Origin of the sequence: Aeromonas australiensis (assembly GCF_000819725.1) — a bacterium.
Taxonomy (GTDB): domain Bacteria; phylum Pseudomonadota; class Gammaproteobacteria; order Enterobacterales; family Aeromonadaceae; genus Aeromonas; species Aeromonas australiensis.
On sequence record NZ_CDDH01000070.1, the window covers coordinates 1 to 50,660 of the forward strand.

The following is a 50,660-nucleotide window of genomic DNA, read 5'->3' on the forward strand; positions in this document are numbered from 1 at the left end:
GCGGCGGGTTCAATTTGGTAGCACCATTGTGGGCTGTTGACTGGCCGCGTTGGCTTATCTGGGTTCGCAACCGCCAGCCCTGCGTCACAAAACTGGTGCATGGTTTGACGACGCACTGATTCTCGGGTGTTCGGTTTGTAGTCTTTATTAAAGTGCTCCCGCGCCCAATTCATAATTGGTGTGATACCCAGAAGCGGGTTCTCCGCGTCTACCCATGCCTTGCCCGGTGTTAGGTTTAGGAGGGCCAGCAGGCAGAGGGCGGAACGCTCATTGTGCTGCGCACGGGGTAGGCCCAAGGAGACAATGATCTGCTGCGCAGCCTCGATGTAATCGCTTTTGTTGTTCATGCAGTCAGGGTTCCTAGCTTGGCATCGATCTGTTCTTGCGTAAGTGTTCCTTGCTGTGTCGCCCATTCGCCAAGTTGGATCAATGCGTCACGACTCGGATATTTCATCAGTTTGAGGTCAGTTGCATTAACTTGGGTATGGCCACTGAAACGCCGGAAATGCTCGTCTACTGCTGTCGTGTTCAGGAACACCGCCAGCCCTCTGGCCAGCGCCTCGGGCAAGCCACATTTACCCCCGTGAAAGAGGTTCATGTGATTCTCGAAGCCCAACACCGAATAGTCGCCAAAGGCAGCAGGATCAACCACGCTTGCCACCACCCTACGCTTTTCTTCCTTCGATGAAAAACGACGTACCAAGCAATAAAACCCGATCGGATATAGCCACTTTTCCGTCTCTTCGTTACGCATGATCGCATTAGGTTTCTTCAATCCCGGCACTGGCCAGACAGTGCTAGTCATACTCAAGTGGCCTGGGTAAATGAGAGGTACCGCACCGGGTTCTGGCATGTCGCGCAGGTGCGCTTTTAGTCTGAAATCAACAACCGGCCCGGTCGATACCTTCACGCCAATATCGGCCAGAGAGTAGCGCACGCTAGGTGATAGCTCGATGGCGCTTTTCTCAGTCGTGGTCGGCACATGAATGAAGCGCTCGGGGTCATCCGGGAACATGATTCGGTCGAACGGGTGTTCGTGAGTGGTCAAGTCAGAAAAGCTATCATCGGTCGAAGTCGTGACAGTGACAGGCCCTTGCTGGCCTCCACGTTCAAGCCTGATGATGATGTTCTCCTGCAGGACCTCATCATCCTTGAATGCCTTACTGCGCGAGTCGAATAGGTGTATATGACGGATAGCTGCCCGCTCAACGATGAAGTCACGGAACGGGCGGTAATAAGGCCCGTTGCAGAAACTGCGAGGAATGATGGCTACAATCTGACCGCCCGGAGCTACCTCACCCACGGCCAGCGCGACAAAGGCTGAATACAGATTCACTGTCTCGATGCCAACACTACGCAGAGCCAACCGGTGGGCAGATTGACTATTGATTTTCTTGTAAGGCGGATTGAGGATCGCATGGGTATAGCCTCGATCCATCAGACCTTCGGCAGTTGCCAACTCAATGTAATCTCCCGCAATTATACGAGAAGTCACTCGGCTATATCCGGTCAAGTGCTGCAAAAGGTGGCCGCGCAGCTTTTCGTCGATCTCATAGGCTGTTGCCTCGACAGACTCAAAGCCGAAGCCACCCGTCACCCAACGGTCGAGAAAAGCGCAGGACAACGAGCCCACGCCCGCACCTGCATCCAGTAGGCGGCAGGTATCCTGGGTACTAGGGGGGAACATGGACGCCATGAATCGGGCCACGCTGGAAGGCGTCATGAACTGGCCGAACTCGGCTTTGTGTTTCTGCGCTGTACGAGGTGCAACTTCTCGGCGCACGCTGTCGGCTGTTTCAAGTTGTTGGAGCATTCAAATTTCTCATTGATTCGGCGTGACTACACCGACATGCTTGTAAAGAGTGGTTCGAGATATGCCATATCGGCGGGCAACCTCGGCGACCTTAATTTCAGGATCTCGCAACAGGGCCTTAATTTCGCGCACCTGTTTTTCATCTAACTTCGGCTTTCGGCCACCATTGCGGCCACGGGCACGTGCGGCTATGAGTCCGGCATTTGTCCGCTCTCGAATCAAACCACGTTCGAACTCAGCCAACGCCGCAAACACATGGAAGACCAATTTACCGGCTGCGCTGCCCGTCTCAATCTTCTCCGTCAAGCTTTCGAAGCCAATGCCACGCTGCTCAAGATTGGCTACGATTTGCACTAAGTCAGGTAGGCTACGCCCCAGTCGATCTAGCCGCCAAACAACAAGCGTATCGCCAGCTCGTAACGCCTTAAGACACTGCTCAAGCTCCGGACGTGCAGAGGTGTTTTTACCGCTGGCCGCTTCCTCGTAGATCACCATGCATTCACCCTGTTTGAGCGCATCGCGCTGCAGGTCTAGATGCTGGTCGTCGGTCGAAACGCGAGCGTATCCAATGCGTTGATTCATTGACAGTACCGAAACATTGAAATATTAACGGCTATCTTAACGGTTTTGTGTTTGTCAGACCACGGAAAATGAGAGCCTTGCAGGGTGTCCATAAAACCACCGTTTTTTAAACACAACAGGTAGGTCAAAACGAACTCAACACCCTATAAACCGTTGGTATTTCCCGATACAAAAACCACTAAGGATTTGGGCCAGACTCAAATTCGAGGGCCTGTCTGACCTTGCTGGTTTTTTTGGCTGCTTTCGCTACGGGGTAGAGCACCTTCTGGATTTCTTCGGCAAGTGGGCGCCACTCTGATAAAGCAGCAATCGCAGTATCCGCATCGTCCTTGGCCTCCATCGCTTTGGGATCGCGGATAATCGCGGCAAATGCGGTGAGGATAGGTGACAAAACCATCCTCATCCGCTCCTCCATGACTGTGACCGCTTGTTTGGCCCAGCTTTCGGCCCTTATCGCTATCGCCTTCGCCTGCTCTACCTTCAGCAAAGAAGCCTCAATGCTCACCCTCGCATTTTCTTCGGCCTCTTTAACCCTCTCGGCAGCCTCGGCCAGCCGACACGCTGTCGCTGCTTCTTGTACAGCCAATTCGGCCAGTCTAGCCTCTGCTGCCTCAATTTCTGTGGCCCGCAGGATCACCTCTCCCAATAGGTCCTGACTCTGTTCTTCCATGTTCCGAGATCCGTACAGAGCGGCATCCTTGGTCGCGGTCAATAGCTGAGCTTCGGTGTAAAGCGGATCACCCCGTCCCAACAACCCTGTTCGATGCTCCACCTCTTGTCTGGCGATGATCTCTTTGATCCGCCGCATGCTCGGCCCCTTCGGCTTATTTGCCCTAATGAGCGCCGCATGAGCAGACAGTGCTCGTTGTTCAGCTTTCCACCCATCTCTGGATAACCGGCGCCGACACGGCCCGATACGAGCTAAGCCGAAGCTATTAGACTCTGTATAAATCTCGTCTTGCCAAGACCTCATGGCATCCTTGTACGCACGATTTTGCATTCCTTTTCGCTCGCCTCGCGCTGCTGAAGCACGCGCTGCGGCAACTCCAGGATGCACTGATCCGAACGACTCACCAGGCATCGGCACCAGATAAAAATGGATGTGCCGATACTTCTCATCGAGATGCTCGACCACTGATTTAAGTCTGTCGCCGTGCTTTTTTTTTAAAAAGCGAATCATCTCATTGCGATATTCCGGCCAGAGCTCATCTGGCAAATTTTCTGGCACACTAACCACACCAGCACATAGACACAGTCCATCGACCCTCAGTTTTCTCCCCCTCGGATCCACTGCCTGTTCCGCCCATTTAGTAGCCTGCTGTACGGCCTCCGATGGCGTTACTCCGAACCACTGAATAGGCGGAAGAGGTTCTTTCACATGCGGATGAGCACCGGGTTTCCGCTCGGCCTCGTCCGCTATCTGTTGGGCAGACATAACTTGGCCAGTCTTCGACCTCCCCCCCTGTCGTGCATAACCGTCAATATGTGCAAACTGATACCCGGCCATATGATTCCTCCGATTTAACTCTCCCAACGCTACTTCAAAAACGTCACCTTGGGGTGGTAAATATAAGCAAAGAGACCGACTATGCTTATTCGCCGCGCCCTTCGGTCTCGTCAGCATAAGCGTCGGCCCTGCGGGGCTAAAAAACTGGTTTTTGGATAGTTGATGTGTGAAGAGTCTGCAGTTCAATTGCTTAGTCTAAGTACATCCAAAGCTTATTTTTTAAATCGACTCGTGTGACCTAGCAACCCTGAAAGCAGGAGAATATTTCAGCGACACAATAGATTTTCTCAGCATGTGATGTGAACACTGGGAAAAATACTCCCAATGCTTCCACCCTCTATAAGCCAGTACTGGCGAGGATTACAATGGAGGACCATATAATATTAATGATTCCTGATACTTCCATCTCTTCCAAAAACTGGTGTTACGAACAAGGTTTGCTCATCCATCCAAAAATAATTTTTAAAAACCTTGAAAGAATTTGGCTCAGTTCAACGTGGAATAATTGGAGTTATTTGGAAGAATTAAAAAAACACTTCCAAATACCTAGCCCTTATAAAACAAGGTTTTCAGCAATACTGGAAGTATTGGAAGTGTTTTATACATTAAAACGAGTGCGAGAGAATAGGTACAACAGAAGACTACACCCATGGCAGACCTCTGTCGCCGTCTGGTTGACTATCTATTAGTCAACAACTGTTCTCGGCATAAACGACTCTACCTCATCGGTGATGACAATATTGGTGATAGTGCCATTACTGCTCCTCGTTTGATACTCTCGCCCCAGTTCTTTCGCCATCTGCTTCAGTGCTCGACTGACAGCATTTACTGAGAGCGGGCGATCCATGCCGTGATACTCCATGTATGTCAAATACAGGTGATAAAAAAACTTTCGTGGCTCTCGCTTGATATCCGTCTTCCCGCCCATGCGTAACCCGTTCGGCACCGCAATAAACTCAACCATGGAACACAAGTCAAATAGTGGATCGGAATCTCGCTTGACCACTATCGCGTCAGCTGAATTACGCTGCTCCCGCAACAATTTTTTTGCTTCATCATGATCTACAAATCGCTCCAACAGGTGGCGAATGATCACCGGCAGTTCAGTTGCAATCTTCTCATCCAGTTTTGAATCTTGATCAGCCTCGGCCACCACGTTGTTGAAGCTGAAAATTACTCGACGCCGTGCTATCCCGCCGTTTCGCTCGGTCATAACCATAGGTACGTTGTTAGTCGCCAGCACCACGGCCCGTACCTTGGCGCTAAACATCGGTTTGCCCTTCCGATTGATAGACACCAGATCCCCGCCAGAGATTGCCTTGAGTGTAGCGCCGTCACCAGCATACTTAGCTTGGTCTGGCAGTAGGATCAGACGTTTATCCCACAAGTTTTCTAGGCCAAATTCACTCTCCAAATGCCTCATTGAGCTACTGCCTATGTACTGCTTACCAACCAACAACTCACTCAAGTACGCCATAATCGATTTACCGCTCCCCCCCTCACCAGTGACTTCAAGAAACAACTGCCAGTCATAACGGTTGGCCAGCATCATAAACAGGGCAGCTAAGATGCGATCCGCCTTAGCCGCATCTCTACCGACGGCGTGATTCAACCAACTTATGAAGTTAGGGGCGCACGCCTCAAGAGTCTCATTTGGGGTTGGCTCTTCATAGGTTATCCCGTTGTGGCTCCGCAAGCCATCTGAGGGAGAGTGTGACCGAAATTGGCGAGTGGCCAAGTCATAGACCCCATTGGCGAAGCCGATCAAGTTGTCGCGGGGATTCTCAATCAAAGGGATCATATCCTTCATTGTGTCAACAGCCACCGCCAACATCGGACGACCGTACGCCACACCATTCTCCTTGCAAGTGGCAGCCAGCACCCGACGCAACATGGCATCAGACATTTGCTCCCAGAAACTCCCCGTGTAACGATATACGACTGCGGACACTATATCGACAGCAACCTCCCCTAGCTGTGCCCAAAGCAACTCGGCTAGACGGCTGGGAGATTTTGTATCTATTGTGACGTCCAATACTCGCGAGCCAGCCTCGGAGCGCAGGGGGATTACATCGGCTCCGACTTGACTTTCATCTATTTTTTTAATAATTTTATTGGACATATAAAACCCCTATGTACTTATTATTTCTCTGCAAGGAACTAATAAGTTAAATTTGATACTAATCTTTGATTGATGCTTTAAAATCAATCAGAGCATTGAAAGCCCCAATGTGCCTACATGGGGCTTTTTATATCCCATCACAATTCACCAGCTAACCACAGACCGAATAATGGCTTATTAATGAACAGGCGATTACCGATCTCGCGGCAGCACTTACGCAACCCCGCATCCTCATGGCGACCACGCAGACAGCGGAGTAAAACTTGATAATTCATTCCTGGAACATCAGCATCACGAATTGGTACCCAATTCTTAAGATCCATTGCGAGCTCTTGAACTTTACTATTCATAATCAATCCTCATAATATTAATGTTAAGTCAGTGCGAGTGACGGAGAATAGTATGGGACTGATTCGTGTACGAACACAACCACTTGATATTTATAATAAATAAAAACATACATTTTAATTTTAATAAAATAACTTTTAGACTTTCCTATAAATTAAAAAAGAATTTCAGATTATTATCCTTTTCCCACCCATACCTTTGCAATAACGCTTGTGACCTTGGCGCAGAGACGATGCAGCTGGCCGCCTTGGCCTTGTCGTAGCCACCACTCATGGCTTACTCCAAGACCAATGCGCTTGCTGATGGTGCTTACCGGGCTCCAACGCCAAGACAGGAGGGCCAGTTCAACAAATGGAATGACGCCCTCCGGAAAAAGCGCCTTGCGGGCGTGTGTACGACGATATCTCACTTGGTACTGGGCGTAGTCAGGCTGATACCTAGATCTGTACAACCTATCAGAGATAAAAATTACCTAACTACGTCCTTCATATCCTCTGGCCGTGGGAATTCCATTGGTTTAGGCTGCATATCAAGCGAACCATCACGAAGTTTGTTAAATATAACAAGCCATTTTCTTGCAAATTTTGCCCTCATCATCACGAATGCGGTTTGCTTGTGTATATCATCTAGCTCAAAATATAACCCTGTATATTTATTTGCCTTTGCTTTCGCTTCATCTTCTCTCCTCCCGTTGAGGTAGTTGTCGAAAGTAGTTGCAGCTAAATTTTGAACGGCACCTGAAACTCCACCAGTGTTAAAGGACGTTGAGTGTTCACGATGACTATATCCTTCTTCATAAAATTTTACTTTTAAAATCTTATTAAGTGGATATACAACTGCCCTAGTGGTCTCGGGTTTATCATCATCTCCCTCAACAATCGAAATGGCTTTATTTTCTACATCAACAGCTAGTCCGCTACTTACCTCTCGCGAGTAGTAATCTACTCTTTTCAAGCCTCGTAATGACTCAGCCAAATAATGTTCGAGTGATTTGTTTGATTTTTCTATTATTTTCCTTACCCTGCGGCCATGTATCATGTAAATACAAAAAACCACCATGAAAAACATAAACCACCCAGCTAGCACATTATCATTAGCAATAAAACCATATTTTACAGACAATAGTAGAACTGTCACTCCTGATATAAAGCCACAAACGATATAAACCAATGCATCCCTAACTAACATAGCCTTATAGAGGACTTTTACTTCCGAAGGTGTGATTTTACAAGATGAGATAATGTCCCGAATCATTTCCGCCTCTCTAATGTCTTGCATGAAAAAACATCCCTTATTGTTGATTGAAATTTAAAATAACTATATTAAAAATCAATTTTTATAAAACAATTCCAGCCAAATTCGGCAATGCCAAGTCACTCAGCCCCAGTGAATGCCAAAAAATCAAGCATAACCAGTAACATAACGGTACTAGCCTGACACCAGACCTGAATTCAATAGAGTTCTCGTCAATATAGAGTTCCGGCGTACAGGAAGCTTACTTAGCTACGCTATTAAACAAGAATACCTTTGCAAAAGATAGGGGCCATAAGAGCCCCTTAATAAATTCTGGTCAGTGGCTCACAGAAAGTGCATTCCCGTTTATTATTTTTCCAAAAACATCTTCAACTGCTCTTTTTTTACTCTCTATACAAAGGTGAACGTAACGCTGGGTCGTTATGATTGATTTATGACCGAGAACATCTTTGATCAAGAAAAGTGAAGCCCCACTCATGGCAAGGTAGCTGCCCGTTGTGTGGCGGAGTCCGTGGAACACTAAACCACTGATCTCAGCCTGTTTCAGTGCTGCGTACCAATGCTGGTCGAAATACTTGAAGGGAAACAGATTGTCATCAGGATGAGGGAACAGCCAACCATTACCAATACCACGAAATGTGATCAATTCATTCAAGCAGTCGTCTGTGAGTGGCAGGACTCTGTTTGTACCGTTTTTTGTATCGATTAGGGTAGCTGTCTTATCTTGGAAGTTGATCGCGCTCCAGCGTAGTCCCAGAAGCTCAGACCGACGCGCTCCAGTGCTCACGGCCATCAGCACAAGTAAGTGCAGGCGCTCCCACTGGCTGACCTTGCAAGCTGCTAATAGTCGCTCCAGTTCCTCACGGGATGCGAATCGCTCACGTTGCTGGGCTTCTTTGATTTGCTTTATTTGGCGGGCGGGGTTGTGCTGGCAGTCATAGCGATCGTTGATGAACTCGAACACAGAAGATAGCGCTGACTTGTACCGATTATGGGTAGCCGTAGCCATGCCATCATCAAGCATCGACTGTAAGCACTTTTTAACGTCTTGTTTTGTAATTTTACCGATTAGCTTGTCGGCACCAATCGCACCGACCCACCAATTGAGACGCCCTTTAACGTTAGGGTCTTTTCCGGTGTGCTGATCGAGGTACTCAGCTATGGCGTTTTGGAGGGATAGGGTATTGAGCGTGACATTAGCCAGTGTTCCAGCCAAGTCAGCATTGAGGGTGATGAGTGCCGCAAACTTCTCGGCCTCTTTTTTTAGCCTGAATGTTTTAGATACACGAGAACCCTCCCGCATGAATTCCACACGGTAGGTTTTTCCTTTTGCGCCTTTTCGTTCTTGAACTTTAGCCATTTAACACCTCTTCGCCTAATTGCGCCTAGAATGGTGTCAACTCGCACTGACTAAGTTTTGAACTTTTCTTTTAAAATCAACATTTTAAATGGTGCCCGAGGCCGGAATCGAACCGGCACGACGCGAACGTCGAGGGATTTTAAATCCCTTGTGTCTACCGATTTCACCACTCGGGCACCGCAATCGGTATCAAGCTCGCGTGGCGGGCTTGTCAATATGGAGGCACGTTCCGGAGTCGAACCGGACTAAACGGATTTGCAATCCGCTGCATAACCGCTTTGCTAACGCGCCATGCAAAAGAGAGTTGGCTCTCTATTGTCTGAATTTGGAGCGGGAAACGAGACTCGAACTCGCGACCCCGACCTTGGCAAGGTCGTGCTCTACCAACTGAGCTATTCCCGCATCGGTCTGGCTGACTGCCTGACTACGAGGACGCATTCTAGCGATGTTCCTCGCCCAGTCAACCAGAAATATTTAATTACCTGATCGTTCGGGCATTTTTTGCCCTTTTTGAACAGTTTTAGCGCCTTTGGCCGTTTCCTGCCTCAAATCAGCGGAAACTTCACCTTGCGATGCAGATGACTCACTGGCTGGCGTGGTGGGCCAGATCACCCCAAGCCGCCTTCATGTACTGGAACATCGACCAGAAGGTGAGCACGGTGGCGACATAGAGCATCACATAGGCGAGCCACACCATCCAGACGTTGTATTGCCAGATAAGGCCAGTGAGCGACACCATCTGGATCATGGTCTTCCACTTGCCAATCCAGCTGACCGCCACCGAGGAGCGTTTGCCGAGCTCAGCCATCCACTCACGCAGGGCGGAGATGATGATCTCGCGGCCAATCATGGTCATGGCGGGGATGGTGACCCAGATGGTGTTGTAGTGTTCGACGATAACCACCAGGGCGGCGGCAACCATGATCTTGTCGGCAACCGGGTCAAGGAAGGCGCCAAAAGGGGTGGACTGGTTGAGCTTGCGGGCCAAATAGCCATCAAACCAGTCGGTGGCAGCGGCCAGAATAAAGATGATGGCGGCAGCCAGATAGGACCATTGATAAGGCAGATAGAACAGGATGACGAAGACGGGAATGAGCAAAATCCGGAAAAACGTCAACAGGTTAGGTATGTTTGTCATTATTTTCAGCCACTTCTTGTACGTCGCTATATAGTGCGCCAAAGCCGATTTGCGATGCAACCGCACTGGCGCCCGTCTTGGTCTTTTTAATCCATCACTCTTCTCAAAATGCGGGGGCCATTATGGCATTTACGGCCCCCCCGCGTCACGGCTCTTGTGCATCAAGGGGTTAGCGATGTTGTCATACCGCTAACCCTGCTCAGGCGCTGTGCAAGCTATCGTGAATGGTCTGGGCCAGCTCCTGACTGATGCCGGGCACCTTGGCCAGTTCATCCACGCTCGCCTTTTTGACCTCCTGCAAGCCGCCCAGATATTTGAGCAGCGCCTGCCGCCGTTTCGGCCCCACCCCCGGAATGTCCTCCAGGGTGCTGCTGGTGCGGGCCTTGGCACGCCGCGCCCGGTGGCCGGTAATGGCAAAACGGTGGGATTCATCACGAATATGCTGAATAAGGTGCAAAGCGGGCATATCTGCCGGTAAATGCAGCTCTTCGTGGCTCTCCCCCATGATGAGCGTTTCCAACCCTGCCTTGCGAGTCACCCCCTTGGCAATCCCCACCAGCAGCGGATATTTGCCGCCGAGGAACTCCAGCTGACGGGCCAGGATCTCTTCGGCGCGGCGCAACTGGCCGAGGCCACCGTCGATAAACAGCACGTCCGGCACCTTGTCCGGCTCCTGCTGCTTGCCAAAGCGGCGCTCCAGCGCCTGCTCCATCGCTGCGTAGTCATCACCGCCGGTGATGCCGTCGATATTAAAACGACGATATTCCGATGAGAGCGGCCCCTCCCGGTTGAACACCACGCAAGAAGCCACCGTGCGCTCCCCCATGGTGTGGGAGATATCGAAACACTCCATGCGGGCGATGGGGCGCTCCAGCTCCAGCAGCTCTTCCAGCTGGTCGTAGCGGGCGGTGATGGTGCTCTTGTGAGCCAGCCGCGAGCGCAGCGCCGTCTCGGCGTTGATAGAGGCGAGCTTGATAAAGCGGGCCCGTTCGGCGCGGGTACGGCTCACCACCCGCACCTTGTAGCCTGCGGTCTGGCTCAGGGTCTCGGCGATGACGCTCTCGTCCTCAAGGGCCACATCGAGCAGCACCTCGCTCGGGATCTGCCGCCCCCCCTGCCCCGACAGATAGAACTGCAGCAGGAAGGATTGCACCACCTCATCGAGCTGGGTATCGGCCGGCACTTTCGGGAAGTAGCTGCGCGAACCCAGCACCTTGCCCTGACGGATAAAGAGCACGTGGATGCAGGCAGCGCCTTGTTCGAAGGAAACCCCCACCACGTCCAGCTCGTCCAGTACGTTGCCGCTCACCGACTGCTGCTCGGTGACCCGGCGCAGCGCCAGGATCTGATCCCGATAGCGGGCCGCCTCTTCAAAGCGCAGATCGCCGCTGGCGGACTCCATCTTGCCCACCAGTTCGCCAATCACCTGCTGGTTCTTGCCCGCCAGAAACAGCTTGGCCAGCGCCACCTGCTGGGCATATTCGGCCTCACTCACCAGCCCGGGCACGCAAGGGCCGGCGCAGCGTTTGAGCTGATAGAGCAGACACGGGCGGGTACGGTTGGCATAGACTGCATCCTCGCACTGACGCACCGGAAAAATTTTCTGCATCAGGTGCAAGCTCTCGCGCACCGCGCCGCCGGAAGGGTATGGGCCGAAGTACTCCCCCTTCACCTTGCGGGCGCCACGATGGACGCCGATGCGCGGATGCTGGTGCGCGGTGATGATGATCCAGGGGTAGGATTTGTCGTCCCGCAGCAGCACGTTGTAGCGGGGCTGGAACTGCTTGATCAGGTTGTGCTCGAGGATCAGCGCCTCGGTCTCGGTGTGGGTGACGGTGACCTGAATATCGGCGATCTGGCGCACCAGTGTACGGGTCTTGATGCTGTCGACGTTGGTGCGAAAGTAGGAGGCGAGCCGCTTTTTCAGATCCTTGGCCTTGCCCACATAGATCACGGTGCCACCGCTGTCATACATACGGTAGACGCCGCTCTGGTGGGTGACGGCGCTCAGAAACGCCTTGCTGTCGAAGAGAGGTTCGGGGGAGAGGGTCATCAGCTACTCGGCTCACACAAAGGCAACAATTGACGGGCAGCGCATACTGCTCCCGCACGACAAAAAGCAAAAAGGCGGCACTTGCCGCCTTTGTGACCACACGCCACCCGATTAGAGGGTATCGGCATCCAGCATGCCATAGCGAATGGCCAGATGGGTCAGCTCCACATCACCGTTGATCCCCAGCTTGCTGAACAGACGATAGCGGTAGCTGTTGACCGTCTTCGGGCTCAGGTTGAGCTGCTCGGAGATATCGGTCACCTTCTGCCCCTTGGTGATCATCATCATGATCTGCAGCTCGCGCTCGGAGAGGGACTTGAAGGGATTCTCGTCAGCAGAAGCAAACTGGCTAAGGGCCATCTGCTGGGCAATCTCGGGGGAGATGTAACGCTGACCGGAGTGGACCAGCCGGATCGCCTGGATCATCTCGTCGGGGCCAGCACCCTTGGTCAGATAACCGGCGGCACCTGCCTGCATCACCTTGGTAGGGAACGGATTTTCTGAGTGGATGGTCAGCACTATAATGCGCACATCGGGGCGGATCCGCAGAATTTTGCGGGTCGCTTCCAGACCGCCAATACCCGGCATGTTCATATCCATCAGGATCACATCCGGATGGTGTTGGCGACAGAAAGTGACTGCGGTCTCGCCACTCTGTGCCTCGCCCACCACCTTGATCCCGCGCACATCTTCCAGAATGCGTCTTATCCCTGTACGCACCAGCTCATGATCATCGACCAGGAATACATTTATCACCCAAACACCCCGTATTATCTTGTTTTAGCCGCCCGGTTAGGGTTAACAGGGCGTCTTGCATCATAACCAAACTCGCCGCTTTGGCAAACCATGTGCGCCAAAAGTTTGAAAAAAGTAGTAATTGGTGTTTAAAATCAAATAATTATATAAGATTTCAAAACAAAAAACGGCATCTTGCGATGCCGTTTTTTGTGACGTTGGTGCAGTGGCCATCACTTGGCCAAAAACGCGCGCACCTTCTCCAGATCGGCCTGGGTATCCACCCCGACCGGCGGCGCTTCATGGGCCTGGGCGACGTGGATCTTCTCCCCGTACCAGAGCACCCGCAGCTGCTCCAGCGCCTCGACCTGCTCCAGTACGCTTGGAGCCCAGTCTACATAACGCTGGATAAAGCCGGCGCGGTAGGCGTAGATGCCGATATGACGCTGGTAGTGGTCACCAATCTGCTCGTGGCTCCCAGCAATGCGATCACTGGCAGCAAAGCGATCCCTGTCCCAGGGAATGCAAGCGCGACTGAAGTAGAGGGCGTAACCATCCTTGTCAGTCACTACTTTCACTGCATTCGGGTTGAATGCCTCGTCGGCATCCTGGATCGGCACCGACAGGGTCGCCATCGGCGCCGTGGCGGCAGCCAGATTGTCTGCCACCTGACGAATGATGGCAGGCGGAATGAGCGGCTCATCTCCCTGCACATTGACGATGATGGTATCGGCGGCAAAACCGCAGTGACGGCACACCTCGGCCAGTCGTTCAGTACCGGACTGGTGATCCGCTGAGGTCATGCACACCTCGACGCCTGTACTGTGCAATGCCTGCTGTACCCTGGCATCGTCAGTGGCAACGATCACCCGATCTGCGCCCGATTGCAGGGCTTTTTCCACCACGTGCTGCACCATGGGCTTGCCATGGATATCCGCCAGCGGTTTGCCCGGCAGACGGGTTGACGCATAGCGGGCAGGAATAACGACGACGAAACTCATGACGGCAGCTCGTCACTGCTGAGCTGCCGGGCACGGTTCTCCAGCAGCACCGGGATCCCCTCCTCCAGCGGATAGGCCAGCTTGTCAAAGCGGCAGACCAGCTCATGAACCGCTTTGTTGTAGTGCAGCTTACCCTTGCAGACCGGGCAGGCGATGATGTCGAGCAACTTGATGTCCAAAGCCAAAACGATACTCCTTCAACGATGTCGCGCTGGCGGATTTATCACGCCAGCGATGGATGTCGAGCAACCAGATATTCCATGCGGGACCTATCAAGCCCCTGCTCCCCCGCCAAGGCGGGAGAGATTAATTGTGCACCTTGGCCGCACCCTTCCCCTTTACCCCGAGCTTGTGCAACAGGGTGTCGAGCAGGGAGGTGGGCAACTCGGCACTGACTGGCAGATACCACCAGTTTTCGAGGGCAAACGGGCGGCACTTGACCGCATCCTTCTCGGTCATCAGCAGCGGCTTGCTGGCAAAGCGCCCCACCAGCTCATCCCGATCGAAAGGGTGATGATCGCCGTAGGCTGCCTGCTGATCCAGCTGATAGCCGAGCCCTTCCAGGGTGGCAAAGAAGCGGGGCGGATGACCGATCCCCGCCAGCGCATCGACGGGCCCTGCGAGAGGGGCTGCCAGCGGTGCATCATCGCATACCCGACGCGGCACGTCGGCGACCAGTTGCATGGGGTACTCCCCCTTGCCCGACTCGCCGCCGTTGCAGATGATGGCGTCCACCCGTTTGAGCCGGGTGACCGGCTCGCGCAGCGGCCCCATCGGCAGCAAGCAGACGTTACCGAAACGGCGCGCTCCGTCCACCACCACCAGCTCGATGTCGCGGGCCAGTGCATAGTGCTGCAGGCCATCGTCGGTGATGATGATGTCCACTTCGCCGCTCTGCTCCAGCAAGCGCACCGCATCGGCCCGTTTCGGGGCCACCACCACCGGGCAGCCGCAGCGCCGGGCAATCAGCACAGGCTCATCACCTGCTTGCCCCGTGGTGCTGGCGGCATCGAGCCGGTACGGGTAATGGGGCGCCTTGCCACCATAACCACGGCTCACCACCCCGGGGCGATAGCCGCGGGCCTGCAGTTGCTCCACCAGCCAGACCACCACCGGGGTCTTGCCGTTGCCCCCCACCGAGATATTGCCCACCACGATCACCGGCAAGGAGGAGCGATACCCCGTTAGCCAGCCATGGCGATAGGCATAACGGCGGGTGCCGCTGATGATGGCAAACAGCAGGGCAAAGGGGGCCAGCAACCAGCGCCAGCCACTGTTACCGTACCAGAGCTTTTGCAACATTAGCCCTGGGTTCCCTGCGCATGGTTACCAAACTGAATGGCGCGCAGCTGGGCATAGGTGCCGCGCTGCTCCATCAATGCGGCGTGGTTACCACGCTCGACGATATGGCCTTCGTCGATCACCAGGATCTCGTCCGCCTTCTCGATGGTGGAGAGGCGGTGGGCGATCACCAGCGAGGTACGGGCCTTGCAAAGCTCGTCGATGGCAGCCTGAATGTGGCGCTCGGACTCGGTATCGAGGGCCGAGGTGGCTTCATCCAGCAGCAGAACCGGCGCATCGCGCAGCAGAGCACGGGCAATGGCAACCCGCTGGCGCTGACCACCAGAGAGGGATGCACCGTTCTCGCCAACCACGGTGTCGTACCCCAGCGGCATCTTGCTGACGAACTCGTCGGCATGGGCGATGCGCGCAGCCTGGACGATCTGGTCGCGGCTGTATTGCTCTTCTGCGGCGTAGGCGATGTTGCTCGCCACCGTGTCATTGAACAGGTGAACATGCTGGGAGACCAGTGCGTACTGCTTGCGCAGCTCGCTCAACTTGTATTCGCGGATATTGATGCCGTCCAGCAGGATCTCGCCCTGATCGATGTCGTAGAAGCGGGTCAACAGGCTGGCAATGGTACTCTTGCCAGAGCCGGAACGGCCCACCAGCGCCACCGACTTACCCGCCTCCACCTTGAAGCTGACGTTGTGCAGCGCCGGGGTGTCCTTGGTCGGATAGGTGAAGGTGACGTTGCGAAACTCGATCTCGCCGCGGGCGCGATCCAGAGTGCGGGTGCCGGTATCCTGCTCCGGCTCGGTGTCGAGCAGGCCAAACAGACTGTGGCAGGCGGTAATGGCGCGCTGGAACTGGTTGTTGACGTCGGTCAGGCTTTTCAGCGGCTTGAGCAGCATCATCATGGAGGTGATCATGACGGTGAAGGTACCGGCAGTCAGCTCGCTGCGCACACTGTCGATGGTAGCTACATAGAGGAAGGCGGCCAGCGCGATGGAGGCAACCATCTGCACCACCGGGCTGCCGATGGCATCGGCGGCGACCATCTTCATGGTCTGCTGGCGCATGTTGTTGCTGACCCGGAAGAAGCGCTTCTCTTCCACCTTCTGGCCACCAAACATCAGCACCTCTTTATGCCCTTTAAGCATCTGCTCGGTGGAGGTGGTGATATCCCCCACCGCCTGCTGGATGTGACGGCTGATCTGGCGGAAACGACGGCTGATAAGGCCGATAATGACCCCCACCAGCGGGCCAACCACCAAAAAGATCACCGACAGCTGCCAGGAGTGCCAGAACATCAGGCCAAGCAGGCCGACTACGGTCGCCCCTTCCCGCACCAGGGTCACCAGCGTGGTGCTCGCCGCCGAGGAGACCTGGCTGGCGTCATAGGTCACTTTGGAGAGCAGGTGACCGGTGTTCTGACGGTCGAAGAAGCTCATCGGCATCGCCACCATGTGATTGAACACCTGCTGTTGCAGACGCATCACCACATGGTTGCCGACCCAGGCCATGCAGTAGTTGGAGAGAAAGTTCGCGACACCGCGCAGGGCCACGATGCCGAGAACAAAGAAGGGCATCCATTTCAAGACGGTGCTGTCGTTGCCATTGATGCCCTGATCGATCAGCGGCTTGATGGAGTAGACAAATGTGGTATCCACGGCGGCGTAGCCCAGCATCCCGATGATGCCACCGACCAGACCCAGCTTGCGATCACGGACATAACCGAGCAGGCGTTTGAATACTGGCCAACTCTCTTGTGAGGTTTCTTGTTGCATGAATAGCCGTTAGTAATGGAAATGACGGGCTATTCTAGCCAAAGCGCAGGATTACACCAAGCATCACCACTGATATCACCCCCATAGAGAATCAATCGAACACAGAAATGGCGCTTTATCGCTCACGACAATGCCCGGTGTCTACCCAGCACCACTCCCCATATCGCCAGCATCCACGGTGGCATTGAACAATTATCGACCTGGCCACACGCTCGGGCGCCACCATTCGCCACTGCGCCGGTACCAGGGGCCCTGCTCACGTTCAGCCGTCACCCGCAGCCCCTCTGCCCGCGGCTCGACCAACACGCTCCCTTGACGGCCGGTTATCCACTGACGAGCAGGCTGATAACGGGTCACCACCTCAGTACGGGGAAAACTCCATCGGTTCATAAAGCCGGCACTGTGGATCACATCCTGTGCAGCCACCGCAGCAACAAACGGGGGGGTGGAGGAGGTTCGGCTGCCATGATGGGGACTCACCAGCAGGGTGCTGGCCAGCCCCTCCCCTTCCAGCGCCACCAGTCGCTGCTCTGCCTGCCGCTCGATATCGCCACTGAGCAATACGCTGTGCTCCCCATCGCTGATACGCACTACGCAACTGTCGTTGTTGCGTCCACTACCAGAGTGTTCAGGCCACAACACCGCGAAGGTCAGACCTTGCCAATGCCACTGCTGCCCGCGCTGGCAGAGGGTGGTTGTGCTATCAAAGGGATAGGAGGAAATTTCGTTGCGCACGGTCAGAATACTCAGCAACCGCTGGCGATTACCGGCATGATCCCGATCCTTGTGGCTAATGATTAAATGGTCGATCACCCGGATCCCGAGGTGGTTCAACTGAGGCAGGATCACCGTATCGGCCATGTTGTAGCCACCCGGAAAACGATCACCGGTATCATAGAGGATGGCACGATCCCCCTTGCTGAGCAGTACCGCCAGCCCCTGCCCCACATCCAGCACCCGCAGTTGCCAGCGGGCAGGCGTTGGCCAGAGCGCCAACAACAGCGCACACAGACCCGGTAGCAACAGCCAACGTGCCGGGCGCCACTGCGCGGCGAACCAGAGCAGCAACAGCAGGGTGCAGAGCGGCAGCCACCAGCCGGGCAGTGGCCACCACAGTTGCAACTGGTCGGCCAACCAGTTCAGAAGCGACAACACCCATCCCAACCCCTGATCTGCCAGCCAGAACAGGAGATGGGAGAGCGCACCCGAAAATGGCGTCAGCAGCACACCGCTCAACGCCAGCGGAATGATGGCAATACAAAATAACGGCATTGCCAGCAAGTTGATCACCATGGCGAGCGGTGCGATGCCGCCGAATAATGCGAGCTGTAGTGGCAACAGGCCAAGCAGTAACCAGAGCTGGATCTGCCAGAGTGCTGGCTTGTCATGTAGGTACCCCACCAGCAGCAGGATGGCCACCGCCAGAAACGAGAGCCAGAATCCTGCTGAATAGAGGGCAAAGGGATCCCACAGGGTCAACACCACAAAGGCCCATAACCAGACCCGGTACGCCGGCCACTCCCGCCTGCGCCAGCGCAGCACGCTCCATACCAGCACCATGATGAGTGCTCGCTCGGTTGCAATGGCAAAACCGGCCAGCCAGCTGTAGGTGACCGCAAAGAGCAGAGACACGCAGATGGCACTGCGCCACCCGACGATCCGGCCAAGCCACCAGCCGAGCACCGCAACCAAGGCAATATGCTGCCCGGAGATCGCAATAATATGGGTAAGGCCACCACCACGAAACAGGGCCCACTGGTGATCGCTGATCCCGCCACGCTCACCAAAGGTAAGCGCAGCCAGCAGGGGGGCATGGGCCAATCCTTGCCAACTGTTGCCAGCCTTTACCAACCAGCGTTCACGCAAACCGGGAGGGACGCTCTCTATTTCGATGAGCCGACGCAGATTGCCGGTCGCAGTGATCCCCTTGCCCAGCAGCAAACGCCGCCCATCCAGTCCCGCCTCGTTGGCAAGGCCATGGGCAGGTTTGAGCGAACTTACCAGGGTGACCTGGCTGCCCATGGTCATGGCGGGTAACGCCTGATAGGCATTGACCCGGATCAGGGGCTCAGGTGTCACCGATTGCCCATCGAGCGTCCTCACTCGCAGCAACAGTCGCACAAATTTATCCCCCTCGGGCTCCGCACTTTGCAACTGTGCGGTTATCATGTGGCTGGTCTGATCGCCTAACCGCTCCAGCCAAGCCAGTCGATAGGCAATATTTGCCTGCATCCAGAGGATGCCAAGCAGGAGAAACAACCACCGCCAGGCACGGTAATATACAAGGGGGATCAGCAGGGACAGCAACAGCCCCCCCCATGCAAGTGAAGGTAACCATGGCCAGAGCAGTGAGGAGCTTGCCCCCAGGGCAAACGACAACAGACGCAGATCCATGGAGCAAGTATTTAGCAAGGTTTCAATATGCCCAAACGACTCATACAACGCTGGATGCCAGATCAGCAAACTTTGAAAGAACACAAGCACTTGCGGCTGTTCGGCAAACTGCTACTCGATGCCAACCTCTGGCACCTCAACCGCCGCTCAGCCGCCGGGGCATTTGCAGTGGGCCTCTTTATGGCCTGGATCCCGGTCCCTTTCCAGATGGTACTGGCCGCCGGTGGCGCCATCCTGTGTCGGGTCAATCTGCCCCTCTCGGTGGCGCTGGTCTGGATCTCCAACCCGCTCACCATGCCTGCGCTTTTTTACGGTGCCTATCTACTGGGCTGTATGCTACTGGGGCACACTTCCGAACAAATTGACATCGAATTTAGCTGGCATTGGCTCGCTTCAGTCTTCGAAACCATAGCTCCCCCTCTGCTACTGGGGTCTCTGGTCATGGCCATGCTTAGCTCCCTGCTCGGCTATGCCATGATCCGCTCCGTCTGGCGTCTTAGCACTGTGCGCCAGTGGCAAAAACGCAAGATAAACCGGCCATGATGAGTCGCTGGCTTGCCCGCTGCAAACTCGATCCCGACAGCCTGCGCCAACAGAAGTGGTTCGCCCTGTTTGGTGAGCGCCTGCTGGCCCCAGCCCTCTGGCAAGGGGGCACCCGCGCCCTGAGCGGCGCCGTAGCCGCCGGGATCTTCGCCTGCTGGTTCCCCATCCCGATGCACTCGCTGATCGCAGTCGGTCTGGCACTGGCATTCAGCCTCAATCTGCCGCTGGCGCTGCTGGCGGTCTGGTTCAACAATCCGCTGACTTTGCCGTTCATGTATCTCTACGCCTATCGCACCGGGTGTCTGGTACTGCACCAGACGCCGGAGCCTTTCCAGCTCAGCTGGACCCTCCACTGGCTGGAGCAGGAAGCGGCGACCCTGGTGCCTCCGTTCCTGCTCGGCAGCCTGCTGCTGGCAGTGTTGACCGCCCTGAGCGGCGGTCTCCTGACTGCATTGCTGCTGCAGCTGCGCAAACTGTGGCAAGGTGTCCGCACCCCCTGAGTGGCCTTACCATTGTCTGGCGATCTGCTGTTGGCGATCAAAAAAGCCCGCCACCTTGGTGACGGGCTTTTTCATCCCATTGGGCCGCATAGTGCCAGTGCACAAGCGATGGGATTACAACACCTTGGCGATGGCCTCGCACAGGGGATCAATGTTGGCGCGGGTAATTCCGGCCACGCTGATCCGGCCGGAGCCAACGATATAGATGGCAAATTCACTCTTGAGCAGCTCAACCTGATCCTTGGAGAGGCCGGAGAAGGAGAACATGCCGTTCTGCTCGCGGATAAAGCTGAAGTCCTGACTCACGCCGAGGGCAGCCAGCTTCTCGACCAGCAGCTCGCGCATCTCGCGGATCCGCACCCGCATGGCGGCCACTTCTTCGACCCACTCGGCATAGAGAGCCGGATCGCTCACCACAGCGGTGACCACAGCAGCACCATGTGATGGCGGATTGGAGTAGTTGGCACGGATCACGGTCTTGACCTGGGTGAAGGCCACATCGGCGATCTCCTTGGTCGCGCTGACCAGGGTGAAGGCGCCGACCCGCTCGTTGTAGAGGCCGAAGTTCTTGGAGAAAGAGCTCGCCACCAGCAGCTCGTCATGGCACTCGGCGAAGATGCGCAGGCCTTCGGCATCCTCTTCAATACCACGGGCAAAACCCTGATAGGCGAAGTCAAACAGCGGCAACCAGCCGGCGGCAGCACTCTGCTTGGCCAGCGCTCGCCACTGATCGCTAGTGGGGTCGATACCGGTCGGGTTGTGGCAGCAGCCGTGCAACAGTACCAGATCGCCCGCTTGCGCCTCAGCCAGAGACGTTTGCATGGCGGCAAAATCGAGACCTTTGGTCGCCGCATCGTAGTACTTGTACCACTTGACGGTCAGGCCCGCGGCCTGGAATACGCTGACATGGTTGGCCCAGGTGGGGTCGGAGATCCAGATGGTCTTGGCCAGACCGTTGCGCACCACGAATTCAGCCGCGATACGCAGGGCACCGGTGCCGCCCGGCGCTTGCGCAGTCTTGGCGCGGCCGCTGGCAACCAGCGCGGAATGCTGCCCGAACAGCAGTTGCTGCACGATGCGGCCATATTCGATATTGCCTTCAATACCGAGGTAGTTCTTGGTCTTCTCGTCGGTCAGCAGCTTCTGCTCGGCTTTCTTGACACAGTGAAGAATGGGGGTGGCACCGGACTCATCCTTGTAGATCCCTACGCCCAGATTGATTTTGTGGCTGCGAGAGTCAGCACGGAAGGCTTCGGTCAGGCCCAGGATCGGATCCGCTGGGGCGGCAACAACCTTTTCAAACATGGTATTCCCTGTATTCCGTTGAGTTCGTTGGGTGGCAAAGCGGCTTGATAAACAAAAGCGCTCATCTGGCGAGCGCTTCGTCACCTCTTTATATCACCGTGTTCAATGGGGGAAAACCGCTTTTTGGCTCGCTTTCAGGCCAATTTCAACCAACGGCATGCCACGCTGGTGCCAGCGCGCACACCTCGGCCGACAAGCCACCATTGGACTCAACCAAACCGCTACAAACTGCTAACAATGACTTGGGGATCCGGCTCGGCTCCCAGTGCCGAGCCTCAGTCAAAGGCTGGGCATACGCGCTGAGGATGGGGGCCAGATCACGGGGCAACCACCAGCTGGCCGGACGACCTAGCCGCTGGGCCAGCGCCTGCAGCCGATCCACCCCGGCAGGGTCGAGGGCGGTGAGATGACTCCACAGCACATTGGGTGGCAGCGCCGCCACCACCTGCTGCAAGGCCAGAGGAGCCGATGGTGGAGCCCATACCAGCAAGATGCCGGGCTCAAGAGGTAACTCGGCAAAGGCACCAACGCTGTCGGTGGTGATCACCCGCTCGATACTCCCCTGCCCCCACAGGATCTTGCCAAGCCCCGCCAGGGTGCGCTCGGGTAGGGCTATCTCTCCCAGCGCCTGCAGCCAGGGGGCCGCGTCGATCAGGGTGCCGCCGCTGAAAAAGAGGCTGAACGGCTGGGCGGCGCGCAAGCGCAACAGCTGATCGGCACAGAGCCGAATGCCCTTATCCTCGAAATCGATCTGCTCGTTGGGGGTGAAGTTCACTTCTGACTTATGATAGAGCGCCGCCAGCACCCGCTCGTTGACCAGCTCTCCCAATTGCCAGCCCTGAGCATGCAACCACTCCTCGGGCTCGGGGGGAGCGGTGGCGATCTCGGCCAGCATCAGCTCGCGGGTGAGATAGCGCCGTCCGGCCGGTGTCAGCTCATAGCAGTGGTTGCCATGGGCCAGCAGTAATTGATTATCCCTGAGCAAGCCCACCAGCGGCTGCCACTGGCGGCCACGGATCACCACGGGCGAATGACTCAGCAACTGCTGCGCCAGCGCCCGCCATTCGGGGTGACTAAAGTCGATCAATGGCAACCCATCCCTATGTACGTTCCATCGGATAAACAGCCTGGAAAGGTACCGTTACCGAGCGATGACGCCAAGCCTGCCGCGCCAATTACGTGACCTTGCTCCCTGCAATTCTCCCCAAACAGCAGAGCCCACCATGGGGTGGGCTCTGCCTTGGATAACACGCGACGTTTATTCGATATTGAGGCACAGCTCAGCGTCGTGCCACCCCAGTGGCAAGGTCAGCAGCTGATCGATCAGCTCCCGGCGATCTGATTTCTCCAGATAGGCGAGATAGAGCGGACGGCTCAGTGGCTGGCCCCCCTCCACCAGATGGAGCGCCCCCTTCTCGAGGAAAGGGCTGACCATCCGCCGTGGCAGATAGGCGGCACCACCGTTGGCCAGCACAAACTGCAATGCCATGCTGGCGGAGCTGGAGTGCAGCACCGGGGTCTTTTGCAAGCTCTGCAAGCGGCTGGGCTGCGGCTCGAAGCTGGTGCCCCAGTCGAGGTGGATATGCGGCATCTGCATCAGGTTATCGGCATTGGCCACCGGATCCCGGCTCACCAGCTCGAACACCAGCTCACCGATAGGATGCAGGGCGATCTCGTCGATCTTGGTGGGCTCGGAAAGCAACGCCAGGTCGAGGGAACGCTCCAGCAACTGGCGGCAGAGGTGCTCGCGGGAGGCCGTTTCCAGCCGTACCGCCAAACCGGGCGCCAGTGCATAGATATGGTTGAGCCAGTCGTTGAAATCGAGCTCCCAGAACACCGCTGGCGCACCGATGGCCAACTGCTGGCTGAATCCCGGTGAGAGCGCTACATCCTGCTTGGCTCGACCAAGGGTATGCAAGATGGCGTCTGCATAGGGCAGCAGACGCTCACCGGAGGCAGTCAGACGGATGTTGTTGCGATGACGGGCAAACAGACTGACACCCAGTTGCTGCTCGAGCTGGCGGATCCGGAAACTCACCGCCGACTGGGTCAGGTAGAGATTTTCAGCAGCCCGGCCAAAATGCCGGGTCTTGCTCACCTCGATAAAAGTCCGAAGCAGCTCGGTATCCATTAATCGATGGACTCGTCACTGCCACCACCGCTGCCACCACCAACGTCAAAGCTGGCACCGCCACCGCTACTCTCTTCGCTGGCACCACCAACGATGGTGCAGAGGCGATGAACACGCTTGGGCCCAATCACCTTGAGATACTTGAACCACACCTTGGCGTGAGGGTTGGCACCGGCCGCACCGGACTTGATCTGCTCGACGAAGGCGGACTCCACATCGTCACGGGGTGCCTGAGTCCCCTGATAAAGTGCCAACATGGCAGTACCATACTTTTCCAGACTGTCCGCTTCGGCCACAGTGAATTCACCACTGCGACGCAGGCCACGGGGAAAATGTTTGAAGTCGTTGAAACGCTTGTCTGATTCGAAGCTCATAGTGCTCTTTTTTCTGGTTAGTTTGACCTTTGCGGGCAAGTATCATCAGGCCATCGCCGAGTGCAAAATCAATTTTCTCACTATGTTAATAAATATCTTTTATCGAACTAAGTTTGCCCCATCGCTGACGCCGATTTTGTGGCATAACACACAAAAAACGTTGATAAATAATAAACTTATGTAAACGTGCAGCCAATTTTCACGTCACTTTTTGGACTGTGCAGGCAAAAATAAAGCGCCATACGGCGCTTTATTTATCACATCAGGTGAACCAGCTGAACCCTTGGTTCAAACATGCTTACTCAATCATGGCCGGTTGGGCCAGGTTGTCGGCACGCCACAGACGGTAGCGCACTTCATACTCCTGCGGTACGTAGATCACGAACGGCAGTTTTGAGTTGTAGTTCACGAAGAAGCCCTGACCGTAGATCTGGACGAAGGTCTCTTTCTGCTGGTTATCCGGGCACATCATCAGGGTGCTGATGGGGTCGGAGACTTTGCCCAGTTTCAGGTAGTTGTAGCCCCAGCCTTTGACGCTGTGCTGTTCCAGGTTGCCTGCAAAACGCGGTACGTTGCAATCAACCATCATCTTTTTGCCGACCTGCAGCTCGACCATCATGTCGGCTTCTTTCTCGACTTCAGGCAGGCGGATCACCACACGTTCCTGATTCACGTCAGCGGCTGGGAACATGCTGATATCAAATTTTTTAGGCTCGGCGGCGAAGGCATGGCCACCCAGCAACAAGGCGCCCAGCAGGCTAAAACGCAATACGGTTTTCATCTGTACCTCATGGGGTTGGTTCAACGCCGCTAGACTAACCGCTCTGCCGATTTCATGCCAGCGATCTGCCATGTAAAAAGTGCGTAAAATGATATAGATCCGGCATACCATGACGTGATCTGGCTATTTTCTGACAGGGCGCATATGCCCGTTGCAGGAACCTCAAACAAAAAACGAGGCCAATTGGCCTCGCATTGCATTCAAATGGCACCAAAGTACTAGTTGGCCGCCTCTTCATGGGCCTTGATGACGGCCACCGCCTTGTCGGGGAAGTCGCTGAACACCCCGTCCACATCAGCCTGATAGAGGAAGATGTTAAGGAGATCGGTGAAATCCTTGGCATAGGCCGGGATCTGCCCCTCATCCTGACGGAAGGTATAGGGATGCACTTTCAGCCCCGCCGCGTGGGCCTCTTTCACCATGTTGCTGAACACAGGCTTGCCCGGGGTGCCGGGCTCGGTGACGATCATCGGCTTCCACGGACCGATCCCTTCGGCATAGGTGGCGATGGTTTTCATCGCCCCCGGCTTGAACATCCAGTCATAGCTGTAAGGGATCGCCTTGCCCTTGGCGTCATAGACCATGGTCTCGTTCCAGTCGGTCTCGGCCATCAGTTGCACCAGTTTCAGATCCATGCCCATGGCGGGCATCAGCTCGCTGTTGATACGCTTGAGCTCGTTGGCATCGAAGCACTGCAGATAGACCTTGTCATCCTTGCTGGTGTAGCCGTACTCCTTGAGCACCTTCAGCACCGCCTTGGAGATATCCTTGCCTTCGTGACGGAACAGCCAGGGGGCCTTGATCTCCGGGTAGATCCCGATGTTCTTGCCGGTGCTCTTGTTGAGCCCCTGGATCATCTCGATCTCCTCCTGGAAGGTGTGGATCTTGAAGTCTGACTGCCAGAGCGGGAAACGGGCCGGATAGACCGGCACCTGCTTGCCATCCACCAGCTGGAACGGCTCGGTCATGCGCAGGGAACGCACCTCGTCCAGGGTGAAATCCACCACATAGTAACGGCCGTCCGGACGGGCACGGCCGGGGAAGCGCGCCGCCACATCGGTGATGCCATCGAGGAAGTGATCGTGCATCACCACCAGTTGGTCATCCTTGGTCATCACCAGATCCTGCTCCAGATAGTCGGCCCCCATACCATAGGCCAGCGCCTTGGATGCCAGGGTATGCTCCGGCAGGTAGCCGGAGGCACCACGGTGGGCAATTACCACCTTGCCTTCATCGGCAGCAAACAGGGGGAATGAGAGGGATGCCCCAAGGCTCAAGGCGATGAGGGAAACGGCGAGTTTTTTCATATGTGATGCTCTTTATTATTGTGTGTAGGTAATTGTTCTATCAGAGATTTGTTTCATATTTACGGTGGCAAGCGGTGGGCAGTAGCGCACTGCCCACCGTCACTCATCAGCTCGCCTTGCGCAGAGCCTGATGGTGTTGGTCGAGCCAGATCTGCAACATCTGCTGCTCTGACTCGTTCAGGCGCAGCCCCAGCTTGCTGCGGCGCCAGAGGATATCGTCCAGTGAACAGGCCCACTCCCGCTCGATGAGATAGCGCACTTCCGACTCGTAGAGGCCGCCACCGAAGTGAATGCCGCGGTTCTCTTGTAGCCAGAAGCGGGCATGGGCGCCATAAGCTTCGGCAATACGCAGGGCGTTGCGATCGTCGAGCCAGTCAAACTCCAGCGCAAAAGCGCGGGCCAACTCGCGTATCGAGCAGTCAAACTCACCGCCGGGCAGACGGCTGGCGGCCGTCCAGTCATCCCCCATCTGGCTGAACCAGGGTTTGAGCTTGTTGCAGGCGGCCTGCGCCAGCTTGCGATAGGTGGTGAGCTTGCCGCCAAATACCGAGAGCAGCGGCGCACCGTCCGATTCGCCAGAGAGTTCGAGGGTGTAGTCGCGGGTCACCGCCTGCGGTGAATCTGACTCGTCGTCACAGAGCGGGCGCACCCCGGCATAGGTCCAGATCACCTCTTTGGGGGCAATCTGGCGGGTGAAGTGGGCATTGACCACCTTGCACAGGTAATTGATCTCGGCCTCGCTGATCTTCGCTTCCCGCGGGCTGCCGTGGTGCTCCACATCGGTGGTGCCGATGAGGGAGTAGTCCTGCTGATAAGGGATGACGAAGACGATACGGTTGTCCTCGTTTTGCAGGATATAAGCCTCTTCGCGCTCATGGATGCGCGGCACTATCATGTGGCTGCCTTTAATAAGGCGAATACCACGGGGGGATTTCTCGTGCAGGCTCTCGTCATAGAAGGTCTTGACCCAGGGGCCCGCCGCATTGACCAGACCACGGCAGCTGACGCTGAACTGCTCGCCCCCTTCCCGCTCCAGAGTGAGCGTCCAGTGTTTGGATCCACGCACCGCCTTGACGCAACGGGTGCGGGTCTGCACATCGGCCCCCTTGTCCCGCGCCATCATGGCATTGAGCACCACCAACCGGGCATCATCGACCCAGGCATCCGAATACTCGAACCCCTTGCTGATCCCCGCGGTCAAGCCATCTTGCGGCAGGAAGCGCACGCCACAGCTGCCCTTGAGTTTGTCGCGCTTTGCCAGGTTGTCATAGAGGAAGAGGCCGGCGCGGATCATCCAGGCAGGACGCAGGTGGGGACGGTGTGGCAGGCGAAAACGCATGGGACGGGCGATGTGAGGCGCCATACCGAGCAGCACCTCCCGCTCCGCCAGCGCCTCTTTCACCAATCGGAATTCGTAATGTTCGAGATAGCGCAAGCCGCCGTGGATCAGCTTGCTGGAGTTGGAAGAGGTGGCAGAGGCGAGATCTTGCGCCTCAAACAGGGCGACCTTCAGGCCCCGCCCTGCCGCATCGGCTGCGATGCCGACCCCGTTGATGCCGCCACCGACGACGACCAGATCATAATGTTCGCTCATGTTCACCTACTTTCATTTTTATGATTGCTATAACAGCAATGTTTGATTTCGCTCATTTTAGAACATGAAAATACAACAAACGAACATTTTATGATGAAAGTGTGATCGCCACAGCCCGCCAGAGGTGGCAAAGGGAACTGGTCAGCGGAGCAAATGTCGTCGGGCCAACATCGGCGGGTTAATAGCCAAAAAAACCAGATTGAATAGTGGTTTTGGCAATACCCATAAAGGGGGGAGATGGGTGCAGGGATGGGAGAAAAAAAAAAGAAAGGAGGCCGCCCTGACGGGCGACCGGCACAGCCTTGGCGTGTTTCGCCGTTAGCAGATGTGGCAGGCGATCTGGTGTTGCGCCATCAATCGCGTCAGCTTTTCCGGTGGCTCCTGATCGGTAAAGAGGGCGTGGATCTGGCTAAGATTGCCCAGATTGACCATGGCATTGCGACCGAACTTGGTGTGATCGGCGGCCAGGAACACCTGACGGGAGTGGGCGATGATGGCCTGGGCGATCTTCACCTCGTGATAGTCGAAATCGAGCAGGGAGCCGTCACTGTCGATCCCCGAAATCCCGATGACGCCATAGTCCATGCGAAACTGACCGATAAAGTCGCGGGTCGCCTCCCCCACGATGCCGCCATCGCGGTTGCGGATCTCGCCACCGGCGATGATGACGGTGAAATCATCCTTGGCCGTCAAAATGCTGGCCACGTTGAGGTTGTTGGTGACGATGCGCAGCTCCCGGTGATCGAGCAGGGCACGGGCAATGGCTTCGGTGGTGGTCCCTATGTCGATAAAGAGCGATGAGCCGTCGGGAATATTGGCCGCGACCTCGCGGGCGATGCGCTCTTTCTCCTTGAGTTGCATCACTTTACGGGCGCTGTAGGCGGTATTGACGGTACTCGAATGCAGGGAGGCACCGCCATGATGGCGCCGGATCTTGTTCTGTTCGGCGAGATCGTTCAGATCCCGGCGAATGGTCTGGGGGCTGACGTCAAAGTGGGTCACCAGATCGTCGGTCGAGACAAATCCCTGCCGCGTCAGGACGTCCAGGATCTCCAGATGTCGTTGGGTTTGCTTCACGCTTGCACTCCGATGATGAGACAAAAAAAGGCCCCGGCAGATGCGGGGCCTTTTGGCAGTTTACCTGATCCCCTGTGGGATCAATAAGCTAGGGATCACGTTTTATGCCTTATGGGCAGCCGCTTGCTTGGCCGCAACGGCAATGTTCTCATGCTTGAGGGTCATCGCCAGCAAGATGATGGAGAGCACACAGGAAGCCATCAGCACCATGAAGCCACCATCCCAGCCGAAATGGTCAACGGTATAGCCCAACATGGCGTTAGCTGCCACGGCGCCGCCCAGATAACCGAACAGACCGGTGAAACCTGCTGCAGTGCCGGCCGCTTTCTTCGGCGCCAGCTCAAGGGCGTAAAGGCCAATCAGCATGACAGGGCCGTAGATCAGGAAGCCGATCGCCACCAGTGCCATCATGTCAACGGTCGGGTTACCCGCCGGGTTGAGCCAGTAGACCAGCACCGCCAGAGTCACCAGTACCATAAACAGGATACCGGCCGGGGCGCGGCGACCCTTGAACATCTTGTCGGAGATCCAGCCACACAGCAGGGTACCCGGAATACCGGCCCACTCGTAGAGGAAATAGGCCCAGGAGGAGTGATCCACACTGAAATCCTTGGCCTCTTTCAGGTAGGTCGGCGCCCAGTCCAGCACACCGTAACGAATGAGATAAACGAAGGCGTTGGCAATGGCGATGTACCACAGCAGCTTATTGTGCAGCACATATTTCATGAAGATTTCTTTGGCGGAAAACTCCTTTTCATGGCTCTCGTTGTAATCCTTCGGATAGTCATTTTTGTACTCCTCGATAGGAGGCAGACCAACCGATTGCGGGGTATCACGCATCACGAAGAAGATGATCACCGCGATGGCCGCCGCCGCCGCCGCAGGCACATAGAAGGCACTGCGCCAGTCGTTGAACCAGCCCATCCCGAGGATAAACAGTGGACCTATCATGCCGCCACCCACGTTGTGGGCCACGTTCCAGACCGCAACCACTTCGCCACGCTCTTTCTGTGACCACCAGTGCACCATGGTGCGACCGCACGGCGGCCAACCCATGCCCTGAACCCAACCGTTGAGGAACAACAGCACGAACATGATGGCGATGCTGGAGGTGGCCCAGTGCATGGTACCCATCATGAACATGATGGCAGCCGAGAGCAGCAGACCGGCGGAGAGGAAGTAACGGGCGTTGGAACGGTCAGAAACGTTGCCCATCAGGAACTTGGACAAACCGTAAGCGATGGAGACCCCGGAGAGCGCGAAACCGAGATCACCGCGAGAGAAGCCCTGCTCGATCAGATAGGGCATCGCCAGACTGAAGTTTTTCCGTACCAGGTAGTAGCCGGCGTAACCGAAGAAGATCCCGAAAAACACCTGCCAACGCATGCGTTTGTAGAAGGGATCGACCTTGTCAGCCGGGAGCCTGTCGATGTGCGCCGCAGGCCTGAAGAGACTAAGCATGTTCTGCTTCCTTATTGTTGTTATGGGCGGTTGAGGATGCCCTGACCAATCCAACGAACCATGTGAGTCCACCGATTCGTAAGCGAGCCCATTGTGCTCATATGCGCTCATTTAATCTGTGATGCATGCTCAAATATTGCAGTTTTATTACAAATAAATGACTCAAATGAGAAATCACTCAGCAGGCGCCAGCCCTTGTGTGGCAAGGGCTGCGGGATACCTCCTAAGTGGTATCAGGCGGTTATCAAGATGCTTTACGTCACATTTTCTTAGCAATGAGTGGGATCTTGTCCACATTTCCCATGGCGGGGGATGGTGAAATGATTGGGAAGGGTTATTTTCTGTCACGACCGATAACGAGCGCAAACGAACATAACGTTTGCGCAAGGCGAAAAAACAACAAAAAAACGTTTTCGGCGACAACGGATAGACACAAACAGATAAAACGGAACATCAAACCTCTACGGGCACATAACCAAGGAATAACGCTATGAGTATACAAAGACCCAATACCCTGCTTGGCGAGTGCATCGCCGAGTTTATCGGAACTGGCCTGCTGATATTTTTCGGCGTCGGATGTGTGGCTGCACTAGTGCTGGCTGGCGCCAACTTCGGGCAGTGGGAAATCTCCATTACCTGGGGTCTGGGTGTGGCCATCGCCATCTATGTGACCGGCGGCATTTCAGGTGCCCACCTGAACCCGGCCGTGACCCTGGCACTGATGACCTTCTGCGGTTTCGACAAGCGCAAGGTGGTGCCCTACATCATCGCCCAGATAGCCGGTGCCTTCTGCTTCGCGGCCCTTGTCTACTTCCTTTATGGTAACCTTTTCACCCAGTGGGAAGTGACCAATAACGTGGTGCGCGGCAGCGTCGAAAGCCTCGGCACCGCCGGGATCTTCTCCACTTACCCCAATGCCCTGCTGACCAACATGCAAGCTTTTGCCGTCGAGCTGGTGATCACTGCCGTCCTGATGCTGGGTATCATGGCGCTGGGTGACAATAACAACGGCGCCCCCAAAGGTTTCGCTGCCGCTCTGCTGATCGGTATCCTGATCGCGGTGATCGGTGCCTCCCTTGGCCCGTTAACCGGCTTTGCCATGAACCCGGCCCGTGACTTTGGCCCGAAACTGTTCGCGTTCTTTGCTGGCTGGGGTGATGTTGCCCTGACCGGTGGTCGTGACAACCCCTACTTCTGGGTTCCGATCCTTGGCCCCATCGTTGGCGCCCAGATTGGTACCGCTCTGTATGTCAAAGTGCTGGCTCCCTGTGTCCCGGGTAACCGTGTCGCCGCTGCCGAGCAAGCCCCCCAAACCGCCAAAGAAGAGGCTGCCGCATAAGAGCGGCCCCCTCCAACGTATAAAAACGTGGAAAATAGAAACGTGGAGAACATCATGTCTGCTGAAAAGAAATATGTCGTCGCTCTGGACCAGGGAACCACCTCTTCCCGTGCCATCGTGTTTGATCAGGATGCCAATATTGTCGGTACCTCCCAGCGCGAATTCACCCAGCACTACCCGAAAGCGGGCTGGGTAGAACACGACCCGATGGAGATCTGGGCGACCCAATCCTCCGTCTTTACCGAAGTGCTGGCCAAGACCGGCCTGCGCAGCGAAGAGATCGCCGCCATCGGTATCACCAACCAGCGTGAAACCACAGTGGTGTGGGAAAAGGCCACCGGCAAGCCCATCTACAACGCCATCGTCTGGCAGTGCCGTCGCACCGCCGCCATCTGCGAAGAGCTGAAAGCCCGCGGCCTGGAAGAGTACGTTCGCGAAAACACCGGTCTGGTGCTGGATGCCTACTTCTCCGGTACCAAGGTAAAGTGGATCCTCGACAACGTGGAAGGTGCCCGCGAGAAGGCGATGAACGGCGAGCTGCTGTTCGGTACCATCGACACCTGGCTGGTGTGGAAGATGACCAATGGCGAAGTGCACGTCACTGACCCGACCAACGCCTCCCGTACCATGCTCTACAACATTCGCGACCTGAAGTGGGATCAACGCATGCTGGACGAGCTGGGTATCCCCATGTCCATGCTGCCACAAGTGAAGCCCTCCTCCGAGGTCTATGGCTACACCACCCGTGGCGGCGGCACCCGCATCCCCATTGCCGGTATCGCCGGTGACCAGCAATCTGCCCTGTTCGGCCAGCTCTGCTTTGAAAAAGGGATGGCCAAGAACACCTACGGTACTGGCTGCTTCATGCTGATGAACACCGGCACCGAGCCGGTTCGCTCCAGCAACGGCCTGCTGACCACCGTCGCCATCGGCCCGAAAGGGGAGGTGAACTATGCACTCGAAGGTGCGGTATTTATGGGCGGTGCCACCATCCAGTGGCTGCGTGACGAGCTGAAGATCATTCACGACGCCCGCGATACCGACTACTTCGCCTCCAAAGTGGGCGATACCAACGGCGTCTATCTGGTACCGGCCTTCGTCGGTCTGGGCGCCCCCTACTGGGATCCGTATGCTCGCGGCACCATGGTCGGCCTGACCCGTGGCGCCAACCGCAACCACATCATCCGTGCGGCGCTGGAATCCATCGCCTATCAGAGCCGCGATGTGCTGGATGCGATGCAGCAGGACTCCGGCATCAAGCTGGCAGCATTGAAGGTAGACGGCGGCGCGGTGGCCAACGACTTCCTGATGCAGTTCCAGGCTGACATGATGCACACTCCGGTGGTACGTCCGACCCGCATCGAGACCACCGCCATGGGTGCCGCCTTCCTGGCGGGTCTGGCAGTCGGCTTCTGGAAGAGCTCGGATGAGCTGGAAGACAAGTTCAGCGTGGACCGCGAGTTCATCCCGCAGATGGACCGAGACGATCGCGCCAAACGTTACAGCGGCTGGCAGAAAGCGGTTGAGCGTTCACGCCGTTGGGCTGAAGAGGATTGATCTGACACCCGACATCCTGTTGAGAGAAACACCAAAGAGGCCGACCACAATGTCGGCCTCTCTTTTTATGCTTTCCCTTGCCGCTTTCTGCCCCCTTCCCCGCTAATTGCTCACTCCTGTTTTTCTGCCGCCCTCTGTTGTTACCATCCGTCACAACGCAATTGAGTTCTCTATCTATAATCATCATCTGGGTCGCAGATGCGACCTTTTATTGATAGAGGAGAGCGATATGGAGAGGGCGATACACCGTTTTAAACTTAACTCACTCTGGTCAGGGCTAGGGATCCGCTCCCGGATCCTCGCTGGCGTGGCGATACTGATGGTGATTGCCATCAGTTGCATCACCTTGATCCTCGAACAGATATCCCACTCTCAGGCCAAGCAGCGGGTGGAGCAATATGAGCTGCCAAGCAGTGTGGACCGCATAGCCAACCAGCTAACCGCCGAGCTGATCCAGCACCTGACCGAGGCACAGGCGCTGGCCAACAACCGTTTTGTCATCGACTGGCTGAGCGCCGGCATGCCAGAACAAGAGTGGCCCGCCATGGAGCGCTACTTTGAGGATCTGCAACAGCGTATCGGCGGCAACGTCTTTATCGCCCCCCGCCAGAGCAACACCCTGATCAACTTCAGCGAGGGGGACCGCGCCCGGAAAATCCTGGATCAGTCCGATCCGAAAGATGCATGGTTTTACGGTTTTCTGGAACGGGGCAAACCCTACGAATTGAATCTCGATATCTCGGACTTTGACAAGCGCGCCTCTCTCTATATCAACACCGCCGTCACCCACGAGGGCAGGACCCTTGCGGTGGCAGGCACCTCCATCGACATGAGCGCCCTGAGCAAGCTCATCAGCAGCTACCGGATCGGCAAGAGCGGTCAGGTCTATCTGGCGGACATGGAAGGCAATATCGAGATCCACCCCGAGCAGGAGCAAAAAGATGCCGCTCATCACCAACAATCCTTCCTCGATACTGTCAAGCAGCTCAGCCCCAACGCCCGGGATCAGGTGGCCGTGCAAGCGCTGGCGCTGGAGGGGCAAACCTATCTGATCGCAGTACGCTACATCCCCACTCTCAACCGACTGCTGATTGGCGAGATCAATGGCGCCGAACTGGCAGAGGGACTGCAGGAGTCCCGCCAGCTCATCATCATGGTATCGCTCGCCATCGGTACCCTGGCGATGCTGGCATCAGCCTGGCTGGCCCACTCCATCAGCCGCCCCATCCGTCAGGCAGCCGATGGCATGCACCACATTACCGCCGACCGGGATCTGGCGACCCGACTCGACTTCTCTGATGAGTCGGAGCTGGGCATGATGGCCCAGAGTTTCAATCAGCTGATCCAGAGCCTGAACCAGAGCTTCTCCCGCTTTCAGCAGTCAGGCAGCGCCCTCTCCGCACAGTCATCCCAATCTATGCAGCAGGCCCAGGCACTGGCGGGAGAAGCGTGCCAGCAGGCCCAGAGCATTCAGGAGCTGACCACTGTAGTCACCACCATCGGCGACAACGCCGAGCAGATCGCCAGCCGATCTGAGGGGGTCAACGCCGTGACCCGGCGCATCGCCAGCCATATGCTCAATATCGAGCAGGATGTGACCCAGAGCGCCGTGCAACTCGACAGCTTGCGCAGCAGTATCGGCAGCACATCAGTCCTGCTCGATGAGGTGGTGAAAGGCAGCAACAACATCACCCAGATCATGAACCTTATCCGCGATGTCTCGAATCAGACCAACCTGCTGGCTCTCAATGCCGCCATCGAAGCCGCCCGGGCAGGGGATATGGGACGGGGCTTTGCGGTGGTGGCCGACGAGGTACGCCAGCTGGCGGTGCGCACCCAGACCGCCACCAAGGATGTGCAGGATCTTATCTTGCGCCTGCAGGAGGGAACCCGCCAGGCCAGCAGTTCGATGGCGGACTCCCGCACCCTGAGCGAAGAGGGATACAACCGGATGAATCAGGCCAGAGAGGTGCTGGTTGATGCCACCAGCCAGATCAACCAGACTGCCCTCGAGATCAACGAGATCAGCGCGCTGGCGCAAGCGCAGGATCAGCAGATGGGGCAAGCCAGAACGGCGCTCGACGAGCTGGCCATGGTGGCCGAACACCAGCGGGAACACGCGCAGGAGAGCAATGCCGCCAGCCGCGAACTGTTCGAACTGGCCAAGGCCATAGACGAGCAGATCCGCCAATACCGGATTGGCTAGGCCCGGCACTTCCCTTTCTCCCTCTCAATAACCAAGACGCCACCGCGGGGTGGCGTTTTCATTTTGCAAACCATTTTGCCTGCACTCGCGAAACGGGAATGACGAGTAGGATTGCAAGACATTGATAATTAAGGTGAAAAAATGTGGAATGGCTATTGCTTAGTGATATCAGACTCAACAGAGGGATATCGCCATGAAACCGACCACCACTCAAGCGCCTGTAGCCCACGCCGCCACTCAAAAAGAGAGGCTGACCCCCCGCGAAGGCATCTTCCTGATGATGGTGGCCCAGCTAGTGGTGCTCACCTGCATCGTACTGGCCGCCACCGTCGGCGGCCTCTCCTGGCAGTGGACCCTGCTGCTGGCCATTGCGCCGGTGCTCGGTGGCGCCCTGCTCAGCCGGGTATGGGGCAAACTGCCCCGCTAACTGCGCTTCAGCTCACACACCTTCCCGAACCGGCGGTCGACCCTCAAGTCGGCCGTCTGTTTATCCACCGCCTGGCTAATGCTGATTGGCCGCACGAATGAGCGGCTTGTTTTTCAATCAGCAAACTGCAGCGACTCCCCACACAAACCGTACAAACCAAGCGGCACTACAGGGTATGACTGCCCAGCTGCTCTTTAAGAAAATCGAGCCAGACCCTCAGCCGGATATCCCGCTGGGCATCGGAGTAGAAGACCGCATTGATGGGGCGCGAGGCGCTGCTGTTGCTGCGGGCCAGCACCTCCACCAGGGCTCCGCTAGCCCGATCCGGCCCGGTCATAAAATCCGACAGACAGACAATCCCCTGCCCCGCCAGCGCCAGCTGACGCAAAGTTTCACCGCTGCTGGCACGCAGACTGGGGGTGATGGCAAAGCGATCCCCCTGCTCGGCACTGAGCAGCGGCCAGTGGTTGAGGTGATCGGGATGCAAAAATCCCAGCAGCTCGTGACCGCTCAGCAGATCTGCCGGTTGGCGCGGGGTGCCGCGCTCGCTCAAATAGGCTGGAGAAGCCAGCAGCCGCAGCCGCGAACGGCCCAGCGGCAGCGCACGCAGGGAGGAGTCGGTCAGCTCGCCGATGCGGATGGCCATGTCCACCCGCCGCTCCATCAGATTGATAAAACCCTCCGAGCTGTGCAGCTGCAGCTCGATGGCGGGGTAGCGGCGGCGAAACTCGCCGATGATCGGCACCAACCGGTGCAGAATAAAGGGGGTGGCGGCATCGACTCTCAACACCCCTTCGGGTTGTTCCCGGCGCATCAGCAGATGCCCCTCCGCCTCGCTCATCTCGGTCAGGATCTTCACCGCCCGCTGATAGAACCAGCTCCCCTCCTCGGTCAGACTGACCCGGCGGGTGGTGCGATTGAGCAAAACGGTTGAGAGCTTCTCCTCCAACCGCTTGATGCCTCGGCTCACCACCGAGTTATCCATGCCGAGGTTCTCCGCCGCCTGGCGAAAACTGCCCGCCTCCACCACCGCCACAAACAGGGTCAGCTCATCAGAATGGGTCTTCATTGCTGTTATCCGGACAAGAATTATGGGCCTTTATAGGCGTAGCTGCTGTGGATTGGCAAGCGTGCGGTGAGGTCAGTTCTTTTTTTCTACAGAGAAAGAACGTGACCGCGAGCCCACATCATACCCGCGATTTGTCAGTACAATGCAGCCAGAAAAGCACCGTATGGCACCACTCATTTCACAAGGATCAATACCATGACATTTGAAGAAAAGCTGGCCGCCGCCCATCAGGAGCTGGCAAGCAAGGGTGTATGGCATGCCAACTACAATCCCCCGCTGTGCAGGCTGCTGCGCAGGTTCGGTTATCCCGTCAAACCGCCTCACTATGAGGGCTGGCTAACCAACTTTCTGGTATTCGGGGTAGGCGTTGGTCTGGTATGGGGTCCGATGATGTGGTTTTTTAGCTGGCAACCCATGGCTATGGATCCGCTATTTGCCCTGCGCCAAGTCGCGTTATTTACAGGATTGTTCGGCCTGTCCATGGCATCTTGGCTCTGGCTGCGGCGCAAGCAGCTTAAACTGACCCCGTGGGAACAACTGGAACAAAAACCACACCAACGGTTACAAGAACAAGCTGAGCGAAAATGAATCCCCATACGGATCTAGACATAACGCATCCATACCTGTACAACCCACCTTTTACCTGAATGGACTCTTCAATTGCTGGAATCTATCGTCATTTTTACTCTGACTGTTTTCATCCATAGTCTACTGCTCGGCTACCGTATAATTCGCCACCACAACTGCAGTTGGCGAACCTTCCAACGCAGCAAGGACCCGGTTCCACTTATTTTTTTTATTCCCTTCAGCACATCCGCAGCCTTGTTGCTCAAGCCCCATATCGTGGCAGCGCTCTCTTGAGAAGCAGACCAGAAAAAACGTAAGAGGTGCCAGTAGGTTAGCGCAGCTATCTCTGCCATCATGCCCAATACATCTGCAGGGAGCATAACTTTATGAAAGCTCATGAAAAACTGAACTATGTGGAGTTTGCGGCCAGGGATCTCGCCGCGACCAAGGCATTCTTTCAGGCTGTATTTGGCTGGCAGTTTGTTGATTACGGCCCCGACTACAGCGCCTTTGCCGATGAGGGGCTGGATGGCGGATTCTATCGGGCGGATCAGTGCAATCAGACAGCTCAGGGCGGCGCCCTGCTGGTCTTCTACAGCGCGGATATTGAAGCAACTCAAGCCAAGGTGAGCCAACACGGTGGCACAATCAGTCGCCCACTATTCGACTTCCCCGGTGGCCGCCGTTTCCACTTCGTTGAGCCCAGCGGTAATGAGTTTGCAGTCTGGTCAGAACCTTCCCACGCCTGATGATACAGGGCGGAATGTCCGCCCTTCTTCTCTTTGACTTCATGCTGCCATGGCACTTGCGCCATGTATTTCTGGCTACAGGATTGCGGCTCTCCCCTCAATACTGTTTTGCGACCAGCGCCCTGTTTCCAGCAAGTCACGGCAGGCATACTGACCCTTCGTTTTTGCCAAAGAGGTTCAGATGTCATCACCCGTTATTGTGATTGCCCAGCTTGAAGCCAAACCCGAATTCGCCGCCCAGTTTCGCGCCGCCCTTGAGCCGCTGATTGCGGCCACCTTGCAAGAGGCGGGCTGCCAGCGCTATCAGCTGCATCAGGACTTGGACAATCCAAACAGCTGGATGCTCTACGAAGTGTGGGAGAGCGAAGCGGCCCTCACCGCCCATCAGGGTCAGCCCCACTTTACCGAATTTGTCGCCAAGGCCGAGCCCTGGTTTGCCAGCAGCACCATTCGCCGCTATCAGCCGCTGGGCGCCTGACTGGCCCCTGAGCCTGTTTCTGTTCAGCCCATCAAGGGCCAACCACCACCCCATTGAGGAACGAGATGATCAATATGCCACCCATGGGTCTGGGCACCTTCCGCCTGAAGGGCGAGCCGCTGCTTGCCACCCTGACCAACGGTCTGGAGCTGGGCTATCGCCATATCGATACCGCCCAGATCTATGACAATGAAGCCGAGGTCGGCACCGTGCTGACCCGCAGCACTGTTGCTCGCCACGAGATCTACCTGACCACCAAGGTGTGGACCAGCGAGTTTGGCCCAGGCAAGGTGATCCCGAGCCTGGAGGTGAGCCTCGAAAAACTGGGCACTGACTATCTGGATCTGGCGCTGATCCACTGGCCCTCCCCCAAGGATGAGGTGCCGATGGCAGTCTATCTGGAGCAGCTGGCCGAGGCCAAAGCACAAGGCCTGACCCGGGAGATCGGGGTCTCCAACTTCACCGTGGCTCAGCTCAAACAGGCTATCGAGATTTTGGGGCCGAGCGCCATCGCCCACCAGCAGATCGAGGTTCATCCGCTGCTGCAAAACCGCAAGGTAGTCGAGTTCTGCAAAGCCCACTGTATCGCCGTCACCGCCTATATGCCGCTCGCCTATGGCAAGGTGCTGAGCGAGCCACTGCTGATGGAGATTGGCCAGCGCCACGGGGTATCGGCGGCGCAGGTGTCGCTGGCCTGGCTGCTGGCGCAGGACATGGCGGTGATCCCGAGCTCCACCAAGCGGGAGAATCTCGCCGCTAACCTTGCAGCCCTCAAGGTCACGCTCACTGCCGAAGAGATGGCAGCCATCGCGGCCCTGGATCGGGGCGAGCGCTGCGCCAACCCTGACTTTGCGCCGGATTGGGATTAAACAGAAAAAGATACAGAGGCTCTCTCGCTTCGACGGCGGGTACCGCCAACCCTCACGACCCTATTGCAACCACTAGCTATCCCCTCTCCCGACGGGAGAGGGTTAGGGTGAGGGCAAGCGACCACCCCCTCATCCCCAACCCTTCTCCCACAAGGGGAGAAGGGAGAAAATAACGCTCAACGACATTTTTCAGCAAAATCGGGAGGTATCATGCCTCCCGCTTTTTTGCCCTTGCATCTCACTCATTGCTCACTCCCCCACACACAGCAGATTCAGCCAACCCTGTCGCCTTCCATTACCCCCGTTTCCTCCTTGTCCCCTACTCGCTCAGCACGCTTTTACTCTGCTCTCCAGTCACTTCGCACTCTGCTCTCTTGTCCCCTCTTTGCGGCCACTCTTGTCTCTCCCATTCCCCTCTTACTCATCACCATTGCTGCTGATTTGGCAAAAGTAATTTGATTTCACCATCATTTTTGCCAACAAACTGTCTCGGCATACTGGCGCCATTCTCCCGTCGGGAGTCACTATTCAAGGAGTTGTTATGCCACTGGCGTTATTTGCCCTGACCTTAAGTGCCTTTGCGATCGGCACCACTGAATTTGTGATCGTGGGGCTCATCCCCACCATAGCCCAGCAGCTCAATGTTTCGCTTCCCTCGGCGGGCCTGTTGGTCAGCCTCTATGCCCTTGGGGTTGCCATCGGCGCCCCTGTGCTCACGGCGCTCACCGGCAAGGTGCCGCGCAAGTGGCTGCTGGTGGGGCTGATGGCGCTCTTTACCGCCGGCAACCTGCTGGCCTGGCAGGCTCCCGGTTACGAGAGCCTGATCGTGGCCCGCATCCTGACCGGATTGGCGCACGGAGTCTTCTTCTCGGTGGGCAGCACCATCGCCACCGGCTTGGTGGCCAAAGAGAAGGCGGCGAGCGCCATCGCCATCATGTTCAGCGGCCTTACCGTGGCGCTGGTGACCGGCGTACCGCTCGGCACCTGGATTGGTCAGCTCTTTGGCTGGCGTGAAACCTTTCTGGTAGTAAGCCTGCTCGGCCTCGTTGCCATGGTGGGCAGCCTGCTGCTGATCCCGAGCAATCTGCCCAAGGGGGCGGCCTCGACCATCCGCGAGCAACTCTCGGTACTGACCAAGAAGCCGCTGCTGCTGGTCTACGCCAAAACCGCCCTCGGTTATGGCGGCGCCTTCACGGCTTTTACCTTCCTCGCCCCCATCCTGCAGCAGGTGAGCGGCTTTAGCGCCGGTGCGGTGAGCCTGATCCTGCTGGTTTACGGGGTATCGGTCGCCATCGGCAATATCTGGGGTGGCAAGCTGGCCGACAAGATGGGCCCGCTTCCTGCGCTCAAGCTGCTGTTTGCCGGTCTGGCGCTGGTGCTGCTGGCCCTCACCTTCACCGCGCCGCACCCGGTGCTGGCGGTGCTCACCGTGCTGGTGTGGGGCGCCTTTGCCTTCGGCAACGTGCCGGGTCTGCAGGTACTGGTGGTGAAGCAGGCCGAACTGCACACCCCCAAGGCGGTGGATGTGGCATCGGGCCTTAATATTGCCGCCTTCAACGTTGGCATTGCGCTGGGCTCCGTGGTCGGTGGCTTGGTGGTTGAGCACCTCGGCCTGATGCACACCCCCTGGATCGGTGCCCTTATCGTACTGCTGGCCTTCGGGCTGACCCATGTCAGCGAGCGCCGCGAAGCCCTCCGGCTCGCTGCCTGTCAGGCATAAGCTGCGCCAGCAGGCCGCACTGCCTCTTCCTTCATCAAATAAAAACGAGCGGCTTATGCCGCTCGTCTCTCTTCACGCTCTGTTATGTGTTGTTATGCCGTGCGGGAGACCACGTCCCCCTTGTTCACCGCCCGCGTGAGCCAGTAGTCGAGGCTGACGTAGCGGCCCCCGCCGTAAACCAGCAGCACCAGCAGCATCACGAAGTAGGTAGCGGCAAACTCCATCCCGTTGTTGAGCATCACGGGATCCCCGAGCTCGGTGATGTAGTTGTAACGACCGGGGAAGTTGGCGGCCAGCCACTCGATAAAGCCGTTGAGGCGCACAGTGGCCTCCATGCTGCCGGTGGCGATGGCATCCCAGCCGTGCTTCCAGTGCACCATGGCGCTCGCCACGCTCATCAGGAAGATGGTGGGAATGGCCATGATGCGGGTAAAGAGGCCAAGGGCGATGCAGATGCAGCCCAGCACCTCGGTGCCGGCCGCCAGAAAGGCGAGCAGGGCCGGGAACGGCAGGTTGAGCCCCCCTTCCGAGACCGGCGCACCAAACCAGGCAACCGTGCCGGCAAAGCCCATCACCTTGGAGTGGGCCCCCACATAGATGACTGGAATGAGATAGAGACGAATGGCCAGCAGGGCCAGAAAATCGAGCCGCTTGCACTGGGCTACCGCCCGCTCGTACCACTGGATAAGGGTGTTGTTCATGGGAATTCTCCTTGGTGTTTGCTAAATGGGGGCAAGGGAGTGCCAAGCTGGCGCTCGCCAATGGGCAGGGTAAGCAGACCCAGCCGGTGAAAATGGCGTGCCCACTCGATCAGATCAAAGTCGCTGCGAACCTGTTGAACCTGTTGCTGGAATGCGGCTTGGGTGATCCCCGGTTGCTGTTGCAGCAGCTGGATCAGCGCCACATCCCATTCGCGCAACCGCAGGGTCACCACCCGATGATCCGGGCTGCGAAACAGGCCATAGAAGTGGTTGCCCTGCCGGGTCGGCACCACACCGCTGCGACGAATGGCAAAGGGGAGCTCCAGCAGTTGCAGGGTGGGATTGAGCACAAACGAACTCTCCGCCGTCACCTCAACCCCCGATATAACTTGCGGCACCACCCCTTGGTCAATCTCGACACAGAAGCAGGCCCACTCGTACTCCAACAGCGCCAGCCGCTGCCGGGGCCAGTTGAGCGTCCCCTCGCGGTGGCCATCTTGCACATAACGGACGCACTCGGTGGCGATATGGTGAAAGGCCGGATCGAGGGCGCCATGGTGAGCGACAAAGCCATCCACCAATGTGCGCTGCTCGTCGGGAGTCAGCCCCGCCAGGGTCAGGACAAAGCAGCTCTCCAGCACCGACTCCACATTGGCGCGCACACTGCGGGCATAGTGGCTGGCGATGCCATCCTGCGGCAGCCGCACCCGGCTCGCCAGCCAGGCGGTCTGCTGCTGCATCCGCTGCGGTGCCGTTTTGGGCGCAGTGATCAGTGATAACCGTCTATCCATAGCGCACCTCCCACACCTGACGGTCGATCGCCTCGCAACAGGCGCCGTGCACCCGCGCCAGCTCCGCCTCCAGCTCTGCCAGCGGTGGCAGATGGTGATCCCGCTCCAGCAGCAGGGGGCGCAGGCCGTGGGTCTGCACCGTATAACGGGCCAGCGCCACCACCTCCTCACAGACCGGACGACCATGGGTATCCAGCAAGGTGCCATCCGCCTCTTCCAGATGACCGGCGATATGGAAGTAACGGATCGCATTGCTCGGCAGCCCGGCGATCATCCGCTTGGGGCAGTAACCGTGGTTGCGGCTGTTCACAAAGACGTTGTTGATATCGAGCAGCAGCTCGCAACCGCTGCGCGCCACCAGCTCGGCGAGAAAATCCTCCTCCGGCATCTCATGGTCATAGCCGTGGTAGTAGGAGATATTTTCCAGCACCAGCGGGCGGGCCAGCGCATCCTGCACCTGCGCGATCCGCTCTGCCAGATAGGGGATGTTCTCCCACTGCCGCGGCACCGGTAAGAGCTCGTAAAGATACCCCTGCTGGTCGCGGGAAAAGCTCAAATGCTCGCTGTAGATCTCGATGCCGAACTCATCCAGAAAGGTGCGGATCTGGCTGAGCAGGGTGCGATTGAGGGGCTGACAGTCGCCGAGAGAGAGGCTGAGCCCATGGGCCACCAGCGGGTAACGCTCGGCCAGCTGATGCAGCTGATCCCGCTTGGCGCCGCCGATGGCCATCCAGTTCTCCGGCGCCAGTTCGAGAAAGTCGATGCCAGGGCGGACGGGGCCGGCGCAGAGCGCATCCAGATGCTCCTGACGCAGCCCGATCCCCCGGCTGCGGGAGCTTATTGGCCGCATACCCCCTCCGTCATCTTGCTGCCCTTGCTGGATGTATTGCCATCAATCCCCTCTCCCCCTACGCCACACTTGCCATCGCGAGCGCGCACCAGCCGCCCCTGTGGATCACTGTCGAGGGCTTGCTTTTCAAAGCGCTTCTCGGTACCGCACTTGCCCGCCGCGCACTTGCCGCCGTGCTGTTCGCTGGGGGCGGCTTTCACCGGCGCATCGCTCGGGGTGGCCGCCAGCGCCAGGCCCGGGGTCAGGACAATCAGGCTGGTCATGGCGATGGAGAGGGTCAGTTTGTTGGTTTTGTTGCTGCTTGAGTTACTCATGGGTGGACTCCTTGACGGATGAAACGGGGTAGCTGGAGAGATCGCGGGCGGCCACGATCTGACCGTGGAACTGCTGTTTGACGATGGCCATCGCCTCTTTCTTGTGATTGAGGCCAACCCCCATCCAGTGGTTGAGCACCAGCAGCTTGGGGTTCACCTCGGCGGCAATCTTGGCCACCACCGACGGCTTGGCGTGAAGCGAGGCGGAGACCGGATCAGCCCCTTCGTGGATGGCGAGCGGCATCACCAGAATGTCGGCCCCCTTGGCAAACGGCACAAAGGCCGGGTTGCTGCCATTCTGATCTGCAGAGATAACGATGGTCCCCTCGGCGCTCTCGATGCGATAGGCCAGACAGGGCACGTCACCGTGAGGGATGCCGAGGGCGGTGATGGTCAGCCCATCCTGCTGATAGACGGTGTGGGGCTGCGGGCTCTGGTAGGGCACATCGTGCAAGGTGATGGGGAAGAGGCCATCGGTGCCATCCTTGAAGCCACTCAGGTAGGCATAAGCGCCCTTGTCTTTGTTGAAGAGGGCATCAAAGTAGCCGCTCATGCTGGGGAAGGCCGAACCGGCCTCGGGCCCCGCCAGATCCAGCGGATCGCTGCGCTCGAAGAAGTAGGCCCCCTTGAGCAAGGCGGGCAGGTCGGTCACATGGTCGGTGTGAAAGTGGGTGATGCCGATAAAATCAACCTCTTCGAGCTTGGCCCCCGCCTGGCCGAAGCGCAGGTAGACGCCGCCACCGGCATCGATCAGGATGCGGGATTTCCCCTTCCACCAGATCACCTCGCTGGAGGAGGCACGCAGGTCGTCGGAGATGGGGCCACCACTGCCGAGCACCTGCAGGGTGAAGGTTTTATCCAGTGGCGTCAGTTGTACTGGTTCGGCACAGGCCTGAGCCGCGGCAAACGCGCAGCCGATGGCCAGCGCCACCGCTTTCAATCTCTGTTTCATCACAATTACCTCTCGGTTGGTTGTCGGTTGAAAGTGTGTCGTTTGTGTCGTTTAAAGAGGGGGAGAGAGGGGCCGATGGCGACGTGTGCACGCCAACCACCGGCCGTGGCGGGGCGCGAGCCCCGCCGTCAGTTACCGTCCCGTTCGTCCGCCTGCCAGCGCGCTTCCAGCCAGAGCAGGTTGCACAGGCCCAGCAGCAGGGCGAAGCCGAGGCCTAAAATCCAGGTGAAGTACCACATGGCGTCTTCCTTATGGTCAGTAGAGTTGATGGCCGTCGCGCTTGATGCGGGCACGGTCGAGCTTGCCGCGCACCACCCGATAGACCCAGCCGGTGTAGCCCAGGTTGATCGGCATCAGCACCAGCACGAGGCCGAACATAATGGCCAGGGTCTTGTAACTGGAGGTGCTGTCCCACAGGGTCAGGCTGCTGACCGCATCGAGGGATGAGGGCAGCACGAAGGGGAACAGGGCGATGGCCACCGAGCAGAGCATGGCGGCGCAGGCAATGGCGCTGGCCAGCAGCGCAATCCGGCCCCGCTCCAACCAGGAGGTAAGCCCGCTCACCAGCGGCGCCAGCGCCCCGATGATCGGCATTAGCCACAGCAGCGGATAGTCAAAATAGTTGCGCAGCCAGCCACCGGCGTGGGGGATCACCCCCTTCATCAGCGGGCTGATAGCAGCATTCGGGTCAAAGGGGTGTGTGCCCACACCGGTCAGCTGAAACCCTTGCAGATCCACCAGATGCCAGCCGGCCAGCAGGTAGCAGAGGGTCACCAGCGGGGCCAGCAGGATGGCGATCCCCCGTGCGCGCAGTGCAGGAGTGCCAGTCACCTTGGCTTGCAGAAAACCGGCGCCGTGCAGCAGCAACAGGCTGATGGCAGTGGCCAGCACCGAGAGCAGCCAGCCCCAGTGGAAGTCGAAGGCGCCATAGTGCAGACGCAGCGCCGTGTCGAAGCGAAACGGCAGCCCCTCCATCACCAGACCGATAGCCGCACCGAGGATGAGCGCCGGTATCAGGCCACCGGCCACCAGCGCCCGATCCCACCAGCGGCGCCACACCGGATCGGCCAGCTTGCTGCGATAGTCAAAGCCGACCGGACGCAGAAAGAGCCCAAGCAGCAGCACCACCATGGGGATGTAAAGCCCCGAGAAGGCGGCGGCATAAACCAGCGGCCAGGCGGCGAACAGGGCGCCGGCACCGGCAATCAGCCACACCTGATTGCCCTCCCACACCGGTCCCACGCTGTTGATCACCAGACGGCGGTCGTCGTCATCTTTCGACACCACCGGCAGCAGCATGGCGATGCCGAGATCGAAGCCATCCATCACGATAAAACCGACCATCATGAAGAGCAGCAGCGCCCACCAGATGAGTTTCAGGGTTGCGTAATCCATCAGGCGATCCTCGCAAGTTCGGGTTGTTCACCGCTGTAGCGGCCGGTATGGAGAATGGCGGGCCCCTTGCGGATCACATGGCGCAACAGGAAGAGCTCCACCACCAGCAACAGGGTGTAGATAGAACAGATGGCGATCAGGCTGAACCAGAGTTGGCCCGGCTGAAGCAAAGAGACCGAGGCCGAGACCGGCAGCACGTCGCTGATGGTCCAGGGTTGACGGCCGAGCTCCGCCACCAGCCAGCCCGCCTCGATGGCAATCCAGGGCAGCGGAATGCTCCAGAGCAGGGTCTTGAGCAGCCGTGGCGAGTCTTGCAGCCGGTTGCGGCAGAGCTGAACAAAGCTCACCACCATCAGCCCCAGCATGGTGACGCCAAGCCCCACCATCACCCGAAAGCCCCAGAACAGCGGCGCCACCGGCGGGATGGAGTCATCGACCGCTTTGGCAATCTCTGCCTCACCGGCCTTGGCGATATTGCTGGCATAGGGGGTGAGCAGCATGCCGTAGCCGAGATCCTTGCCGTGTTGCTCGAAGCGGGCGCGGTTGGCCGGGCTGTCATCACCCTGCCGGATCTGCTCGAGGGCCTCGGCCGCCACCATGCCGCTGCGAATGCGCGCCTCGTTCTGCACCTTGATATCCTTGAGGCCGGTCACCGCCTCGTCGATGGAGCGGGTAGCGATGATCCCCATCAGATACGGGATCTTGATGGCGGCGTGGGTGGTTTGCGCCTGCTGATCCGGGAAGCCGAACAGGGTAAAGGAGGCTGGCGCTGGCTCGGTCTCCCACTCCGCCTCGATGGCGGCGAGCTTGACCTTCTGCACCTCGCCGGTGCGATAGCCCGACTCATCCCCCAGCACAATAACCGAGAGGATGGCGGCCAGCCCGAAGCCGGAGGCGATAGCGAAGGAGCGCAGGGCAAACTGCACCTCGGTCTTGCGCAGCAGATACCAGCTGCTCACCCCCATCACAAACATGGAGGCCGCCACATAGCCCGCCGCGACGGTGTGAACAAACTTCACCTGCGCCACCGGGTTAAACAGCACGGCGGCGATATCCACCAGCTCCATCCGTTGGGTCAGCAGGTTGAACTCGGCACCCACCGGGTTTTGCATCCAACCATTGCCGATCAGGATCCAGAGCGCCGAGAGGTTGGAGCCGAGCGCCACCAGCATGGTTACCAGCAGGTGCTTGCCGCGGGAGAGCTTGTCCCAGCCGAAGAAGAAGAGTCCCACCAGGGTCGATTCGAGGAAGAAGGCCATCAGCCCCTCGATGGCCAGCGGGGTACCGAAGATGTCCCCCACATAGTGGGAGTAGTAAGCCCAGTTGGTGCCGAACTGAAACTCCATGGTGATCCCCGTGGTGACCCCCATGACGAAGTTGATGCCAAACAGTTTGCCCCAGAAGCGGGTGATGTCCTGATAGATCACCTTGCCGGTCATCACATAAGCCGACTCGGCGATCACCAGGATCCAGGACAGCCCCAGGGTGAGGGGCACAAACAGGAAGTGGAACAGGGCCGTGGCGCCAAATTGCAGGCGAGACAGGCTGACCACGTCATCCGGATTGATCATGCGTCACTCTCTTTTGTTGTATTTGCCTTGCACGTTTCGTGCGTGACAAGTACATCACGGAGCATGACACCTATAACAGATGCAGTTATATTGAATTACACCTATAACAGTTGATCCAGATCATGTCCCTTTACCAGCAGTTGGCCGACCGCCTGCAAAGCCAGATCGACGAAGGCATCTGGCAACCGGGAGAGCGCATCCCCTCCATTCGCCAGAGCTGCAAGACCCACGGGCTCAGCCCCATGACGGTATTGCAGGCCTATCAACTGCTTGAAAGTCAGGGGCGGATCCTCGCCCGCCCCCAGTCTGGTTACTACGTCAAAGCCACCTCACCACAGGTCGTGCAGCACACCCCGAGCCAGACCCACTACAGCGGCTCGGTGGATATCAACGATCTGGTGTTCGAGGTGTTGCAGGCGAGCAAATCGCGGGATCTGGTGCCCCTTGGCATGTCGGTAGCAGACCCGACCCTGTTCCCCCATCCCCAGCTCGGACGGGCGCTGGCCAGCTGCATGCGCAAGCTCGATCCCTTCAGCACGGTGGCCGATCTGCCCCCTGGCAACGAGGCGCTGCGCCGCGCCATCGCCCAGCGCTACGCCAGTGACGGGGTGGCGGTCAATCCGCAGGAGATCATCATCACCACAGGCGCCATGGAGGCGCTCTCCCTCAGTCTGCAGGTGCTGACCGAGCCCGGTGACTGGGTGGTGGTGGAGTCCCCCACCTTCTATGGCGCCCTGCAGGCCATCGAGCGGCTGAAACTCAAGGCGGTGGAGATCCCGGTCATTCCGGGGGTGGGTATCGATCTGGCGCTATTGGAAGACGCCCTCAGCAAGATGCCGATCAAGGCGTGCTGGCTGATGGGCAATGTGCAGCACCCGCTCGGCCACACCATGCCCGATGCGCACAAAGCGCGGCTGATGGCGCTGCTCAACCTCTATGCCGTGCCGTTGGTGGAGGATGATGTCTATGCGGAGGTCTACTTCGGCCGCGAGCGGCCCAAGCCCATCAAACATTGGGATCGACGCGGCGACAGCCTGCTCTGCTGCTCCTTTTCCAAGTGCCTGGCGCCGGGCTTTCGGGTCGGCTGGGTGGTGGCTGGGCCCCATGCCGAGCGGGTGCAGCGGCTGCAACTGATGTCCACCCTCTCCACCAATGTGCCGAGCCAGCTGGCGCTGGCCGAGATACTGCGCCAGGGCGGGGTCGATGCCCACTTTCGCCGCCTGCGCCACACCCTGGCCCAGCGCCAGCAGCAGATGCGGGCAGCTCTGCAACGGCTGTTGCCCGGCGAAGTGCAGATCTCCTCCCCCGATGGCGGCTACTTCCTCTGGCTGGCGCTGCCTGCCCATTTCGACAGCCGCGCCCTGCACGCCAAGGCTCTGGGCAGCGGTTTTTCAGTGGCCCCCGGCGCCCTCTTCTCCAGTCAGGGGCAACACAACCACTGCCTGCGCCTCAACAGCTCCCATCCTTGGAGCGAACAGCTGGAGCAGGCCCTCACCCGGCTGGTGGCGCTAATTGCCACGCAGCTCGGCGAAAAGTAACGAGGCAAAGAGCCGCTGGCGAAACGAACAAAGGCCCGCAACGGGCCTTTGTGGTTGGAAAGTGACGCGCCCTGGCTCGCCATAACAAACAGCTCATCTGGCCATGATCTGCGACTGCACCTTGAAGCCCAGCGCCGCGTAGAGCGCTTGGGCCCGCTCGTTGAAGGCCATCACCTCCAGCCGGATTTGCTGAGCATCACGGGCCTTGGCCCACGCATCACAATGGGCGATCAGCGCCTTGCCAATCCCGCGAGAGCGGTGCTGCTCATCCACCACCACAGAGCCGATGCGGCAAATCGGCGCACGGGTGAGAAATGGCACGCTCTCATTGATATCGATCCGCGCCGTCAAAAAGCCCACCACCCTGCCATCCTGCTCGGCAACACAGAACAGACGCCCTTCCGCGCCGATGGCGCTCAATAAAAACCCCCGTTCCTCTGGTGACGGCGGGCAGAACACCTCGGGATAGTGCTGATGGTGGATCTCTCCTATCTGCCGGTTCAGCTCGACAATGGCGTCGATATCCAGTGCGGTTGCCTTGCGTATCTCCAACGGTTGCTCCTTGCAAAAATGGTGATAGTCCTGCGCCATCTTAGGGGCTGTGCCCCGCAATCCAAATAGACTTATCCGCATCTTTTGACGAGCCTCAGAAACAACAACGCCCCTTGAGCGGGGCGTTATCGGCAATCCATGGCGATGAGGGATATCAGGCGGGGGCGTTAAGCTGGGCCACCTGCCGCTCGATGCTGCCTTTGAGGTTGTCATCGAGTTTGAGGGCGCGTGCCAGCTCGTCGAGATAACCGCGCTCCATAAAGTGATCCACTTCGATGGCGAGCAGGGAGGCGAGATAGACCTCGGTGGCCAGCTCCATATCGGTCACTTCCCGCGCCAGCGCGTGGGGATCGAGGGGACGGGCCAGCTCGGCGTCAATCCAGCGGGCCGCATCGCTCTGGCCCTGTTCGGTCAGGTACTCCTGAATTTTCTGGCGCTCGGCGCCGTCGATATGGCCATCGGCCCGGGCCGCGGCCACCATGGCGCGTACCAAAAGCGCCGCGCGGGCATCCAGCGCATTGCCTTCCAGCCCACTGATGGGATGGGTGGGCTGGAAGGCAATGC

At 57.6% G+C, this 50,660-nt stretch carries 48 protein-coding genes and 3 tRNA genes; 12 read left to right on the top strand and 39 right to left on the bottom strand.

Annotation, left to right across the window (positions count from 1 at the left end; genetic code table 11):
- The 19 genes from BN1117_RS12040 to BN1117_RS12125 form a co-directional block, all read right to left on the bottom strand.
- Positions 1–347 (bottom strand): restriction endonuclease BsuBI (locus BN1117_RS12040; protein ID WP_040097751.1); only part of this gene is annotated, 347 nt, incomplete at its 3' end.
- Entirely contained in the window at positions 344–1,813 is a 1,470-nt protein-coding gene (locus BN1117_RS12045) for an Eco57I restriction-modification methylase domain-containing protein (RefSeq protein ID WP_040097674.1), read from the bottom strand. The genes BN1117_RS12040 and BN1117_RS12045, both read right to left, overlap by 4 nt.
- Positions 1,814–1,822: 9 nt before the next feature.
- Positions 1,823–2,395 carry a recombinase family protein gene (locus tag BN1117_RS12050; RefSeq protein WP_040097676.1) on the bottom strand — a complete coding sequence of 191 codons (573 nt, stop codon included), beginning with the start codon at positions 2,393–2,395 and terminating at the stop codon, positions 1,823–1,825.
- 178 nt (positions 2,396–2,573) lie between these two features.
- On the bottom strand, positions 2,574–3,830 hold the full coding sequence (locus BN1117_RS12055; RefSeq protein WP_244463544.1) for a plasmid recombination protein: 1,257 nt from the start codon (positions 3,828–3,830) through the stop codon (positions 2,574–2,576).
- Between the two features lie 757 nt (positions 3,831–4,587).
- The gene (locus tag BN1117_RS12060) at positions 4,588–6,024 is read right to left on the bottom strand and encodes a DNA primase family protein (RefSeq protein WP_052441509.1); all 1,437 of its coding nucleotides are present in this window, start codon (positions 6,022–6,024) and stop codon (positions 4,588–4,590) included.
- 137 nt (positions 6,025–6,161) lie between these two features.
- Complete coding sequence (locus BN1117_RS19485) at positions 6,162–6,374, bottom strand: hypothetical protein (protein WP_156129976.1); 213 nt, start codon at positions 6,372–6,374, stop codon at positions 6,162–6,164.
- Between the two features lie 466 nt (positions 6,375–6,840).
- Positions 6,841–7,650 (bottom strand): hypothetical protein, encoded by an 810-nt coding sequence (locus BN1117_RS12065; RefSeq protein WP_040097678.1) that lies wholly within the window; start codon positions 7,648–7,650, stop codon positions 6,841–6,843.
- Positions 7,651–7,942: 292 nt separating this feature from the next.
- A complete protein-coding gene (locus BN1117_RS12070) occupies positions 7,943–8,986 on the bottom strand; it encodes a tyrosine-type recombinase/integrase (protein ID WP_040097680.1) in 1,044 nt (347 codons plus the stop codon).
- A gap of 89 nt (positions 8,987–9,075) precedes the next feature.
- A tRNA-Leu gene (locus tag BN1117_RS12075) sits at positions 9,076–9,162 on the bottom strand.
- 41 nt (positions 9,163–9,203) lie between these two features.
- A tRNA-Cys gene (locus BN1117_RS12080) sits at positions 9,204–9,277 on the bottom strand.
- 35 nt (positions 9,278–9,312) lie between these two features.
- Positions 9,313–9,388: transfer RNA gene (locus BN1117_RS12085), tRNA-Gly, on the bottom strand.
- A 181-nt stretch (positions 9,389–9,569) separates the two neighbouring features.
- Complete coding sequence (gene pgsA / locus BN1117_RS12090) at positions 9,570–10,124, bottom strand: CDP-diacylglycerol--glycerol-3-phosphate 3-phosphatidyltransferase (RefSeq protein WP_040097681.1); 555 nt, start codon at positions 10,122–10,124, stop codon at positions 9,570–9,572.
- A 199-nt stretch (positions 10,125–10,323) separates the two neighbouring features.
- Positions 10,324–12,177 (bottom strand): excinuclease ABC subunit UvrC, encoded by a 1,854-nt coding sequence (gene uvrC / locus BN1117_RS12095; protein WP_040097683.1) that lies wholly within the window; start codon positions 12,175–12,177, stop codon positions 10,324–10,326.
- Positions 12,178–12,288: 111 nt separating this feature from the next.
- Positions 12,289–12,933 (bottom strand): UvrY/SirA/GacA family response regulator transcription factor, encoded by a 645-nt coding sequence (gene uvrY / locus BN1117_RS12100; protein WP_040097685.1) that lies wholly within the window; start codon positions 12,931–12,933, stop codon positions 12,289–12,291.
- 212 nt (positions 12,934–13,145) lie between these two features.
- A complete protein-coding gene (gene kdsB / locus BN1117_RS12105) occupies positions 13,146–13,913 on the bottom strand; it encodes a 3-deoxy-manno-octulosonate cytidylyltransferase (RefSeq protein ID WP_040097687.1) in 768 nt (255 codons plus the stop codon).
- Positions 13,910–14,098 carry a Trm112 family protein gene (locus BN1117_RS12110; protein ID WP_040097688.1) on the bottom strand — a complete coding sequence of 63 codons (189 nt, stop codon included), beginning with the start codon at positions 14,096–14,098 and terminating at the stop codon, positions 13,910–13,912. Before BN1117_RS12110 ends, kdsB begins: the two co-directional genes overlap by 4 nt.
- 121 nt (positions 14,099–14,219) lie before the next feature.
- A complete protein-coding gene (lpxK, locus tag BN1117_RS12115; RefSeq protein ID WP_040097690.1) occupies positions 14,220–15,215 on the bottom strand; it encodes a tetraacyldisaccharide 4'-kinase in 996 nt (331 codons plus the stop codon).
- A complete protein-coding gene (gene msbA / locus BN1117_RS12120; RefSeq protein ID WP_040097691.1) occupies positions 15,215–16,984 on the bottom strand; it encodes a lipid A ABC transporter ATP-binding protein/permease MsbA in 1,770 nt (589 codons plus the stop codon). Before msbA ends, lpxK begins: the two co-directional genes overlap by 1 nt.
- Before the next feature lie 192 nt (positions 16,985–17,176).
- Complete coding sequence (locus BN1117_RS12125) at positions 17,177–19,378, bottom strand: DNA internalization-related competence protein ComEC/Rec2 (protein WP_040097693.1); 2,202 nt, start codon at positions 19,376–19,378, stop codon at positions 17,177–17,179.
- Positions 19,379–19,405: 27 nt separating this feature from the next.
- On the opposite strand from BN1117_RS12125, the gene BN1117_RS12130 reads away from it, so the two are divergent.
- Together BN1117_RS12130 and BN1117_RS12135 are read left to right on the top strand one after the other, a co-directional pair.
- Positions 19,406–19,921, top strand: coding sequence for a DUF2062 domain-containing protein (locus BN1117_RS12130; protein ID WP_040097695.1), 516 nt, complete (start codon positions 19,406–19,408; stop codon positions 19,919–19,921).
- Complete coding sequence (locus BN1117_RS12135; protein ID WP_040097696.1) at positions 19,918–20,421, top strand: DUF2062 domain-containing protein; 504 nt, start codon at positions 19,918–19,920, stop codon at positions 20,419–20,421. The genes BN1117_RS12130 and BN1117_RS12135 overlap by 4 nt, the downstream gene beginning before the upstream one ends.
- A gap of 114 nt (positions 20,422–20,535) precedes the next feature.
- Here the strand turns inward: BN1117_RS12135 and BN1117_RS12140 are convergent, their stop codons facing one another.
- The 9 genes from BN1117_RS12140 to glpT form a co-directional block, all read right to left on the bottom strand.
- Positions 20,536–21,726, bottom strand: coding sequence for an amino acid aminotransferase (locus BN1117_RS12140; protein ID WP_040097698.1), 1,191 nt, complete (start codon positions 21,724–21,726; stop codon positions 20,536–20,538).
- Positions 21,727–21,871: 145 nt separating this feature from the next.
- Positions 21,872–22,813, bottom strand: a complete 942-nt coding sequence (locus BN1117_RS12145) for a hypothetical protein (protein WP_040097700.1) — start codon at positions 22,811–22,813, stop codon at positions 21,872–21,874.
- A gap of 171 nt (positions 22,814–22,984) precedes the next feature.
- The gene (hdfR, locus tag BN1117_RS12150) at positions 22,985–23,857 is read right to left on the bottom strand and encodes an HTH-type transcriptional regulator HdfR (protein ID WP_040097702.1); all 873 of its coding nucleotides are present in this window, start codon (positions 23,855–23,857) and stop codon (positions 22,985–22,987) included.
- A complete protein-coding gene (locus BN1117_RS12155) occupies positions 23,857–24,231 on the bottom strand; it encodes a MaoP family protein (RefSeq protein ID WP_040097703.1) in 375 nt (124 codons plus the stop codon). The genes hdfR and BN1117_RS12155 overlap by 1 nt, the downstream gene beginning before the upstream one ends.
- Positions 24,232–24,529: 298 nt before the next feature.
- Positions 24,530–25,012, bottom strand: a complete 483-nt coding sequence (eco, locus tag BN1117_RS12160; RefSeq protein WP_005337529.1) for a serine protease inhibitor ecotin — start codon at positions 25,010–25,012, stop codon at positions 24,530–24,532.
- 218 nt (positions 25,013–25,230) lie between these two features.
- Positions 25,231–26,319, bottom strand: a complete 1,089-nt coding sequence (gene glpQ, locus BN1117_RS12165; RefSeq protein ID WP_040097705.1) for a glycerophosphodiester phosphodiesterase — start codon at positions 26,317–26,319, stop codon at positions 25,231–25,233.
- A gap of 106 nt (positions 26,320–26,425) precedes the next feature.
- On the bottom strand, positions 26,426–27,913 hold the full coding sequence (gene glpD / locus BN1117_RS12170; RefSeq protein WP_040097706.1) for a glycerol-3-phosphate dehydrogenase: 1,488 nt from the start codon (positions 27,911–27,913) through the stop codon (positions 26,426–26,428).
- A 318-nt stretch (positions 27,914–28,231) separates the two neighbouring features.
- Positions 28,232–28,990 (bottom strand): DeoR/GlpR family transcriptional regulator, encoded by a 759-nt coding sequence (locus BN1117_RS12175; protein WP_040097708.1) that lies wholly within the window; start codon positions 28,988–28,990, stop codon positions 28,232–28,234.
- A gap of 102 nt (positions 28,991–29,092) precedes the next feature.
- Positions 29,093–30,451, bottom strand: coding sequence for a glycerol-3-phosphate transporter (glpT, locus tag BN1117_RS12180; RefSeq protein WP_040097710.1), 1,359 nt, complete (start codon positions 30,449–30,451; stop codon positions 29,093–29,095).
- Positions 30,452–30,941: 490 nt separating this feature from the next.
- Here glpT and BN1117_RS12185 point away from each other — a divergent pair, with 490 nt between their 5' ends.
- The 4 genes from BN1117_RS12185 (at position 30,942) to BN1117_RS12200 (ending at position 35,980) form a co-directional block, all read left to right on the top strand.
- Positions 30,942–31,790 carry an MIP/aquaporin family protein gene (locus tag BN1117_RS12185; protein ID WP_040097712.1) on the top strand — a complete coding sequence of 283 codons (849 nt, stop codon included), beginning with the start codon at positions 30,942–30,944 and terminating at the stop codon, positions 31,788–31,790.
- A 54-nt stretch (positions 31,791–31,844) separates the two neighbouring features.
- The gene (glpK, locus tag BN1117_RS12190) at positions 31,845–33,347 is read left to right on the top strand and encodes a glycerol kinase GlpK (RefSeq protein ID WP_040097714.1); all 1,503 of its coding nucleotides are present in this window, start codon (positions 31,845–31,847) and stop codon (positions 33,345–33,347) included.
- Positions 33,348–33,576: 229 nt separating this feature from the next.
- Complete coding sequence (locus BN1117_RS12195) at positions 33,577–35,553, top strand: methyl-accepting chemotaxis protein (RefSeq protein ID WP_040097716.1); 1,977 nt, start codon at positions 33,577–33,579, stop codon at positions 35,551–35,553.
- A gap of 193 nt (positions 35,554–35,746) precedes the next feature.
- Positions 35,747–35,980: a hypothetical protein gene (locus BN1117_RS12200; protein ID WP_040097718.1), complete on the top strand. Its 234-nt coding sequence runs from the start codon at positions 35,747–35,749 to the stop codon at positions 35,978–35,980.
- A 166-nt stretch (positions 35,981–36,146) separates the two neighbouring features.
- Here the strand turns inward: BN1117_RS12200 and BN1117_RS12205 are convergent, their stop codons facing one another.
- Positions 36,147–37,049, bottom strand: coding sequence for a LysR substrate-binding domain-containing protein (locus BN1117_RS12205; protein ID WP_040097720.1), 903 nt, complete (start codon positions 37,047–37,049; stop codon positions 36,147–36,149).
- 195 nt (positions 37,050–37,244) lie between these two features.
- Between BN1117_RS12205 and BN1117_RS12210 the strand changes: the two genes are divergently transcribed.
- From BN1117_RS12210 to BN1117_RS12235, 5 genes are all read left to right on the top strand, one after another.
- Positions 37,245–37,637, top strand: a complete 393-nt coding sequence (locus BN1117_RS12210; RefSeq protein ID WP_040097722.1) for a DUF6404 family protein — start codon at positions 37,245–37,247, stop codon at positions 37,635–37,637.
- Positions 37,638–38,002: 365 nt separating this feature from the next.
- A complete protein-coding gene (locus BN1117_RS12220; protein ID WP_040097726.1) occupies positions 38,003–38,365 on the top strand; it encodes a VOC family protein in 363 nt (120 codons plus the stop codon).
- A 181-nt stretch (positions 38,366–38,546) separates the two neighbouring features.
- Positions 38,547–38,843, top strand: a complete 297-nt coding sequence (locus BN1117_RS12225) for a putative quinol monooxygenase (RefSeq protein WP_040097728.1) — start codon at positions 38,547–38,549, stop codon at positions 38,841–38,843.
- A 65-nt stretch (positions 38,844–38,908) separates the two neighbouring features.
- On the top strand, positions 38,909–39,712 hold the full coding sequence (dkgB, locus tag BN1117_RS12230; protein WP_040097730.1) for a 2,5-didehydrogluconate reductase DkgB: 804 nt from the start codon (positions 38,909–38,911) through the stop codon (positions 39,710–39,712).
- A 541-nt stretch (positions 39,713–40,253) separates the two neighbouring features.
- The gene (locus tag BN1117_RS12235) at positions 40,254–41,432 is read left to right on the top strand and encodes an MFS transporter (RefSeq protein ID WP_040097732.1); all 1,179 of its coding nucleotides are present in this window, start codon (positions 40,254–40,256) and stop codon (positions 41,430–41,432) included.
- Positions 41,433–41,524: 92 nt separating this feature from the next.
- On the opposite strand, the gene BN1117_RS12240 is transcribed toward BN1117_RS12235, so the two are convergent.
- The 8 genes from BN1117_RS12240 to BN1117_RS12275 all read right to left on the bottom strand — a co-directional run bounded on the left by BN1117_RS12240 (position 41,525) and on the right by BN1117_RS12275 (position 48,006).
- Entirely contained in the window at positions 41,525–42,133 is a 609-nt protein-coding gene (locus BN1117_RS12240) for an HvfX family Cu-binding RiPP maturation protein (RefSeq protein ID WP_040097734.1), read from the bottom strand.
- A complete protein-coding gene (locus tag BN1117_RS12245; protein WP_040097735.1) occupies positions 42,130–42,924 on the bottom strand; it encodes an HvfC family peptide modification chaperone in 795 nt (264 codons plus the stop codon). Before BN1117_RS12245 ends, BN1117_RS12240 begins: the two co-directional genes overlap by 4 nt.
- Positions 42,917–43,774, bottom strand: a complete 858-nt coding sequence (locus tag BN1117_RS12250; RefSeq protein ID WP_040097737.1) for an MbnB/TglH/ChrH family RiPP precursor modification enzyme — start codon at positions 43,772–43,774, stop codon at positions 42,917–42,919. The genes BN1117_RS12245 and BN1117_RS12250 overlap by 8 nt, the downstream gene beginning before the upstream one ends.
- Positions 43,762–44,088 (bottom strand): hypothetical protein, encoded by a 327-nt coding sequence (locus BN1117_RS12255; RefSeq protein ID WP_040097739.1) that lies wholly within the window; start codon positions 44,086–44,088, stop codon positions 43,762–43,764. The genes BN1117_RS12250 and BN1117_RS12255 overlap by 13 nt, the downstream gene beginning before the upstream one ends.
- Positions 44,081–45,040 carry an MBL fold metallo-hydrolase gene (locus BN1117_RS12260; RefSeq protein WP_040097740.1) on the bottom strand — a complete coding sequence of 320 codons (960 nt, stop codon included), beginning with the start codon at positions 45,038–45,040 and terminating at the stop codon, positions 44,081–44,083. Before BN1117_RS12260 ends, BN1117_RS12255 begins: the two co-directional genes overlap by 8 nt.
- A 128-nt stretch (positions 45,041–45,168) precedes the next feature.
- Positions 45,169–45,279: a cytochrome bd-I oxidase subunit CydX gene (gene cydX, locus BN1117_RS12265; protein ID WP_005337572.1), complete on the bottom strand. Its 111-nt coding sequence runs from the start codon at positions 45,277–45,279 to the stop codon at positions 45,169–45,171.
- 16 nt (positions 45,280–45,295) lie between these two features.
- Positions 45,296–46,435 carry a cytochrome d ubiquinol oxidase subunit II gene (gene cydB / locus BN1117_RS12270; RefSeq protein WP_040097742.1) on the bottom strand — a complete coding sequence of 380 codons (1,140 nt, stop codon included), beginning with the start codon at positions 46,433–46,435 and terminating at the stop codon, positions 45,296–45,298.
- Entirely contained in the window at positions 46,435–48,006 is a 1,572-nt protein-coding gene (locus tag BN1117_RS12275; protein WP_040097744.1) for a cytochrome ubiquinol oxidase subunit I, read from the bottom strand. The genes cydB and BN1117_RS12275 overlap by 1 nt, the downstream gene beginning before the upstream one ends.
- 122 nt (positions 48,007–48,128) lie before the next feature.
- Here BN1117_RS12275 and BN1117_RS12280 point away from each other — a divergent pair, with 122 nt between their 5' ends.
- Entirely contained in the window at positions 48,129–49,544 is a 1,416-nt protein-coding gene (locus BN1117_RS12280) for an aminotransferase-like domain-containing protein (protein WP_040097745.1), read from the top strand.
- Positions 49,545–49,637: 93 nt separating this feature from the next.
- Here the strand turns inward: BN1117_RS12280 and BN1117_RS12285 are convergent, their stop codons facing one another.
- Complete coding sequence (locus BN1117_RS12285) at positions 49,638–50,096, bottom strand: GNAT family N-acetyltransferase (protein ID WP_040097747.1); 459 nt, start codon at positions 50,094–50,096, stop codon at positions 49,638–49,640.
- A gap of 154 nt (positions 50,097–50,250) precedes the next feature.
- A partial coding sequence (locus tag BN1117_RS12290; RefSeq protein ID WP_040097749.1) for a tellurite resistance TerB family protein occupies positions 50,251–50,660 on the bottom strand: 410 nt, incomplete at its 5' end.

What these genes read in the sequence shown, in the direction of transcription:
- kdsB (WP_040097687.1), bottom strand. Translation starts at nt 13,913, where the DNA reads ATGAGTTTCGTCGTCGTTATTCCTGCCCGCTATGCGTCAACCCGTCTG.
- BN1117_RS12130 (WP_040097695.1), top strand. Translation starts at nt 19,406, where the DNA reads ATGCCCAAACGACTCATACAACGCTGGATGCCAGATCAGCAAACTTTG.
- BN1117_RS12250 (WP_040097737.1), bottom strand. Translation starts at nt 43,774, where the DNA reads ATGCGGCCAATAAGCTCCCGCAGCCGGGGGATCGGGCTGCGTCAGGAG.
- BN1117_RS12125 (WP_040097693.1), bottom strand. Translation starts at nt 19,378, where the DNA reads ATGGATCTGCGTCTGTTGTCGTTTGCCCTGGGGGCAAGCTCCTCACTG.
- glpQ (WP_040097705.1), bottom strand. Translation starts at nt 26,319, where the DNA reads ATGAAAAAACTCGCCGTTTCCCTCATCGCCTTGAGCCTTGGGGCATCC.
- uvrC (WP_040097683.1), bottom strand. Translation starts at nt 12,177, where the DNA reads ATGACCCTCTCCCCCGAACCTCTCTTCGACAGCAAGGCGTTTCTGAGC.
- BN1117_RS12060 (WP_052441509.1), bottom strand. Translation starts at nt 6,024, where the DNA reads ATGTCCAATAAAATTATTAAAAAAATAGATGAAAGTCAAGTCGGAGCC.
- BN1117_RS12055 (WP_244463544.1), bottom strand. Translation starts at nt 3,830, where the DNA reads ATGTCTGCCCAACAGATAGCGGACGAGGCCGAGCGGAAACCCGGTGCT.
- BN1117_RS12050 (WP_040097676.1), bottom strand. Translation starts at nt 2,395, where the DNA reads ATGAATCAACGCATTGGATACGCTCGCGTTTCGACCGACGACCAGCAT.
- BN1117_RS12245 (WP_040097735.1), bottom strand. Translation starts at nt 42,924, where the DNA reads ATGGATAGACGGTTATCACTGATCACTGCGCCCAAAACGGCACCGCAG.
- BN1117_RS12155 (WP_040097703.1), bottom strand. Translation starts at nt 24,231, where the DNA reads ATGAGCTTCGAATCAGACAAGCGTTTCAACGACTTCAAACATTTTCCC.
- BN1117_RS12205 (WP_040097720.1), bottom strand. Translation starts at nt 37,049, where the DNA reads ATGAAGACCCATTCTGATGAGCTGACCCTGTTTGTGGCGGTGGTGGAG.
- BN1117_RS12135 (WP_040097696.1), top strand. Translation starts at nt 19,918, where the DNA reads ATGATGAGTCGCTGGCTTGCCCGCTGCAAACTCGATCCCGACAGCCTG.
- cydB (WP_040097742.1), bottom strand. Translation starts at nt 46,435, where the DNA reads ATGGATTACGCAACCCTGAAACTCATCTGGTGGGCGCTGCTGCTCTTC.
- BN1117_RS12235 (WP_040097732.1), top strand. Translation starts at nt 40,254, where the DNA reads ATGCCACTGGCGTTATTTGCCCTGACCTTAAGTGCCTTTGCGATCGGC.
- BN1117_RS12065 (WP_040097678.1), bottom strand. Translation starts at nt 7,650, where the DNA reads ATGCAAGACATTAGAGAGGCGGAAATGATTCGGGACATTATCTCATCT.
- BN1117_RS12195 (WP_040097716.1), top strand. Translation starts at nt 33,577, where the DNA reads ATGGAGAGGGCGATACACCGTTTTAAACTTAACTCACTCTGGTCAGGG.
- BN1117_RS12210 (WP_040097722.1), top strand. Translation starts at nt 37,245, where the DNA reads ATGACATTTGAAGAAAAGCTGGCCGCCGCCCATCAGGAGCTGGCAAGC.
- pgsA (WP_040097681.1), bottom strand. Translation starts at nt 10,124, where the DNA reads ATGACAAACATACCTAACCTGTTGACGTTTTTCCGGATTTTGCTCATT.
- BN1117_RS12200 (WP_040097718.1), top strand. Translation starts at nt 35,747, where the DNA reads ATGAAACCGACCACCACTCAAGCGCCTGTAGCCCACGCCGCCACTCAA.
- BN1117_RS12280 (WP_040097745.1), top strand. Translation starts at nt 48,129, where the DNA reads ATGTCCCTTTACCAGCAGTTGGCCGACCGCCTGCAAAGCCAGATCGAC.
- BN1117_RS12185 (WP_040097712.1), top strand. Translation starts at nt 30,942, where the DNA reads ATGAGTATACAAAGACCCAATACCCTGCTTGGCGAGTGCATCGCCGAG.
- dkgB (WP_040097730.1), top strand. Translation starts at nt 38,909, where the DNA reads ATGATCAATATGCCACCCATGGGTCTGGGCACCTTCCGCCTGAAGGGC.
- glpD (WP_040097706.1), bottom strand. Translation starts at nt 27,913, where the DNA reads ATGAGCGAACATTATGATCTGGTCGTCGTCGGTGGCGGCATCAACGGG.
- msbA (WP_040097691.1), bottom strand. Translation starts at nt 16,984, where the DNA reads ATGCAACAAGAAACCTCACAAGAGAGTTGGCCAGTATTCAAACGCCTG.
- cydX (WP_005337572.1), bottom strand. Translation starts at nt 45,279, where the DNA reads ATGTGGTACTTCACCTGGATTTTAGGCCTCGGCTTCGCCCTGCTGCTG.
- BN1117_RS12220 (WP_040097726.1), top strand. Translation starts at nt 38,003, where the DNA reads ATGAAAGCTCATGAAAAACTGAACTATGTGGAGTTTGCGGCCAGGGAT.
- BN1117_RS12070 (WP_040097680.1), bottom strand. Translation starts at nt 8,986, where the DNA reads ATGGCTAAAGTTCAAGAACGAAAAGGCGCAAAAGGAAAAACCTACCGT.
- eco (WP_005337529.1), bottom strand. Translation starts at nt 25,012, where the DNA reads ATGAAAACCGTATTGCGTTTTAGCCTGCTGGGCGCCTTGTTGCTGGGT.
- glpK (WP_040097714.1), top strand. Translation starts at nt 31,845, where the DNA reads ATGTCTGCTGAAAAGAAATATGTCGTCGCTCTGGACCAGGGAACCACC.
- BN1117_RS12240 (WP_040097734.1), bottom strand. Translation starts at nt 42,133, where the DNA reads ATGAACAACACCCTTATCCAGTGGTACGAGCGGGCGGTAGCCCAGTGC.
- BN1117_RS12045 (WP_040097674.1), bottom strand. Translation starts at nt 1,813, where the DNA reads ATGCTCCAACAACTTGAAACAGCCGACAGCGTGCGCCGAGAAGTTGCA.
- BN1117_RS19485 (WP_156129976.1), bottom strand. Translation starts at nt 6,374, where the DNA reads ATGAATAGTAAAGTTCAAGAGCTCGCAATGGATCTTAAGAATTGGGTA.
- BN1117_RS12225 (WP_040097728.1), top strand. Translation starts at nt 38,547, where the DNA reads ATGTCATCACCCGTTATTGTGATTGCCCAGCTTGAAGCCAAACCCGAA.
- lpxK (WP_040097690.1), bottom strand. Translation starts at nt 15,215, where the DNA reads ATGTTGCAAAAGCTCTGGTACGGTAACAGTGGCTGGCGCTGGTTGCTG.
- glpT (WP_040097710.1), bottom strand. Translation starts at nt 30,451, where the DNA reads ATGCTTAGTCTCTTCAGGCCTGCGGCGCACATCGACAGGCTCCCGGCT.
- BN1117_RS12260 (WP_040097740.1), bottom strand. Translation starts at nt 45,040, where the DNA reads ATGAAACAGAGATTGAAAGCGGTGGCGCTGGCCATCGGCTGCGCGTTT.
- hdfR (WP_040097702.1), bottom strand. Translation starts at nt 23,857, where the DNA reads ATGGATACCGAGCTGCTTCGGACTTTTATCGAGGTGAGCAAGACCCGG.
- BN1117_RS12140 (WP_040097698.1), bottom strand. Translation starts at nt 21,726, where the DNA reads ATGTTTGAAAAGGTTGTTGCCGCCCCAGCGGATCCGATCCTGGGCCTG.
- BN1117_RS12255 (WP_040097739.1), bottom strand. Translation starts at nt 44,088, where the DNA reads ATGAGTAACTCAAGCAGCAACAAAACCAACAAACTGACCCTCTCCATC.
- BN1117_RS12275 (WP_040097744.1), bottom strand. Translation starts at nt 48,006, where the DNA reads ATGATCAATCCGGATGACGTGGTCAGCCTGTCTCGCCTGCAATTTGGC.